Annotated in this window: 48 protein-coding genes and 2 pseudogenes (1 of these 50 running past the window's edge); 27 read left to right on the top strand and 23 right to left on the bottom strand. The window is 71.3% G+C overall.

From position 1 onward, the window contains the following. Positions 1-66 precede the first annotated feature (66 nt). The 6 genes from AB0I83_RS26220 to AB0I83_RS26245 all read right to left on the bottom strand — a co-directional run bounded on the left by AB0I83_RS26220 (position 67) and on the right by AB0I83_RS26245 (position 7955). Positions 67-1353 carry a diaminopimelate decarboxylase gene (locus AB0I83_RS26220; protein ID WP_363306353.1) on the bottom strand — a complete coding sequence of 429 codons (1287 nt, stop codon included), beginning with the start codon at positions 1351-1353 and terminating at the stop codon, positions 67-69. 138 nt (positions 1354-1491) lie between these two features. Next, positions 1492-2289 carry a family 1 encapsulin nanocompartment shell protein gene (locus AB0I83_RS26225; protein ID WP_363306427.1) on the bottom strand — a complete coding sequence of 266 codons (798 nt, stop codon included), beginning with the start codon at positions 2287-2289 and terminating at the stop codon, positions 1492-1494. After that, the gene (locus AB0I83_RS26230) at positions 2289-3353 is read right to left on the bottom strand and encodes a Dyp-type peroxidase (RefSeq protein WP_363306354.1); all 1065 of its coding nucleotides are present in this window, start codon (positions 3351-3353) and stop codon (positions 2289-2291) included. Before AB0I83_RS26230 ends, AB0I83_RS26225 begins: the two co-directional genes overlap by 1 nt. 264 nt (positions 3354-3617) lie before the next feature. Further along, complete coding sequence (gndA, locus tag AB0I83_RS26235) at positions 3618-5075, bottom strand: NADP-dependent phosphogluconate dehydrogenase (RefSeq protein ID WP_363306355.1); 1458 nt, start codon at positions 5073-5075, stop codon at positions 3618-3620. Between the two features lie 211 nt (positions 5076-5286). Further along, positions 5287-7110 (bottom strand): ABC transporter ATP-binding protein, encoded by a 1824-nt coding sequence (locus tag AB0I83_RS26240; RefSeq protein ID WP_363306356.1) that lies wholly within the window; start codon positions 7108-7110, stop codon positions 5287-5289. Between the two features lie 380 nt (positions 7111-7490). Continuing rightward, positions 7491-7955, bottom strand: coding sequence for a DUF5709 domain-containing protein (locus AB0I83_RS26245; RefSeq protein ID WP_363306357.1), 465 nt, complete (start codon positions 7953-7955; stop codon positions 7491-7493). A 224-nt stretch (positions 7956-8179) separates the two neighbouring features. On the opposite strand from AB0I83_RS26245, the gene AB0I83_RS26250 reads away from it, so the two are divergent. The 9 genes and pseudogenes from AB0I83_RS26250 to AB0I83_RS26290 all read left to right on the top strand — a co-directional run bounded on the left by AB0I83_RS26250 (position 8180) and on the right by AB0I83_RS26290 (position 18221). Further along, positions 8180-9436 carry an ATP-grasp domain-containing protein gene (locus tag AB0I83_RS26250; RefSeq protein ID WP_363306358.1) on the top strand — a complete coding sequence of 419 codons (1257 nt, stop codon included), beginning with the start codon at positions 8180-8182 and terminating at the stop codon, positions 9434-9436. 125 nt (positions 9437-9561) lie between these two features. Beyond that, positions 9562-10353, top strand: coding sequence for a DUF364 domain-containing protein (locus tag AB0I83_RS26255; RefSeq protein WP_363306428.1), 792 nt, complete (start codon positions 9562-9564; stop codon positions 10351-10353). Continuing rightward, entirely contained in the window at positions 10350-11435 is a 1086-nt protein-coding gene (locus AB0I83_RS26260) for a pyridoxal-phosphate dependent enzyme (protein ID WP_363306360.1), read from the top strand. Before AB0I83_RS26255 ends, AB0I83_RS26260 begins: the two co-directional genes overlap by 4 nt. After that, on the top strand, positions 11432-12499 hold the full coding sequence (locus tag AB0I83_RS26265; protein WP_363306361.1) for a dipeptide epimerase: 1068 nt from the start codon (positions 11432-11434) through the stop codon (positions 12497-12499). Before AB0I83_RS26260 ends, AB0I83_RS26265 begins: the two co-directional genes overlap by 4 nt. Continuing rightward, positions 12496-13773: an MFS transporter gene (locus AB0I83_RS26270; RefSeq protein WP_363306362.1), complete on the top strand. Its 1278-nt coding sequence runs from the start codon at positions 12496-12498 to the stop codon at positions 13771-13773. Before AB0I83_RS26265 ends, AB0I83_RS26270 begins: the two co-directional genes overlap by 4 nt. Further along, positions 13770-13865: pseudogene (locus tag AB0I83_RS26275) on the top strand (SAM-dependent methyltransferase); the annotation flags it as partial. The gene AB0I83_RS26270 and the pseudogene AB0I83_RS26275, both read left to right, overlap by 4 nt. A gap of 8 nt (positions 13866-13873) precedes the next feature. Continuing rightward, positions 13874-14944, top strand: a pseudogene (locus tag AB0I83_RS26280) (ATP-binding cassette domain-containing protein); the annotation flags it as partial. A 329-nt stretch (positions 14945-15273) separates the two neighbouring features. Beyond that, on the top strand, positions 15274-16746 hold the full coding sequence (locus tag AB0I83_RS26285; protein WP_363306363.1) for a UDP-N-acetylmuramoyl-L-alanyl-D-glutamate--2,6-diaminopimelate ligase: 1473 nt from the start codon (positions 15274-15276) through the stop codon (positions 16744-16746). 338 nt (positions 16747-17084) lie between these two features. Continuing rightward, positions 17085-18221 (top strand): S1 family peptidase, encoded by a 1137-nt coding sequence (locus AB0I83_RS26290; protein ID WP_356537785.1) that lies wholly within the window; start codon positions 17085-17087, stop codon positions 18219-18221. 295 nt (positions 18222-18516) lie between these two features. Here the strand turns inward: AB0I83_RS26290 and AB0I83_RS26295 are convergent, their stop codons facing one another. Further along, positions 18517-19497: a CehA/McbA family metallohydrolase gene (locus AB0I83_RS26295; RefSeq protein WP_363306364.1), complete on the bottom strand. Its 981-nt coding sequence runs from the start codon at positions 19495-19497 to the stop codon at positions 18517-18519. 269 nt (positions 19498-19766) lie between these two features. Here AB0I83_RS26295 and AB0I83_RS26300 point away from each other — a divergent pair, with 269 nt between their 5' ends. Both AB0I83_RS26300 and AB0I83_RS26305 read left to right on the top strand, forming a co-directional pair. Further along, positions 19767-20906: a DUF1996 domain-containing protein gene (locus tag AB0I83_RS26300; protein WP_363306365.1), complete on the top strand. Its 1140-nt coding sequence runs from the start codon at positions 19767-19769 to the stop codon at positions 20904-20906. A gap of 113 nt (positions 20907-21019) precedes the next feature. Beyond that, positions 21020-22786: a discoidin domain-containing protein gene (locus tag AB0I83_RS26305; protein WP_363306366.1), complete on the top strand. Its 1767-nt coding sequence runs from the start codon at positions 21020-21022 to the stop codon at positions 22784-22786. A 138-nt stretch (positions 22787-22924) separates the two neighbouring features. Here the strand turns inward: AB0I83_RS26305 and AB0I83_RS26310 are convergent, their stop codons facing one another. The 4 genes from AB0I83_RS26310 to AB0I83_RS26325 form a co-directional block, all read right to left on the bottom strand. Beyond that, positions 22925-23305, bottom strand: coding sequence for a hypothetical protein (locus AB0I83_RS26310; RefSeq protein WP_356529491.1), 381 nt, complete (start codon positions 23303-23305; stop codon positions 22925-22927). Positions 23306-23577: 272 nt separating this feature from the next. Beyond that, positions 23578-24453, bottom strand: a complete 876-nt coding sequence (locus AB0I83_RS26315) for a carbohydrate ABC transporter permease (RefSeq protein WP_356529493.1) — start codon at positions 24451-24453, stop codon at positions 23578-23580. Next, a complete protein-coding gene (locus AB0I83_RS26320) occupies positions 24446-25453 on the bottom strand; it encodes a sugar ABC transporter permease (protein WP_363306367.1) in 1008 nt (335 codons plus the stop codon). The genes AB0I83_RS26315 and AB0I83_RS26320 overlap by 8 nt, the downstream gene beginning before the upstream one ends. A 10-nt stretch (positions 25454-25463) precedes the next feature. After that, positions 25464-26777 (bottom strand): sugar ABC transporter substrate-binding protein, encoded by a 1314-nt coding sequence (locus AB0I83_RS26325; protein WP_363306368.1) that lies wholly within the window; start codon positions 26775-26777, stop codon positions 25464-25466. A gap of 143 nt (positions 26778-26920) precedes the next feature. Here AB0I83_RS26325 and AB0I83_RS26330 point away from each other — a divergent pair, with 143 nt between their 5' ends. After that, positions 26921-28264, top strand: a complete 1344-nt coding sequence (locus AB0I83_RS26330) for an ROK family transcriptional regulator (protein ID WP_363306369.1) — start codon at positions 26921-26923, stop codon at positions 28262-28264. A gap of 237 nt (positions 28265-28501) precedes the next feature. Here the strand turns inward: AB0I83_RS26330 and AB0I83_RS26335 are convergent, their stop codons facing one another. After that, a complete protein-coding gene (locus AB0I83_RS26335; protein ID WP_356529499.1) occupies positions 28502-29575 on the bottom strand; it encodes a LacI family DNA-binding transcriptional regulator in 1074 nt (357 codons plus the stop codon). Positions 29576-29784: 209 nt separating this feature from the next. Between AB0I83_RS26335 and AB0I83_RS26340 the strand changes: the two genes are divergently transcribed. Beyond that, positions 29785-31077, top strand: a complete 1293-nt coding sequence (locus AB0I83_RS26340; protein WP_363306371.1) for a transglycosylase family protein — start codon at positions 29785-29787, stop codon at positions 31075-31077. Positions 31078-31195: 118 nt separating this feature from the next. Here AB0I83_RS26340 and AB0I83_RS26345 read toward each other — a convergent pair whose 3' ends face one another. The 6 genes from AB0I83_RS26345 to AB0I83_RS26370 form a co-directional block, all read right to left on the bottom strand. Beyond that, a complete protein-coding gene (locus AB0I83_RS26345; RefSeq protein ID WP_363306372.1) occupies positions 31196-32296 on the bottom strand; it encodes a DMT family transporter in 1101 nt (366 codons plus the stop codon). Positions 32297-32543: 247 nt separating this feature from the next. After that, complete coding sequence (locus AB0I83_RS26350; RefSeq protein WP_363306373.1) at positions 32544-32999, bottom strand: ATP-binding protein; 456 nt, start codon at positions 32997-32999, stop codon at positions 32544-32546. A 98-nt stretch (positions 33000-33097) separates the two neighbouring features. After that, positions 33098-33541 (bottom strand): response regulator, encoded by a 444-nt coding sequence (locus tag AB0I83_RS26355; protein WP_356529505.1) that lies wholly within the window; start codon positions 33539-33541, stop codon positions 33098-33100. Beyond that, entirely contained in the window at positions 33538-35163 is a 1626-nt protein-coding gene (locus AB0I83_RS26360; protein WP_363306374.1) for a CHASE3 domain-containing protein, read from the bottom strand. The genes AB0I83_RS26355 and AB0I83_RS26360 overlap by 4 nt, the downstream gene beginning before the upstream one ends. Next, positions 35160-36377, bottom strand: coding sequence for a fused response regulator/phosphatase (locus tag AB0I83_RS26365; protein ID WP_363306429.1), 1218 nt, complete (start codon positions 36375-36377; stop codon positions 35160-35162). Before AB0I83_RS26365 ends, AB0I83_RS26360 begins: the two co-directional genes overlap by 4 nt. Positions 36378-36538: 161 nt before the next feature. Further along, positions 36539-37435 (bottom strand): RNA polymerase sigma factor SigF, encoded by an 897-nt coding sequence (locus AB0I83_RS26370; protein ID WP_356839489.1) that lies wholly within the window; start codon positions 37433-37435, stop codon positions 36539-36541. Positions 37436-37684: 249 nt separating this feature from the next. Between AB0I83_RS26370 and AB0I83_RS26375 the strand changes: the two genes are divergently transcribed. The 3 genes from AB0I83_RS26375 to AB0I83_RS26385 all read left to right on the top strand — a co-directional run bounded on the left by AB0I83_RS26375 (position 37685) and on the right by AB0I83_RS26385 (position 41449). Next, entirely contained in the window at positions 37685-39142 is a 1458-nt protein-coding gene (locus tag AB0I83_RS26375; protein ID WP_363306375.1) for an MFS transporter, read from the top strand. Positions 39143-39325: 183 nt separating this feature from the next. Further along, positions 39326-40816, top strand: a complete 1491-nt coding sequence (locus AB0I83_RS26380) for an SDR family NAD(P)-dependent oxidoreductase (protein ID WP_363306376.1) — start codon at positions 39326-39328, stop codon at positions 40814-40816. 459 nt (positions 40817-41275) lie between these two features. After that, complete coding sequence (locus AB0I83_RS26385) at positions 41276-41449, top strand: hypothetical protein (RefSeq protein WP_356530090.1); 174 nt, start codon at positions 41276-41278, stop codon at positions 41447-41449. Between the two features lie 67 nt (positions 41450-41516). On the opposite strand, the gene AB0I83_RS26390 is transcribed toward AB0I83_RS26385, so the two are convergent. The 3 genes from AB0I83_RS26390 to AB0I83_RS26400 are packed head-to-tail and all read right to left on the bottom strand — an operon-like array spanning position 41517 to position 44327. After that, complete coding sequence (locus tag AB0I83_RS26390) at positions 41517-42953, bottom strand: lipase maturation factor family protein (RefSeq protein WP_363306377.1); 1437 nt, start codon at positions 42951-42953, stop codon at positions 41517-41519. 31 nt (positions 42954-42984) lie between these two features. Then, the gene (locus AB0I83_RS26395) at positions 42985-43494 is read right to left on the bottom strand and encodes a DUF1990 domain-containing protein (RefSeq protein ID WP_356839484.1); all 510 of its coding nucleotides are present in this window, start codon (positions 43492-43494) and stop codon (positions 42985-42987) included. Then, positions 43491-44327 carry a YndJ family protein gene (locus AB0I83_RS26400; protein WP_363306378.1) on the bottom strand — a complete coding sequence of 279 codons (837 nt, stop codon included), beginning with the start codon at positions 44325-44327 and terminating at the stop codon, positions 43491-43493. Before AB0I83_RS26400 ends, AB0I83_RS26395 begins: the two co-directional genes overlap by 4 nt. 141 nt (positions 44328-44468) lie before the next feature. Here AB0I83_RS26400 and AB0I83_RS26405 point away from each other — a divergent pair, with 141 nt between their 5' ends. From AB0I83_RS26405 to AB0I83_RS26425, 5 genes are all read left to right on the top strand, one after another. Next, positions 44469-46535: a SpoIIE family protein phosphatase gene (locus AB0I83_RS26405; RefSeq protein WP_356529518.1), complete on the top strand. Its 2067-nt coding sequence runs from the start codon at positions 44469-44471 to the stop codon at positions 46533-46535. Positions 46536-46655: 120 nt separating this feature from the next. Beyond that, entirely contained in the window at positions 46656-48014 is a 1359-nt protein-coding gene (locus AB0I83_RS26410) for a wax ester/triacylglycerol synthase family O-acyltransferase (RefSeq protein WP_363306379.1), read from the top strand. 102 nt (positions 48015-48116) lie between these two features. After that, complete coding sequence (locus AB0I83_RS26415) at positions 48117-49085, top strand: aldo/keto reductase (protein ID WP_363306380.1); 969 nt, start codon at positions 48117-48119, stop codon at positions 49083-49085. A gap of 1 nt (position 49086) precedes the next feature. Then, positions 49087-49980 (top strand): amidohydrolase family protein, encoded by an 894-nt coding sequence (locus AB0I83_RS26420; protein WP_363306381.1) that lies wholly within the window; start codon positions 49087-49089, stop codon positions 49978-49980. Positions 49981-50013: 33 nt separating this feature from the next. After that, positions 50014-50874 carry a DNA-formamidopyrimidine glycosylase family protein gene (locus tag AB0I83_RS26425; protein ID WP_363306382.1) on the top strand — a complete coding sequence of 287 codons (861 nt, stop codon included), beginning with the start codon at positions 50014-50016 and terminating at the stop codon, positions 50872-50874. 9 nt (positions 50875-50883) lie between these two features. On the opposite strand, the gene AB0I83_RS26430 is transcribed toward AB0I83_RS26425, so the two are convergent. After that, complete coding sequence (locus AB0I83_RS26430; RefSeq protein ID WP_356839475.1) at positions 50884-51129, bottom strand: zf-HC2 domain-containing protein; 246 nt, start codon at positions 51127-51129, stop codon at positions 50884-50886. Positions 51130-51252: 123 nt separating this feature from the next. Between AB0I83_RS26430 and AB0I83_RS26435 the strand changes: the two genes are divergently transcribed. The 5 genes from AB0I83_RS26435 (at position 51253) to AB0I83_RS26455 (ending at position 55555) form a co-directional block, all read left to right on the top strand. Next, a complete protein-coding gene (locus AB0I83_RS26435; RefSeq protein WP_363306384.1) occupies positions 51253-52005 on the top strand; it encodes a LytTR family DNA-binding domain-containing protein in 753 nt (250 codons plus the stop codon). A gap of 63 nt (positions 52006-52068) precedes the next feature. Beyond that, positions 52069-52431: a hypothetical protein gene (locus AB0I83_RS26440; protein ID WP_356529532.1), complete on the top strand. Its 363-nt coding sequence runs from the start codon at positions 52069-52071 to the stop codon at positions 52429-52431. Then, positions 52428-53918, top strand: a complete 1491-nt coding sequence (locus tag AB0I83_RS26445) for a cation acetate symporter (RefSeq protein ID WP_363306385.1) — start codon at positions 52428-52430, stop codon at positions 53916-53918. The genes AB0I83_RS26440 and AB0I83_RS26445 overlap by 4 nt, the downstream gene beginning before the upstream one ends. Further along, a complete protein-coding gene (locus AB0I83_RS26450; protein WP_363306386.1) occupies positions 53915-55141 on the top strand; it encodes a histidine kinase in 1227 nt (408 codons plus the stop codon). The genes AB0I83_RS26445 and AB0I83_RS26450 overlap by 4 nt, the downstream gene beginning before the upstream one ends. Positions 55142-55357: 216 nt before the next feature. Then, a complete protein-coding gene (locus tag AB0I83_RS26455) occupies positions 55358-55555 on the top strand; it encodes a zf-HC2 domain-containing protein (protein WP_356529538.1) in 198 nt (65 codons plus the stop codon). Here AB0I83_RS26455 and AB0I83_RS26460 read toward each other — a convergent pair. Then, positions 55489-56067, bottom strand: coding sequence for a sigma-70 family RNA polymerase sigma factor (locus AB0I83_RS26460; protein ID WP_356529540.1), 579 nt, complete (start codon positions 56065-56067; stop codon positions 55489-55491). The two genes, AB0I83_RS26455 and AB0I83_RS26460, sit on opposite strands and share 67 nt — an antisense overlap. 257 nt (positions 56068-56324) lie before the next feature. On the opposite strand from AB0I83_RS26460, the gene AB0I83_RS26465 reads away from it, so the two are divergent. Beyond that, on the top strand, positions 56325-57329 hold the 5' portion of the coding sequence (locus tag AB0I83_RS26465) for a CapA family protein (RefSeq protein ID WP_363306387.1). 216 nt of this gene lie beyond the right edge of the window; 1005 of the gene's 1221 nt are visible here — the first part of the coding sequence; it begins with the start codon at positions 56325-56327; its stop codon lies off the right edge, out of view.

Below are 57329 nucleotides of genomic sequence, written 5' to 3' on the forward strand. Positions count from 1 at the left end.
ATTAAATGCTTTTGTTCGGAACCGCGCGGGGGCAGTCGCCCCCCGGCCTGATCCGAACGACAGACCTCAGCGGTCGCCGACGAGGCCCGTCAGTGCGTCGACGTGGCGCAGTCCGCTCTCCGCCGCCACCGAGTCCAGCGTCTGCGCGTCGCGTACCGGGGCGAAGCGCAGCGCGCCCGACTCCCCGGCGAAGCCGTACACGGCGGGTCGGGGGAGGCTGTTGTACGACCACGGGGTCGAGAAGTAGTACGCCCCCGTGTCGTACAGCACCACGAAGTCGCCCTCCCGCAGCTCCGGTAGTTCCCGGGCGCGGGCCACCACGTCCCCGGCGAAGCAGCACGGCCCCGCGACGTCCTGGACCATCTGCGGTCCGTTCCGGGGGCGGCCCTCCTGGTCGAACGCCCCGATCCTGAGTGGCCAGGCATCGGGTACGAGGACCGTCCGGGTGGCGATCTGCGCACCCGCGTGCGTGAGCGCGATGCGGCGCCCGCCCGCGTCCTTCGTGTACTCCACCCGTGCGCCGATGAACCCGTTCTTGGCCAGCAGGGACCTGCCGAACTCGGTGACCAGGTCGTAGCGGCCGTCCAGGAGCCCGGGGGCCGCCGTCCGGAGCGCGGCCACGTACTCGGAGAAGGCCGGCCGGGCCTCGTCGTCGTCGAAGTTGACCGGCAGGCCGCCCCCGATGTCGATTCCGGTGACCCGCCGGGTGCCCAGGGCTCCGTTGATCTCCTCCGCCAGCCGGTAGGTCTCGGCGATGCCCGCCGCCATGAGCTCCAGCGAGCAGCCCTGCGAGCCGACGTGGGCATGCAGCCGGGTCAGCCAGGGCCGTTCCGCGAACGTGCGTACGACCTGTTCGCGCGCGCCGGGGTCGCGGAGGGCCACGCCGAACTTCGATGTCGCGGTGGCTGTGCTCATCGCATCGATCGAACCACCCCCGACCTGCGGATTCACCCGCAGCCCGAGGACCGAGGACGAGCCGGGGGAGCGGAGCTCCTCGATGCGGCGGACCTCGCCGAAACTGTCCGCGTTGACGGCGACACCGAGTGCCAGCGCCAGCCGGAGTTCGTCGCGGGTCTTCGCGGGTGAGTCCAGGACGATCCGCTCCGGAGGGAAACCGGCCTCGAACGCGAGCCGCAGTTCGCCCGGACCGGACACCTCGCAACCCATGCCGCAGTCGGCGAGCAGCCGCAGCACGGGGATCAGGGACGCGGCCTTCGCAGCGAAGGTGTGCAGCACCCGCAGGCCGGGTTCCGTGGCGAAGGCCTCCCGCAGTGAGGAGACCGATCGGCGCACCCCGTCCGCGTCCAGGAAGCCCGCCAGGGGCCGTGTCTCGCCGAGCAGGCCTTCCGCCACAGCCTGACGGACGGCCTCCGCGAACCTCGCCGATCGGGGTGCGTGGGCGGAGCCCCGAGCCGTCGCCCCGGGCTCCGGCGGCTGTGTCGTCCGGCGGGTCTCGTCGATGGGAGCCTCCCAGATCGGCCCGGTGTGCCCTCAGGCGATGAGCGGGACCACGGCCTCGGGTGTCAGCATCCGGAACGTGAAGGCCTGCTGGAAGTAGAGCCGGATCTCCGTGGCGTCGTGGTCCAGGTAGCCGATGGACAGGTCCTGGCCCAGGCAGAGTTCGAAGTCGCCGCCGCGGGTGGACAGCAGGACCCCGCCCGAGACCGCGGGCGCCCACAGGATCGGGTCCTCCAGGAGCCGGCCGAGGTGGGTGGCCACCGGGTAACCGTGGTCGGAGGTCTCGGTCGCCTCGGTGAACGCCTCGGCGCCGAGCAGCAGCCGGTACGGGCCGTCGACGCCGGCGAGCCGCAGCCGGGTCAGCGCGTGGCTCACCGTGGCCGGGTAGTCGCGCGCGTCCGCCGGCAGCGGCAGCGGGGTGTGCGAGGAACCGTCCCGCAGACCGGTGATGCCCGCCGCCGCGTATCCGTCGATGACAGCCATGTCCTCGGCGAACGCGCAGGTGCGCGCCGCGTCCTTCACCGGTTGCCAGTCGCTGTCCTCCGAACCGCGTTCGACGTCGTCCACGGCGGCCCGTGAGACGGTGAACGGCACGCGCCACTCGATGACCGGGGTCGCCGTGCGGGCACGCGCGATCACATCGGGGGTGGGCGGGTCGATCTCGCGCAGGTGCCCGTCACCGATCGCAGAGAGCCCCGGTCCCTGCGGATCGCTCACGTCCACGACCCGGCGGGCCGCGACATGACGGCTGAACGTCCGTCCGGCCTCCTCCTCGATCTGGTCCCAGGCGGCGTCGGTGACGGGGGCGAGTTCACGGTGGAGGTTGTTCATCACGGGGCGCTTTCTTGCAGGCTGCCGATACGCAGCGAACCGTCGCGCACCACCGCCGGGCCGGGCCGCGACACGACGGCCTGCGGCTCGGGAACGGCTGAGGCCCCGGTGGGGGAGGGCGGCGGCGGAGGGGCGTCGAGGAAGTCGGCGCTGGGGGCGTGGAAGAGCGTGCCGGTGACGGCGGTGGAGAAGTCGAGAATGCGGTCGTGGGTGCCGGGCGGGCTGCCCAGGAACATGTTGCTGAGCATCTGCTCGGTGATCCCGGGGTCGGCCGCGTAACCGATGAAGTACGTGCCGAACTCGCCCTGTTCGAAGCTGCCGAAGGGCATGTTGGCCCGCAGGATGTCGTGTTCGGTGCCATCGGCGTCGGTGATGGTGTTGAGGGCGACGTGCGAGTCCGCCGGCTTGACGTCGTCGGCGAGCTCGATGTCGGAGAGCTTGGTGCGGCCGATGATCCGTTCCTGCTGTTCGGTGCTCAGCCTGTTCCAGCCCGCCAGGTCGTGCAGGTACTTCTGCACGACGACGTAACTGCCGCCCTCGAACTCCGGGTCCTCGGCCCCGACGACCGCCGCCTCCCTGGCCTCGTCGCCGACCGGGTTCTCCGTACCGTCGACGAAGCCGAGCAGGTCGCGGTGGTCGAAGTAGCGGAAGCCGTGGACCTCGTCTACGACCTTCACGGCGTCACCGAGCCGGTCGAAAAGGTGCGATGCCCACTCGTAGCACGCGTCCATCCGCTCGGCACGGACGTGGAACAACAGGTCACCCGGCGTGGCCGGTGCGCGGTGCAGAGGGCCCCGCAACTCCCGAAAGGGGTGGAGGAGCGCCGGCCGGGGCCCCGCGAACAGCCGGTCCCAGGCATCCGAGCCGAAGCCCGTCACACAGGCGAGCCCGGCGTCGGGCAACCGGAAGCCGACCGACCGCGCGAAGGCCGCGAGATCGGGCAGCGCCGCCCGCACGGTGGACTCGCCGCCCGGCTCGATCGTCGCCACCAGGACCAGTGCGGCGCTGGTCAGCGGTGCGACGACGGGCTGGACCACGACGGGGTCCGGAACTGCCTCGGACATGCGCGCACTCCGTGGATGGTGGGCGGGACTCCCTGCCACTTATCCACACCACGGCCCCGGCCGCACCCCGCGACGGTCCGGCCGGGCTAAGGGCTGTCCCGTAATCCCTGGTGGATCAGCGAGCGGCGTCAGATGCGGTGCCTCGCAAGGCGGAGGGGCGTCCGCATACTGGATGTATTCGGGCGTTCCGACAACGCGGCGAGGTGCCGTAGCTGGCGTCGTGCGCCCGCCATGGGTTACGGGACAGCCCTTAGGCGTGAGCTCTCAGGCGGACGTCTCCGACCTGTCCCCGCCCCAGAGCGTGTGGAACGAGCCGTCGCGGTCCGTACGCCGGTAGGTGTGCGCCCCGAAGTAGTCCCGCTGGCCCTGGGTGAGCGCCGCCGGGAGCCGCTCGGCGCGCAGCCCGTCGTAGTACGAGAGCGCCGCGGCGAAACCGGGGGTCGGCACCCCCTGCCGTACGGCCTCGGCGACCACCGCGCGCCAGTCGTCCTGTGTCTCGCCGATCTCCTGGGCGAACCGCCGGTCCGAGAGGAGGCTCGGCAGGTCGGGCCGGCTGTCGAACGCGGCCCGGATCCGGTCCAGGAACTTCGCGCGGATGATGCACCCGGCCCGCCAGACGGACGCCACGGCTCCCAGGTCGATGTCCCAGCCGTACGCCTCGCTCCCCGCCCTGATCTGGTGGAAGCCCTGGGTGTACGACACGATCTTGGACGCGTACAGGGCCTGCTCGACCTGGTCGGCGAACGCGGCTGCCTCGGCCTCCGACAGCGGGGAGGGCGACGGGCCCGGCAGCTCGCGGGCCGCCTCCCGGAGGTCTGCGTGCCCGGAAAGCGAGCGCGCGAAGACAGCCTCGGCGATGCCGGACACCGGGACTCCCAGGTCGAGCGCGATCTGGACCGTCCAGCGGCCGGTTCCCTTCTGCTCCGCCCGGTCCTGCACGATGTCGACGAAGGGCTCGCCGGTGGCCGCGTCCGTGTGGGCGAGCACCTCGGCCGTGATCTCGATCAGATAGGAGTCGAGGCGGCCGGTGTTCCACGAGCGGAAGGTGTCCGCGATCCGCTCGGGGGAGTAGCCCGCGACCGACCGCAGCAGGTGGTAGGCCTCGGCGATGAGCTGCATGTCCGCGTACTCGATGCCGTTGTGGACCATCTTGACGAAGTGCCCGGCGCCGTCCGGGCCCATGTGCGCGCAGCACGGAGTTCCGTCGTCCGCCTTGGCCGCGACGCTCTCCAGGAGGGGCCCGAGTGAGGTGTAGGACTCCGCCGAACCGCCGGGCATCATGCTCGGCCCGTTCAGCGCCCCCTCCTCACCGCCGGAGATGCCCGTCCCGACGAAGTGGATGCCACGCTCCCGCATCGCCTTCTCGCGGCGCCGGGTGTCCTCGAAGTGCGCGTTGCCGCCGTCGATGAGGACGTCGCCGTCCTCCAGCAGGCCGGCGAACTCCTCGATGACGGCGTCGGTGGCCTCGCCGGCCTTGACCATGATCACGATGCGGCGGGGCTTCTGGAGGGAGGCGACGAACTCCTCGGCGGACTCCGCGGGGACGAAGTCCCCCTCCTTGCCGTGGGCGTCGACCAGGTCACGGGTGCGGGCCGCCGTGCGGTTGTGGACGGCGACGGTGTGGCCGTGCCGGGCGAAGTTGCGGGCGAGATTGCTGCCCATGACGGCCAGACCGGTGACGCCGATCTGTGCGGTGGGTTCGGTCGACGGGGCGGTGGGCATGCGGTGGTCCACTCCTTGCGGTCAGCGGGCTCGTGCGCCGGGTGAGGGCTGCCCCGCCCCACGCGCGTACCGAAGTGCGGACGGGCACGCCCGGGCCGGGGTCTCCGTACGCGGCCCGGCCATGCTCGCACGGCCGGGCCGGGCGGGAGCGGTGCCCGCGCCCGGGTCGGCCGGGTGTGTCACGCAGCCCGGCGGGCCGCCCGCCGCGGTCCTATTCGGCCGCGGTGGCGTGTCGGGCCGCTGCCGTGTCGACGAGGAAACCGCCGGACTGGTGGTGCCAGAGCTTGGCGTAGGCGCCGTCGGTGAGCAGCAGTTCGTGGTGGGTGCCCTGCTCGACGATGCTTCCGTGGTCCAGGACGATGAGGTGGTCCATCGCCGCGACCGTGCTCAGCCGGTGGGCGACGACCAGCGCGGTCCTGCCCTCCATCAGCTGCCACAGCGCCTGTTGGACGAGGGTCTCGCTCTCCGAGTCGAGTGCGCTCGTCGCCTCGTCCAGCAGCAGCACGGGCGCGTCGCGCAGGATCGCCCTGGCGAGGGCGACGCGCTGGCGCTGGCCACCGGAGAGCTTGACTCCGCGCTCACCGACCATCGTGTCGAATCCCGCGGGGAGTCCGTCGGCGAACTCCGTCACGTGTGCCGCGTCGGCGGCCGCGCGGATCTCGGCGTCGGTGGCTCCCGGCCGGGCGAAGAGGATGTTCTCGCGCAGCGTGCGGTGGAACATGGCCGGTTCCTGCGGGACGTACGCGATCAGGTTCCGCAGGTCGGACTGGCGCATGCGGCTGATGTCCTGACCCCCGATCAGGATGCGGCCCGACTGCACGTCAGCCATCCGCAGCAGCAGCCGGGTGAATGTCGTCTTGCCGCCGCCGGACCTTCCGACGAGGCCCAGCCGGGTCCCGCTGGGCACGTCCAGGTCGAGCCCTTCGAAGATCGGCCGACTGCCGTCGTGAGCGAAGGTCACGTGGTCGAAGCGGACGTCGGCGGACTCGCGGCGCAGCGGCTCGGGGACCGGCGGGTCGAGCACGGTGGGCGGAGCGAGGAGCAGTTCGGTGAACTGGGCGGCCTCCGTCATCGAGCTTTCGAGGCGGCGGTAGATCTGGTTGAACTCGAACATGATGCGGGTCGAACCGGTGTAGTAGGTGAAGGCGACCACGATCGCCTCGACGCTGCCGCCACCCGCGCTGAACGACACGGCGAGGAGCAGACCGAGACCGTTGGTCAGTACGGACAGGGGTGCGACCAGTGTGTCGATGCGCAGGTTGCCGTAGTCCCACGAGCGCAGGGTCAGCCGCCGCGACTCCGCCACCCTGGACCGGTGCTCGGAGGCCTCCCGCTCCTCGGCTGCGAACGCGCGCACGGTGTCCATGTTCATCAGGGCGTCGGACACGTGCCCCGAGACCCGGGCGATCGCTTCCTCGCGTTCGTTCACCAGTTTCTGGCGGCGCCGGATGAGCGGGGCGGCGCACGCGGCGGTCAGAGTGATCATCGTCAGCAGGCCGACGACCAGCAGGGGGTCGTACTGCCACAGGATCACGGTGCCGAACAGCAGCGGGGCGAGGCTGCCCACGACGTTGAAGGTGAGTGTGTCGACGAACTCCTCGAAGCGGGAGGCGAAGCTCAGCACGCGCTTCGTCAGAGAACCGGCGAAGTTGTCCTGGTAGAAGGAGGCGTCCTTGGCGAACAGGGCGTCCATGCCGGTGATGTACAGGTGCTCGATGCCGAGGGCGTCGACACGGTTGAGGCAGTGCACGCCCACCCGCCACGAGGTCTCCGCCAGGAGCAGTACTCCGGTGAACACGGCGACGTAGGGGAGCGCATCGCGTAAGCCGATGGACCCGTCCTGCGCGATCCGGCCCACCAGCTTGGCGACGACCAGTGGTGCGAGGTAGGTGATCCCGATGTTGCCCAGGGCGGGGAGCAGGAGTGCCGGAGCCGACAGCCTGCCCTGGCGTGAGAGTTCCCCCAGGTAGTGCCGGAGGGCGAGCCGGACCGGGCCCCTGTCCGGTCCGGTGCCTTGTGAGTGCTGCGATCCCATGCCGACCTCATGTCGTTGCGCGGGCGGTTGCCCCGGGTCCCCTTCGGTGGTGCGCCGCGCTCCCGGGCGCGGCACAGCACCGGGCTGAAACGCTCGCCGCGCTTCGGTGTCGAGGTGTCCGGTGGCGAAAGTCTTCCGTGGCCGTGCTGCCGACGTCCAAGTGTTTTCGGGGATCACGGCACCGCACCGTTGCTTTTCGGCCTCGCCGGTTCGCGGGCCCGCGCACCTCACGGCATCCGGCGGCGCGTCGGCGCGGCACCGTCCGCGCCCGGGTCGGACGGGCGCGGGTGTGCACCGTCAGGGCCCGGGGCCGGACGCGCACGGTCACGACGCACGGGGGCTCGCGGATGTCCCAGGGGGAATGCGGGGCCGAAGCCTCCCTACCCGAACAGGTCCTCCTCCTCGGGGATCAGATGCATCGCGGCCTCCTCCGCGGACGCCGCCGCACCGTCGATGCCGACGTCCTGCGCGGTGAGCGTGGAGGGCACGTGCCCGTCGCCCTCCTGCGTGAGGCGCCCCGCACGGTCGGTACCCACTTCCAGGTCGTAGAGCTCCCCGTCGCTGTCCTCCAGATCGCCGATCCCGTCGCCGCGGTCGGTCTTCTCCGGAATCTCCCTGGTCAGACGGCTGTCGAGCGACTCGCCCGAGTGCTGTTCCGCGGCGGTGGTGCCTTCGTCGTCGACCGCCCACGGGCGTTCGGGCGGAGAGTACCCCTCGTCCAGGACGTCGGCGATCCCGGAGGTGTCCAGGGTGTCCTCCACGTCCAGCAGGTCGTCGGGGTCGGACGCCTCCGGTTCCTGCGGCTGGTAGACGTCGTCCCCCCGGTCTCTCTCGCTGTCGGTCATGGCGTGCCCCTTCCTCCGCGTCCCCCTCTACGCAATTCCACTCCGGTCCGGCGAGGGGCGCAACGGAAGCCGGTTCCCGGCAGGTTTCCCAGCAGGTGTGACGCAGTTTTAGATGACAATGAAAACGATTATCGATAACGTCTGTCCAGTTGGGCCGGCAGCCCCCGTTCGGGGTGGCGTCCGCCTGCCCCCATTCCCAACGGCACTGTGAGAAGGGGGAGCTCGTGGCTCACCTGTTGGTGGTCGAGAGCTGGGTCGGATCGATGAGCAGGCTGCTGCCACGGGCCCTGGAGGAGGGAGGGCACCACTTCACCTTCCTCACCCGGGATCTGCGGCACTACCTCCGGGCGGCGCCGGAGGGCACGGATCATCCACTGCTCACCGCGCGTAACGTGATCACGGGGCCCACCAATGACGTCGGTTCCCTGCTTCCCCAGGTCGAGCGGTTGCATGAGGTGATCCGCTTCGACGGTGTCGTCACGTCGTGTGACTACTACCTGCCGACCGCGGCACGGATCAGCGCCCGCCTGGGCCTCCCGGGGCCCGCGGTCGAGGCCGTGGAGAGCGCCTGCCGCAAGGACGCGACCCGGCGGGTCCTCGCGGCCGCCGGGGTTCCGGGGCCGCGCTTCGCGGTCCGCACGGACGGGGCGGGTGCCCTCGCGGCGGCCCGGGAGATCGGGTACCCGCTGGTCGTGAAGCCGGTGGACCTCTGCGCGGGCATGCTCGTACGCCGTGTCGACGACGATGCGCAGTTGGCCGCCGCATGCCGCGCGCTGGTGGACTTCCCGCGCAACGCCAGGGGGCAGCGGCGTACGCCCCACATCCTGATCGAGGAGTTCCTCCGAGGGCCCGAGGTGAGCGTCGAGACCGTGACCCGCGGGGGAGTCGCCCACGTCGTCGGGGTGACGGACAAGAGTGTCGGCGGGGCTCCGGCCTTCGTCGAGACCGGGCACATGTTCCCCGCCGACCTCGCCCCCGGGGACCTCGAGGCCGCGACCGGCACAGCGGTGCGCGCCGGGACGGCGCTGGGCCTCGACGACGTCGTGGCGCACACCGAGATCAAGCTGACGGCGGACGGGCCCAGGGTCGTGGAGGTGAACCCCCGTCCCGCCGGCAACCGCATCACCGAGCTGGTCCGCCACGTCACCGGGATCGACCTCGCCGCCGCTTGTGTCGACGTGGCGCTGGGCCGGGAGCCCGACCTCCGCAGGCGGGACACGGGGCTGCGCAGCGCGGCCATCGGATTCGTCGTCCCCGACACCGCCGGAACGCTCGCCTCGGTCGAGGGCGCCGACGGAGTACGGGAGTCCGACGGGGTGATGGAGGTCCAGCTCGCCGGGGCGGGTCGCACGGTCGAGGTGGCGGACAGCAACAACGCCTATCTGGGACACGTCATGGTGGGCGACGCCACCGGGCTCGGTGCCCGGGATCGCGTCGAGGCGCTGCTCGCGGACGTGCGACCTCTGATGGTGCGAGCGTGAGTACGCCCACGAGCACACCCGGCCGGCGCACCCCGGCCCGGGGCGGGTCCCTCACCGCCCTCGACGCCCTCACCGCCCTCGACGCCCTCGACGCCAACGACGCCTTCGACGTCCTCGTCGGCCGGGTGCTGGCCGGCGAACTCGGTCCGGTGCCAGGCTCCCGCCGCGTCACCGTGGCCTTCACGACCGCCCAGGCCGCCCGGCACGACGGGCGGCGCGGCGGATACCGCAACGAGGTCCTCAGCCTCCGCGTCGGCCGGGCCGTCGGCTCCTGCGCGGTCGAACCAGGAGCGCTTCCGCCCGGAACCGCCGAGAGCTGCGCCGGTGCGGAGGTGGCCACGCTCCTCGCCCACCCGTTGCTGCCGGTCCGCGTCGCGGCGCTGGACGCCCATCTGCTGGACGTACGGCCGCACATCCCGGCCCACGGCGCGGAGCCGGTGACCATCCCCGCCGGGAGTTCGCTGGACCGGTCGAGGGCGAGGGCCCGCGCGGTCGTGGATCTGGTCGAGGTGCGGCCCGGCGGCACGGTCCTGGTCGTCGGGGTCGTCAACTCCGTTCTCGCCGAGCTGCGTTCGCGAGGCCTTGGATGTCTGCCCTGCGACCTGAAGGGCGGTACCACCGAGTGGGGGGAGCCCGTCGCCACGGACGCCCTCGACGAGGTCGGGCGCTGCGACGCGGTGCTGGCCTCCGGGATGACCCTCGGCAACGGGACCTTCGACCCGCTCCGGCGGAGCGCCCTGGAGCACGGGAAACCCCTGGTCATGTTCGCCCAGACCGGGAGCGCCGTACTGCCCCGCCTCCTGGGCGCCGGGGTGACTGCGGTCTGTGCGGAGCCGTATCCCTTCTTCTGGCTCGACGGCGGGCCCGGAGCCGTCCACCGCTACCGCCACCGCACGGACGGCGGAGGTACCCCGTGACCACCGTGTTCCTGCCCGCCCTCGCACCCAACCGCGAGCTGCTAGCGCTCATCGGCCGAACCCCGCTGGCCAGGATCACCGCCGCGCTGCCCCGGCGCCACCCCGGCTTCTGGGCCAAACTCGAAGGCCACGCCGTCGGCGGGATGAAGGCGCGGGCCGCGGTCTCCATGCTGCTCGGCGCCGAGGAGCGGGGCGAACTCCTGCCGGGGGCCCCGGTGGTGGAGTCGACCTCGGGCACCCTCGGGATAGGACTCGCCTTCGCCGGCCAAGCCCTGGGGCATCCCGTCGTACTCGTCGGGGACAGCGAACTGGAGCCCTCGATGCGTCGGTTGCTGCGCTCCCACGGAGCCCGCCTCGAACTGGTGGACAGTCCGGCCGCACAAGGCGGCTGGCAGGGAGCCCGGTTGGAGAGGCTGCACGACCTGCTCGGCCGACTTCCCGGTGCGTACTGGCCCGACCAGTACAACAACCCTGACAACACCGCCGGTTACGCCTCGCTCGCGGCGGAACTGGCCACCCAGCTCGACCATCTCGACATCCTCGTCTGCAGCGTCGGCACCGGCGGTCACAGCGCCGGGATCGCCGCACCGCTGCGCAGACACTGGCCCGGCCTGCGCCTCGTCGCCGTCGACTCCACCGGGTCCACCATCTTCGGACAGCCCGCCGCGCCCCGCCTGATGCGCGGACTCGGCAGCAGCATCCACCCGCGGAACGTCGCCTACGAGGCGTTCGACGAGGTGCACTGGATCGGCCCGGCCGAGGCCGTCGACGCCTGCCGGCGCCTGGCCCGGGGCAACTTCGTCAGCGGAGGCTGGAGCACCGGCGCGGTCGCACGCGTCGCTGCCTGGGCCGCGGACGCCCACCCCGGCGCGGCCGTCGCCACGGTGTTCCCCGACGGACCGCACCGCTACCTCGGCAGCGTCTACGACGACGACTTCATGACCGCGCACCACCTGGACCCCGGCCGTGCGGCCGACCTCCCCGTCGACATCCCGCACGCACGCGCCGCGCAGGCCGGTGGCTGGGCCAGGTGCACCACCGTCACCGATCCACTGGCGGAGCGCCTGGAGGAGCACCCGTGAAACTCACCCAGCACACCGTGCGGCTCACCCTCACCGAGCCGCTGCGCATCTCGCGCTCGACCATGACCGCCCGCGACGCCGTACGGCTGACCGTCGAGCACGACGGTCTGAGCGGCCACGGTGAGGCCGTCACCAGCGTCTTCTACGGCCTCGACACCCGCACCCTGCAACGTCTCGCCGCCCGTACCGGCGAGAGCCTCGCGCGCTTCGCCGGGCCCGAGACCGCGCTGCACGCCCTGCGTGTCGGCGAACTCCTGCCACCCGGGACCCCGGCAGCCGTCACCGCTGCCGCCGAGGCGGCGCTCCTCGACCTGGTCGGCAAGCGCACCGCCACGGCCGTCCACCGCTTCCTCGGGTCAACCGTGGCACCGAGGGCCGCCACCGCCCGCACGATCTCCCTCACCTCGCCGGGCCGGGCCGCCGCCCAGGCACGTGCACTGACCGACGCCGGGTTCTCCGTCATCAAGATCAAGGCGGGAGACCCGGACCACGAATCCGATCTGGACCGGGTACGCGCCGTCCGCGCCGCGGCACCCTCCGCCCGGCTCCTCCTCGACCCGAACGGGGCCTGGACCGTGGGACAGGCGCGCAGGCTCCTTCCCCGGTTCGCCGACCTCGGCGTCGAAGCGGTGGAACAGCCCGTCGCCCCGGGTGACCCGGAAGCACTCGCACGCCTCGCAGCCCGCTCACCCCTGCCCGTCGTCGCGGACGAGGACGCGGTGAGCTACGAGGACGCCCGGCGGCTCGCCGGACGGGTCCACGGGATCAACGTCAAACTCGCCAAATGCGGTGGCGTCCACGCGGCCCTGCGCATCGCCGCCCTGATCGAGGGCAGTGGCACGGACCTGATGCTCGGCTGCCTCACCGCCAGCACCCTCGGCATCGCCCCCGCCGTCCACATCGCCGACCGCGCACGCTGGACCGACCTCGACGGGCACCTCCTGCTCGCCCACGACCCGTGGACGGGCATCGGCGGCGACGACGGTTTCGTCCACGTCACCGGCCACCCGGGACTCGGCGTACGCCCCCGTGCCGAAGCCGGATCCTGGAGCGAGGCCTCATGAGGATCTGGCACGAGGTACGCGGATTCCCGCTCGCCACCCGGCTGCTCCTGGTCAACCAACTCGGCGTCAACACGGGCTTCTACCTGCTCATCCCGTACCTCGCCACCCATCTCGGCGACGACCTGGGCATGTCGGCGGCCGTCGTCGGCGTGGTCCTCGGCGTACGCAACCTGAGTCAGCAGGGCCTCTTCCTCATAGGCGGCTCCGCCGCCGACCGGCTCGGGGCACGCGGTGTCATCATCGCCGGCTGCGCGATACGCACCGTCGGCTTCGCCCTGTTCGCGCTCGGCGACGGGCTGCCCGTCCTGCTCGCGGCCTCGGTGCTCAGCGGAGTGGCCGGAGCCCTGTTCAACCCGGCCGTCCGGACCTATCTCGCCCAGGAGGCGGGGGAGCGCAAGGCCGAGGCCTTCGCACTCTTCAACGTCTTCGCGACCACCGGAGCCCTCGTCGGCCCGCTGCTCGGCAGCGTCCTGCTGCTGGTCGACTTCCGGGCCTCCGCGCTCACCGCCGCCGGGATCTTCGCCCTGCTCACCGTCGCCCAGGCCCTGGTCCTGCCCCCCAGGGACGTCCCGCCGGCCACCGGCAGCGTCGCCTCCGACTGGCGTGAGGCCGTCGGCAACCGCGCCTTCCTCGCCTTCGCCCTGGCCATGGTCGGCATGTTCACCCTGGAGAGCCAGCTCTACCTGCTGCTCCCCGACGGCGCCAGGCAGGCGACCGGCTGGGACGGCGCCGCCGGACTCGTGTTCGTCGTGGGAACCGTCGCCGGAATCGCCCTGCAACTGAGGATCACCCGCGTGCTGAAGGGGCGGGGGTCCAGCGTGCGGTGGATCGCCGCCGGACTGGTGCTGATGGGAGCGGCCTTCGCACCCCCGATGCTCGTCGCCGGCGCGGACGCACCCGTGAGCAGCACCCCTGAGGCCGTACTGCGCGTCCTGCCCGTGCTGGCCGGAGCCCTCCTGCTCCACCTGGGAGTCATGACCGCGCAGCCCTTCGTCATGGAGCTGATCCCCGGCTTCGGAAGGCCGGCGCTGACCGGTACGTACTTCGGTGTCTTCTACGCTGTCTCCGGCGTCGCCGCGGCCGTCGGGAACGCCGCCGTCGGACGGGCCATGGACGTCGCCCGGCGGGGCGGGGCGGACGGCACCGCCGTCGCGTTGCTCCCCTGGGCCTGCTGCCTGGCCACCGGACTCGTCTCGGCCGGCGCGGTCGCCTGGCTGCACCGCGCCGGAACGCTCCCCGTGATCCGGCCCGCACCCGCGGCGGTGGCGGCATGAGACACCGGACCGGCAACCTGCTCACCGACCGGCCGGAGCTCTACGAAGCCCGGTTCCCCGACCCCGAACGCCTCGCCGAACGTTGGGCGGAGCACCTCCTGCCCGCGTCCTCGTGGCGGACGAGCCCACCACGGGGCAGGACGCCCTGACGAAGCGCCGTGTCGTCGACCAGCTGGCCGCGCTCACAGGCCGGGGCATCGCCGTACTCCTGCTGAGCCACGACCTCGACGTCGTACGCGAACTGGCCGACGAGGTACTCGTGATGAGCGGCGGACGGGTGGTGGAGGAGGGGCCCGCCCACCAGGTACTCGACGCCCCCGCCCACCCGTGGACCAGGGAACTCCTCGCCGGACCGAGGACACTGCCGTACGCCGCTCCCGGAAGCGGTGGTGAAGAGGTCCTGTCGGTTCGTCAACTGATCGCTCGTCATCGCTCGGGTGGAGTACGCGTCCCGGTGCTGGGCGTCGACCGGCTGACCCTCCGTCGCGGCGAATGCCTTGCCGTCGTGGGGCGTTCGGGCAGCGGCAAGACCACCCTCGCCCGCTGCCTCGCCGGACTCCACCGCGACCACACGGGGGAGGCGCTGCTCGACGGCACGGCCCTGCCCCGCAGCCTTCGGGACCGTGGCCGAGAGCAGCTCGCCGCGGTGCAGTACGTCTTCCAGGACGCACGGGCCGCCTTCGACGAGCACCGCCCCGTCCTCGACCAGGTGGCCCGCACCGCGGTACGCCTGCGCGGCGCGGGACATGGCGAGGCGACGGAGGAGGCCGGGCGGGTGCTGGCCGGTCTCGGCCTGGACGGGGCACTGGTGCGCAGACCGCCCGGGCGGCTCTCCGGCGGCGAACTGCAACGCGCCGCGCTCGCCAGAGCACTGCTCGCCCGGCCCCGGGTACTGATCTGCGACGAGATCACCTCGGGGCTCGACCCGGTGACCCGGCGCTCCCTGCTGGACCTGCTCGCCGAGCTGATCCGTGGTGGGGACGGGCTGAGCGTCGTACTGATCACGCACGACCTCGACACCGCCGCACCGGCGACACGCGTGGCCGTGCTGGACGGCGGGGAGGTCGTCGAGGAGGGGCCGCGGGAACAGATCCTCACCGCTCCCCGTCATCCCCTGACCGCCGCCCTGCTCGGCGCGTCGAGGAGACGGGGAGAGGCGGCACGCCCCTGACGCGGAACCCGGACCACCCTTCCGCACGTACACTCGCCCGTATGAGTCGCACCGGCGTCAGAGGGAAGTGCCTGCACCAGGCCGCCCCCGGTGTGCTCGCGAGCTGTCGTACCGCCCTGCACGGGCACGGCTAGCGACCTTCCGCGGTCACCACCCGGGGCGAACCCGTACCTCCTCCCACCGTGCCCACGGGTATCCCGCACGGGCACCGCGGGCCGGGCCCCGACCCCGCAGGCGCCCCACTTCCCCACCGCAGCTTCGGCGTGCCGCCGTTGCCGCGTTCCGGCGAAGGCCGCACCACGGCCCGAGCCACCCTCGAAGGGACCACCTTGAAGCTGAGCGAGCTGCTGGCCGGACAGAACCACCACATCCTTCAGGGTGACCCGGGGGAAACCGATGTCACCGCGGGAACGGCCATCGACGCGGACCGGGTGGCGCCGGGATCGCTGTTCATCGCGGTGCCCGGACATCAGGAGGGCGGGCCCGGCGCGGTCGCCCCCGCCCTGGCCCGGGGCGCGGTGGCGGTCATCGTCGAGGACGGCCACGTCCCGGAGACGCCGGCGGAAGGGGCCTGCGTCGTACAGGTACCTGACGTCCGTACCACCGCGGCCGTCGTCGCCGCCCGCTACTTCGGTGAAGCGGGGCGGAGCATGGACATGGTGGCCGTCACGGGCACCAACGGGAAGACCTCCGTGTCGTACATGGTCGAGTCGGTGCTGCGGATCTCCGAAGGGGTGAGGGCAGGGGTCATCGGCACGGCCGGAAGCCGCATCGGCGACGAACTGATCCCGATGCCCCGGACGGTGCTGACCACCCCGGAGTCCCCCGACCTCCAGTACCTCCTGGGGTGCATGCGCGATCGCGGGGTCGGCACGGTGGTGCTGGAGGCCACGTCCATGGGCCTGCTGACGCACCGGGTCGACCGGACCTTCGTCGACGTCGGCGTCTTCACCAACCTGAGCCAGGACCATCTGGACGACCACGGCACGATGGACAACTACCGCGACGCCAAACTCCGGCTCTTCCAGGGGCTCTGCCGGCACGCCGTGGTCAACGCGGATGATCCGGTGGGTGTTCGCATCGCGACGCTGATGCCGGGTGCGGTGACCACGTACGCCCTCGACACCGACGCCGACTACCGGGCCACCGATCTGGTCGTGGACGCCTCCGGGACCCGCTTCACCCTCCACCACGACGGCCGCAAGTACCCGGCCGCGATCCCCGCCCCCGGCAGGTTCTCGGTCGCCAACGCACTGGCGACGGTGGCGGCCTGCCACAGGCTCGGGCACGACCTCGCCGGGCTCGTCTCGGCACTCGAACGCATGCCGCAGATCCCGGGCCGCTTCGAGCGGACCACGACGGCGTCCGGTACGTCGGTGATCGTCGACTACGCGCACTCCCCGGACTCGCTGAACAAGGTGCTCGGCACCATTCGCGGCTTCGCCCGCTCCAGGGTGGTCACCGTCTTCGGCTGTGGCGGTGACAGGGACACCACCAAGCGGGCCGAGATGGGCACGATCGCCGGGACACACTCCGACCTGTGCGTCCTCACCTCGGACAACCCGCGCAACGAGGACCCCGAGGCGATCATGGACCAGGTCGTGCCGGGCATCGAGAAGACGGGCACCCCCTACGAACGCTTCACCGACCGGCGCCGCGCCATCGCCTTCGCGCTCTCGGCGGCGGGCCCGGACGACATCGTCCTGATCGCGGGCAAGGGCAGCGAGCCCTACCAGATCGTCGGGGACGCGCTGCTGCCGTTCAGCGACATGGCCACCGTGCGGGAACTCGCCGGGAGCTGACCACCCCGAGAACTCCGAGGCCCGTGTTCAGGGGCCCTGCCGCCGTGGCGGCAGGGCTGTACATCCCACCTGACCAGGACAGGTGAGCCCCGCCGAAAAGGGGAGGCGGACTTCCGCGCGCCACCGGGCTGCGACCGGGCGCGTCCTCGACCAAACCGTGAGTGGTCCTGTTCATCGAATTCCTGGCGTCGTGTCATTGGCATGGACCTGCTTATCGAACTGGACTACAGTCCGTAGCGGCACTTCTGAGAGCGCTCTCAGACGGCTCTCGGATGCTTCCTGTTCCACCCCCACGATGCTGGAACAACAGAAGGGGCACTCCCTTGAGACACACGACGATGGTGCGGACCGGTCTCTCCGCACTGCTCATCATCGGCACCTGGGCGACGGCGGGCCTGACCCAGGCCTCCGCGGCCGATTCCCCCTCGGACCCCGCGAAGGCACAGGCCTCCGCGGGGATCATCACGGCCATGCAGCGTGACCTCGGACTGACGAAAAGTCAGGCAGAGGCCAGGCTCACCGCCGAGAAGTCGGCGACAGCCCTGGAAGGCAAGGCGCGTAACGCCGCGGGGGCGGCGTACGGCGGTTCCTGGTTCGACGCCGGCAGCGGCAGGCTGACGGTCGCCGTCGCCGACGGCGCCAAGGCGAGTGCCGTCCGGGCAACGGGTGCGGAGGTCCGTGTGGTCGACCACACGGCGCGCCTGCTCGACACCGTGAAGAGCCGGCTGGACGCTCTCGACGCGCCTGCCGGAGTCAGCAGTTGGCACGTCGACCCCCGGGCCAACTCCGTCGTCGTGAACGTCGTCGCCGCCGAACAGGGTGACAACGATGTCCGCGCCTTCGTCGCGAAGGCCCGCGAAGCCGGCCCCGTCACGGTCGAGCAGACCGCCGAGGCCCCGCAGACCTTCGCTGCCGGAACGGTCGGCGGCGACCCGTACTACACCGGCAACGTGCGCTGCTCCATAGGCTTCTCGGTCCACGGCGGCTTCGTCACCGCTGGGCACTGCGGCCAGGCAGGCGGAGCGGTGCGGGGCTGGGACGGCTCGGCGATCGGCAACTTCCAGGGGTCGTCCTTCCCCGACAACGACTACGCCTGGGTGAACGTGGGCAGCGGCTGGTGGACCGTCCCGGTGGTCCTCGGCTGGGGCACCGTGTCCGACCAGTTGGTCCGCGGCTCCAACGAGGCTCCGATCGGCGCCTCGATCTGCCGCTCCGGATCGACCACCCACTGGCACTGCGGCAACGTCCTCGCGAAGAACGAGACCGTGAACTACAGCCAGGGTGCCGTCCACCAGATGACCAAGACCAGTGTCTGCGCCGAACCGGGCGACTCCGGTGGCTCGTTCATCAGCGGTGACCAGGCGCAGGGCGTCACCTCCGGCGGCTGGGGCAACTGCAGTGGCGGCGGAGAGACGTGGCACCAGCCCATCAACGAGATCCTCAACCGTTACGGGCTGACCCTGCACACCGCCTGACGGTTCGGATCGCCTGACGGTTCACGTCGTCTGACGCTTCACATCGCCCGGCCCTTCACACCGTCCGACGCGATGACCCCGCCGGGTCGAGGTGGCCCGGCGGAACGCGACCGGTCTGCTGCGGCAGCAGGGTGGCCCCCTGCCGCAGCAGGCTCTCGTGCGTGGGGCCCGCCGACCGTCGCCCGCGCGGGACGGACACCGGACCCGTCGTGCCCCACGACGTGTCCGGCGGGCCTGGTCCGCCGCGGCTCGCTCCAGTTCGGGCCGGTTCGGGCCAGTGGTCCAGGCGGGCCGGTCAGTCCAGCATGACGGGATTGCTGAGCGCCGCCATGTGGCCCTCACGGTGCCGTACCTCCACGCGGACGAAGGCGGAGTCGGCCGCTCCGATGAGGAGCTCGGCGCTACCCGCTCCCGAGGCGTCGAGCGGCGACCGGTACGCCTCGCCGCGCTCGGTGTGGAAGCTGACCGTGCCCGACGGCACTCCGTGCACCTCCGCTCCGGCCAGGGCCGGTGCGCCGACCGTCGCCAGCCGCTCTCCGATCCCGGCGCTCCGCCCATCCGTGGACACGGTGAACGACAGTTGCGCCGTCGCCGATCCGGCGATCCCTCTCCGGCCGGCGCGTATGGCCGAGAGGAGGGCCGCCGTGCTCGGCTCGTTGGCCGCCACCACGGTGTGGGGGATGCCGATCTGTCCCTCGAGACGGGTGTCGCTGTTGCCCATGGCGGGGAGCCACCGTCCCTGATGGATGCCTGCGGCCAGGCCGCGCCCCCACTCGGCCAAGGCCGCCTCGTTGTCCGCCTGCCAGGGTGCTCCGGAAGTCCACGGCCCGTTCCACACCTCGACCACGTCGAATGCCTGGTACGGGTACATGAGTGTGCCGGAGGGGTAAGGGGCGTGCGGGTGGGCGGCTACGCAGAGTCCGCCGACGCGGCGGACGTCGTCGACCCACCGTCCGATCCGGTCGTCCCGCACGCCGTACCGCCACTCGATCCGTTGCCGGGGCTCGATGCCCAGCGCGAGCCAGTGCCCGGTGAGTGTGGTGACCTCCTGACCCGGTATCACCAGCAGATGCCCGGCGCTGTGTCTGCTCCAGGCCTCGTGCGTCTCGGACGTGTTGTGTTCGGTGGCGGCCAGGAAGTCGAGCCCGACCGCCCGGGCCGCACGCACGAGCTGTTCCGGTGTCAGCTCGCCCCCGGTCGAGACCGTCGAATGGACGTGGCAGTCGCCTCGAAACCAACTGCGCTCCCGCTCGGCCTTCGTCACCCGGTCAGGCATTCCGTCCTTCTCGACTCGGCCTGATACCTGACGGCGTGCCAGGGCTGTGGCCGTGCTCGGAGTGCGCCCGGACTTCAACTCCCCCTGCCGTGCGCACTGTTCACCAACTCTTGACATGTTCTCAGCGGCGGCGTAACACTGGCAACGCCTGGGAGAGCGCTCTCCCGAGTCTCTCGCTCGGCACGTTTCCGCACGACGCACCATCCAGCTCCACTCTCCCCCCACCGCGCACCCGATGTGCGCGGACGCAGAGCGGCACGGAGGTCCGCATGGCCGAAAGATTCAGCAGAAGCATCCTGGTGTCCGCCCTCGCGGTCGCCGCCGCCCTGGCCCTGGTGGTCGTCGGACTCACGGCGATCACGGACGCCGGTACGACGGTGGCCGGGACCGCCTCGAAGGCGGCCGGTGGGTCGGTCGCGGCGTCTCACGTCATGGAGGGGTCACAGGGGCAGCCCATGCAGGGCCACGCCATGGCGGCGGCCGCCCCTGTCCCCTCCGGTGACGACCCCGACGGCGACGGCTACATCCCGGCGAACCCGCCGGTCACCGGCGTGGTGCCGTCCACCGAGATCCCGCCCCACCGCTACTTCCACGAGTTCCAGGCGAACTGCTCGGTCGACCACACCGGCGCGGTCGACCCGATCGTCTATCCGGGGCAGACCGGCAAGTCCCACAACCACACCTTCATGGGGAACGACACCACGGACGAGAACAGCACCACCGCATCGCTCGGCGCGGGCGGCACCGCCTGCAAGGCTCCGGGCGACCTGTCGGCGTACTGGATGCCGACCCTCTACAAGGGGGACCAGGAGGTGCGTCCGGTCGGTCCGCAGACCATCTACTACAAGGCCGGCGTCACGGACTACCGGACCGTGCGGCCGTTCCCCAAGGGGCTCCGCTTCGTCGTCGGCAGCCCGATGCAGACGGCTGAGCAGTTCCGGAACCACCCGGGCATGGTCGAGGGCTACGAGTGCGGCGAGAGCTACCACAACTACGAGTTCCCGGCATCCTGCCCGACCAGTCAGGACACCCAGCTCAACCTCCGTATGCAGGCGCCCAGCTGCTGGGACGGCAAGTACCTGGACACCCCTGACCACCAGGCGCACATGGCGTATCCGATCGTGACGGGTGCCAACCAGGACGTCTGCCCGTCGAGTCACCCGGTCGCCCTGCCGATGATCGAGTTCAAGATGGCCTGGCCGGTCAACGGCGACATGTCGCAGGTGAGGCTGGCCAGCGGTACAGGCCACTCCTTCCACTACGACTTCTTCAACGCCTGGGACGACGCCACGCTCGACGCCATGGTCGATCACTGCGTGGTCGGCGGCCTCCAGTGCGACGCCCGGGGGTACGACCAGAACAACCCCGGCGCGGGTGCGGCGCTGAACGAGAACTACGAACTTCCCTGACCCTGGTATCCCCCTGGTGGGCGCGGATCGGCCGCGCCCACCAGGGAGAGCGCTCTCCCTGGATCCTCACACGTTCACGCCATTCTTCCCACGACGAGGAGCTGTCTCCCCCCATGAAACTGCCACGTCTCATCCCGTCGGCCCGAGGCCGCAGACGCACGACGGCGCGGCTCGCCGTCGCCGCCCTTCTCGCCGCCGGAGCGGCAGCCCTCCCCGCGCCCGCCGCCCAGGCCGCCGGAAGCGTGGTGAAGGTCGAAGGGGCGCAGGGTTCCTGGAAGCTGACCGTGGATGGTTCCCCGTACACCGTGAAGGGCCTGACCTGGGGCCCGGCCGTGGCCGACGCCGGACAGTACATGCCCGACGTGAGGTCGATGGGGGTCAACACCGTCAGGACCTGGGGCACCGACGCCACCACGAAACCGCTCCTGGACGGTGCTGCCGCGAACGGCATCAAGGTCATCGCCGGTTTCTGGCTCCAGCCCGGTGGTGGTCCCGGCAGCGGCGGGTGCGTCGACTACCTGACGGACACCACGTACAAGAACGAGATGCTCGCCGAGTTCCCCAAGTGGGTGGAAGCGTACAAGGACCACCCCGGGGTCCTCATGTGGAACGTCGGCAACGAGTCCGTGCTCGGGTTGCAGAACTGCTACGGCGGGGACGCCCTCGAACAGCAGCGCAACGCGTACACGGCCTTCGTCAACGACATCACGAAGAAGATCCACGCCGTCGACCGCAACCACCCGGTCACCTCGACCGACGCGTGGACCGGGGCCTGGCCGTACTACAAGAGGAACGCACCGGACCTCGACCTGTACGCAGTCAACTCCTACGGCGCCGTCTGCGACATCAGGAAGACCTGGGAGGACGGGGCCTTCGACAAGCCGTACATCGTGACCGAGGGCGGCCCCGCCGGTGAGTGGGAGGTGCCGGACGACGCCAACGGCGTACCCGACGAGCCGACCGACGTCGCCAAGGCCGATGGCTACAAGCGCGCCTGGCAGTGCGTCACCGGCCACACCGGCGTCGCACTCGGCGCGACGCTCTTCCACTACGGCACCGAGTACGACTTCGGTGGCGTCTGGTTCAATCTGCTCCCCGCCGGTCAGAAGCGCCTCTCGTACTACGCGGTGAAGCAGGCGTACGGAGCGAGCACCGCGGGCGACAACACACCGCCCGTGATCACCGGCATGACGGTCGACAACGCCTCGGCGGTCCAGGCCGGCAGGCCCTTCACCGTGAAGGCCTCGGTCTCCGACCCCGACGGTGACGCCCTCACCCACCAGGTGCTCCTGGGCAGCAAGTACGTCGACAACAACGGGCAGTTGAACCAGACGCCGTTCACGGACAAGGGCAACGGCACCTTCGAGGTCACCGCTCCGGACCGGCTCGGCGTGTGGAAGGTCTACCTGAAGAGCTCGGACGGCAAGGGCAACGTCGGCATCGAGACGAAGTCCTTCGAGGTCGTGCCGCCGCAGGTCGGGGGCACGAACGTGGCGGCGGGCAGGCCCGCCACCGCGTCCACGTTCCAGCCCGACAGCGTCGGCTGCCCGTGCCCGGCCGGCAACGCGGTCGACGGCTCCTTCGACACCCGTTGGGCGAGCGACTGGTCCGACCAGCAGTGGATCCAGGTGGACCTCGGGGCCAGGACGCCGTTCGACCACGTGCAGCTCGCCTGGGAGGCCGCGTACGCCAAGGGATACACCCTGCAGACGTCGGACAACGGCCAGGACTGGACCACCGTGCGGACCGTCACCGACGGCAACGGCGGCATCGACGACCTCGATGTGACGGGGGAGGCGCGCTACGTACGGGTGAGCACCTCCGTGCGCGGCACACCCTGGGGCTACTCGCTCTACGAGTTCGGCGTCTACCGGCGCTGACCGCCCGCAGGAGCCGCCGCACCGTCCCGATCCCCGCCGTCGGTGCGGCAGGGAAGTCCGCGGCGGGCCACGGAGAACCGTGGCCCGCCGCGGACTCACGCGTCGCCGCCGTCCGGTCGGTGCGCGGAAAGGGGCGGCTCAGGCGGATTCCTCGGGGCCGTCGTCGTCGGAGCTCAGCTCCTCGGCCCGCAGCGCCAGGTCCTGCAGCACATCGGCGGAGGTCACGTCCTCCTGACCGGAGTCATGGATCTGCGCGAGAGCGATGAAGGCCAGGGTGAACGCCCCGACCAGCTGCTCGACGGCACCACCCACCTCGCGCCCCACCAGAGCCGCCATCTCCTCGACGCTCGCGTCCGCGGGAATGGCGATGTGCGGCATCGTCTCGTTCAGCAGGGTCGTCACCATGCTGCCGCCCGCGTCCGGGTCACCGCCGCCTCCGTCCTCCTCGGCCTGGCGCTGCATCTGGCCCGCCTCCGTGAGGATGCCGATCACTCGCTTGAGGACTTCGCTCTGCTCCATACGGTGAGCATAAGTGCCCAGGCCGCCCGTGCCCGATGGCTTCCCGGGAGCTGCGCCGATCACCCCGGAGGCGGTTCCGGACGGCAGAGGCCCCCGGTCACCAGCGGTTGTGGCCGCTGGGCCGGGGGCTCGGGCTTCGCACGGGACGGGATCAGGCCACCGGGTGCGGCCGGTCTTCGGAGACCGCGCGGATCAGCTCCGCGTGGCGACGCCCCGGGTGGAGTCGGTCGGAAGGGGGTCGAGGTCGTTCACCGGCTGCCCTTCCTCGTGCGTCACTTGACGGCCCCCGCGGTGAGCCCGGCCACGAGGTAGCGCTGCAGGAGAAGGAAGCCCGCGACCACGGGCACGCTGACGACGAGCGAGGCGGCCATGACCTGGTTCCAGTACACGTCGTTCTGGGTGGCGTAGCCCTGCAGGCCGACCGCCAGGGTGCGGGTGGCGTCGTTCGTCATCACGGAGGCGAACAGCACCTCGCCCCACGCCGTCATGAACGCGTACACGGACACGGCGACGATCCCCGGCACGGCGGCCGGCACGACGACCCGGAACAGTGCCCGGACCGGGCCGCAGCCGTCCACCAGCGCCGCCTCGTCCAAGTCCTTCGGGATGGAGTCGAAGTAGCCGATCAGCATCCAGATGGAGAAGGGCAGCGAGAACGTCAGATAGGTGAGGATCAGTCCGCCCCGTGAGCCGTACAGGGCGAGGCCGGTGCTGTTGCCGATGTTGACGAAGATCAGGAACAGCGGGAGGAGGAAGAGGATCCCCGGGAACATCTGGGTGGAGAGCACCGTGACGGTGAACACCCGCTTGCCGCGGAAGCCGTAGCGGCTCACGGCGTAGGCCGAGAACACCGCGATGGTCACCGAGAGGACCGTCGCGGCGCCCGCCACGATCAGCGAGTTCACGAAGTACTTGGCGAGCGGGACGGTGTCCCAGATGTCGAAGTAGGGCTGGACCGTCAGCTCCGTCGGGATCCACCGGAACTTCCCGGAGACGTCCTGGAGCGGTTTCAGGGAGCTGCTGATCATGACGTAGACCGGCAGGAGGACGAATCCCGCGAGCAGTGTCAGGACGACTCGCCGGGTCCAGAGGAAGGACCGCGGCGCCGCCATGGGGGACCGGACGCGCGACCGGGCGGGGCTAGGCATCGGCGCCCTTCCTTCCGCGTGAGGTGAGGAACAGGTACGCGGCCGTCACGACCAGAAGGAAGAGCAGCAGCAGGACGGACATCGCCGAACCGCTGCCGAAGTTCCACGTGACGAACGACGACTGGTAGATGTGGATCGAGATCAGGTCGGCGTTCTCCGGTGCCGACTTCCCGAACAGGACGTACGGCGTGTTGAAGTCGTTGAACGTCCACAGGAACAGGACGAGCACCAGGACCTGGTTGACGGGCCGGAGCGAGGGCAGCGTGATCCTGCGGATCTGCTGCCAGATGCCGGCGCCGTCGATCGAGGCCGCCTCGTAGAGCTCGCGCGGGATGTTCTGCAGGGCGGCCATCAGCATCAGGAAGGCGAACGGCCAGCCCTTCCACACGGAGACGATGATCAGCGCGTAGATGCTGTTGTCGCCTATCAGCCAGAAGGACGGCTGGCCGGTCAGCCCGAGCTGGTCGTGCAGGACGTGGTTGACCAGCCCGTTGTCGCGCTGGAACATGAACGCCCACGTGATGACCGCCGCGTAGACCGGCAGGGCGTACGGGACGAGGAAGACGGCCCGCAGGAAGCCCCGGCCGCGGAAGTTCTCCTGAAGCATGACCGCCGCGGCGATGCCGAACAGCCAGGCCAGTCCGACGGCGAAGAACGTGAAGACGCAGGTGACGAGGAACGAGTGCAGGAGTGCCTCGCCGATCGGGGCGTCGAAGTCGACGGCGATGCGGTAGTTGTCGAGGCCGGTCCAGGGCGCCCCGCCCCAGTTGTTGATGAAGAACTGGGTGAGCTGACGGAAGCTCATCACGATCCCGATGATCATCGGGACGATGTGTATCAGGAGTTCGAGCAGCACGGCGGGGAGCAGCAGGAGGTAGGGCAGTCCGCCTCGGCGGATCCGGTCGGGGATGCGCGGCAGTCGCCCGCGCGCACCCCCGGTGCCCGTGCTCCTCACCCTGTCGGACTTGTCGACCTGGGGATCGGTGGTCACGGCGGTCATGAAGAGTGCCTCACTGCTGCTGCATCGTCTGCTGGGCCTTGTCCAGGCGTGCCTTGACCGATTCGGTCGTCACGGGGGTGCCGGCCGCGGCGTCCGCGAACAGCTCCTTCACCGCGGTGCCCACCGCCGTCTCGAACTGCGACTCGTTCGGTACCTGGGGGAGGGGAGCCGCGCTGGTGGCGAGCGTGTCGCGCAGGACCTTCAGCTCGGGCGCGGAGAACGCGGCGTCCGACTGCGCGGCCTTGACGGGCGGGATCGACCCGTAGGTCCGGCAGAGGATCTTCTGCTCCTCGTCGCTCGTCATGAACTTCACGAACTCCTTGGCGCCGTCGATGTTCCTGGTGTTCTTGAACACCGCCATGTTGATGCCGGCCACCATGGAGTTGGTCTGCTCGCCGGCTCCCGGGGCGCCCGAGGGGACGGGGACGGGTGCGACCCCCCAGTCCTCCGGCTTCATGCCCTGTGCGGCGAAGGTGGTGGCCGCGGCCTGCCAGAGGACCATGGCCGTGCGGCCCTTGGCGAAGTCGGTGAGCGACTGGTTCTGGGCGTACTCGGCGTTGCCCGGAGCGATGATCTTGTCCTTGGCCATGAAGTCGACGTACTGCTTCACCGCCGCGACGGCGCCCTCGGAGGTGAAGTCCGCCTTGCCCTGGGCGTCGAAGAAGTCCGCGCCGTGCTGACGCCCGAGGACGAACGTCTGGTGGATGTTGTTGGAGAGGTTGGCGCCCTCGGCGCCGAGGGCCCACTTGCCGTCCTTGGACAGCTTCTTGCCGTCCTCGACGAGCTGGTCCCAGGTGGCGGGAGGTGTGGTGATGCCCGCGTCGGCGAACATCTTCTTGTTGTAGTAGAGGGCGTACGACAGCGAGTAGAGCGGAACCGCGGCGGGCGGCTCGCCCTCCTTGCCGGCCGAGGCGACCGCCGAGTCGATGAAGCGGTCCCGGCCGCCGATCGCCTCGAAGTTCTTGTCGTCCCAGGGCAGCAGCGCCCCGGTGGCCTGGAGCGAAGCCGACCAGGTGTTGCCGATGTTCAGCACGTCGGGGCCCTGTCCCGACGTGGTGGCGGCGAGGATGCGGTTCAGCAGGTCTGCCCAGGGGACGACCTCCAGCTTCACCTTGATCCCGGTCTCCTTCTCGAACTTCTTCAGCTCGGGGGTGAGGATCTTCTTGTCGGCCTCGATGCTCGGCCCCTGGTTGGACGCCCAGTACGTCAGGGTCTTCGGCGAATCGTTGCTGCCGCCCGCGGACGTTCCGCCCCCGCAGCCGGTGACTCCTGCGGCGACGGACATGGCGAGGGTGACGGCTGCTGCGGCTCTGAGGTGACGCATGAAAGGTGGCCCCTTTCCGGGGAGGGCTGGGTTCGGGATCCGAACCGCCCTTCCGCTCTTAATTTAAGATGTGATTTAAGAGGTGAAGAAAGTGCGCGTCAAGGGTTGGGGTCGGGGTATGTTGCCTGGACGAAGGGAGCAACATGGCTGAGCGCAGCAGACGGACCGTGCGTGACCTGCGAAGGGGCAACCGCGCGAGGGTATTGCAACGGTTGTATGTCGACGGCCCGTTGAGCCGTCAGGAGCTCGGCCCCGCGACCGGGCTGAGTTCGGGATCCATCAGCAACGTGGTCGCCGAGCTGGCCTCGGAAGGGCTCCTGGAGGAGGCCGGGATAGTCGACTCCGACGGCGGGCGCCCCCGGACCCTGCTGCGCATCGCCCCGGGGAGCGGACTGTTCGTGGGCATCGACATCGGCGAGACCCGCGTCCGTGTCGAGCTGTTCGACATCTCGCTCACGGAGCTCGCCCGTACCGACCGCCTGCTCGCCCAGCACGGATACGACGTCGAGCGCATCGTCAGCCACGTCCGCAGGGGAGTGGCCGACGTCCTGCGCGACGCGGAGGCGGACCCGCGGCTGCTGCTCGGCATCGGGATCGGGGTGCCCGGCATCATCGAACGCGACGCGTCGGAGGCCGCGGGCGGTCCTGGCGCGGTCGTGCACGGGCAGACCATCGGCTGGAGCGCGGTGCCCTTCGAGCGGATGCTCCGCGAGGCCGTCGACATACCGCCCGAGGTCCCGTTCTTCATCGACAACGGAGCCAAGACGCTGGGGCAGGCCGAGATGTGGTTCGGTGGAGGCCGGGGTGCCGGAACGGCCGCCGTCGCCCTGATCGGCTCCGGTGTGGGCGCGAGCGTCAACCGGGGGGACATCCTCGACGAGGACCTCTCGAACGCGGCCCTGGAGTGGGGCCACACCACGGTGCAGCTGAGGGGCCGCCGGTGCCGTTGCGGCTCCATCGGCTGCCTGGAGGCGTACGCGGGTGCGGAGGCGATGCGCGAACGCTGGCAGGAGGCGGGCGGCCCGCTGCCCCCGGACGCCGACGACGAGACCGCCCTCGCCGCGCTGCTCGCCGCCGCGTACCCCGGCCCGGGCGAAGGCCCCCCGGACCCCGTGGCGGTCTCGATCCTGGACGAGACGGCCGAATGCCTCGGTGCGGCACTGGCCGACCTGGTCAACCTCTTCCTGCCCGAACGCATCCTGCTCGGCGGCTGGGCGGGCCTGCTCATCGGCCCCCACCTGCTCCCGGACATCCGCCGCTACGCCCGGGAGTACGCGCTCCGGCACGCGGTCGCCCGCACCACGATCGACCTGGGGCACCTGGGTCCCGACGCGGTCACGGTGGGCGCCGCGACCCTGCCTTTGTCCGACTTCCTGGCTCGCGGCGGCACCCGCCCCGCGCGGTTGCGCCTCCCGGACGCCACCGAGGCGTCCGAACGCACCCCCGCGTCGGCCCTCCGGGGGCGAGGCCGCGCTGCGGCGGGATGAGGGTGCGACCGACCCGGCCGCTCCGGGCCAGGGCGAGCGGCGGGAGGGGCTGGGCGGCGGGCCTCCGGGGTGCGGGTGTGCCCTACGGGACGTCGGCAGTCCGGGCGCGTGGGCGCCCTCCGGGGCGGCGGGTGTCCGGGGGCGCAGGCCGCCGGGCGTCCCCGGTCGGCGTCGGGCGTCCGGGCCGGCGGTGGGTCGTTCGGGCGGCGCGCGCGATGGCGGGCCCGTGTCCGAGACCTACGCGGAGTCCCGTACCACCAGCACCGGTTCGAAGATCACCGATGTCACCGGCCGGGCCGGTGCCGCCAGCCGGTCGAGCAGAAGGCCCGTCATCTCCGCCGCCATGTCCTCGACCGGCTGACGCACGGTCGTGAGCGGCGGCCGGCACGCGGAGGCGGCCCTGCTGTCGTCGAAGCCGATCACCGCCACGTCCTCCGGCACCCGCCTGCCGTGCTCCCGCAACACGTGGCAGGCGCCCACGGCCATGAGGTCGTTCCCGGCGAACACCCCGTCCAGACCGGGGTGTTCGGAGAGCAGCCGCTCCATCGCGGCCTCCCCGCTCTCCTGGGTGAACTGCCCCTCGGCCACCGGCGGGTGGCCGTGTCCGTGGCTCGCCATCGCCTCCCGGAAGCCCGCCAGCCTCTCCTGTCCCGCCGGCACGTTCAGCGGCCCGCTGATCGTCGCGATCCTGACGCAGCCGCGTGCCAGCAGGTGTTCGGCCGCCAGCCGGGCGCCGTCCCGGTGGGCCAGGTCGACGTAGCTGATGCCCACCGGCCGGGCGGGGCGCGCGTAGAGCACCGCCGGCAGTCCTGCGTCGGTCATCAGCCCCGGCATCGGGTCCTCGGCGTGCGTCGACACGATCAGCGCGCCGTCCGCCCTGCCCTGACGCAGATACGTCACCACCTCTTCGCGGGCCCGCGAGGTCTCGGCGAACATCAGCACCGGGTGCATCCCGCGTGGCCTGAGGTAGTCGACCACCCCCGTCACCACTCGGCCGAAGAACGGGTCCGCGAAGACCTGGGCCGTGAAGGACGCCTCCTCGGCCGCAGGGGTCCCGCCATCCGGCTCGACCCCTGCTCCCGACACCACCAGCGCGATGGCGTCGGACCTGCGGGTGACCAGCGACCGGGCCGCACGGTTGGGCGCGTAGCCCGTCACGGAGACCGCCCGTCGCACGGCCTCCTGGATCGCCGGGTCGACGTTGCGCACGCCGTTGACGACCCGCGAGACCGTGGCGCGCGAGACGCCTGCGGCCCTCGCGACGTCCTCCAGGGTGGGCGCCGCACCGGTCGGTCGCAGAGCATCCGTCATGAGCGCATTTATAGCATCAGCAAGGCGAGTTGATAGAGCGCTCTCCCACTTGCCGGAGCACCGCGACACCGGCTTCTCGATCGGCCAAGGGGGTTGTGCGCCGGAGCGCGAGGGTGGTCGGTACCGACTGTTCACTTGTCACCGTCCTTTGTATGCCCATAAGTTGGCCGCTTGTGACGTGTGCTACTGCGAGTGGGGGAGCCTGAATCATGGCCGCGAACGGACGGCACCGCAGATACCAGCCCAGCCGGATCAACCGCGCTTCGCTCACGGTGACGGCGGGAGGCGCGGGCATCGCTCTCCCGCTTCTCGCCGCTGCCTCGGCGGGCGCCGCCTCGGCCGATGTGTGGGAGAAGGTCGCCGCCTGCGAGTCGACGGGCGACTGGCACGTCAACACCGGCAACGGCTACTACGGCGGATTGCAGTTCACCCGGTCGACCTGGGCCGCGTACGGCGGAACCGCCTATGCCGCGCGGGCCGACCTTGCGACGAAGGACCAGCAGATCGCGGTCGCGGAGAAGGTGCTGGACGGGCAGGGGCCCGGCGCGTGGCCGACGTGTTCGGTGAGCGCGGGTCTGGAGCGGGGCGGCGACGCCCCCGGCATCGCCCCGCAGTCGGACCGCGCGGCCCAGCCCGTCACGACCACGCAGGACAAGGCGTCCCCGACACCGAAGAAGGCCGTCCGGGACGCTGTGGCGGGCAAGACGTCACCGACGGCCGTGCCCGGCAAGCGCGAGTCCTACACCGTGGCGCACGGTGACTCCCTCTCCGCGATAGCCTCCGCCGAGCGGGTCCGGGGCGGCTGGGAGCGTCTGTACACCGCGAACCGCGCGGTGGTCGGCGCCGACCCCGACCTCATTCTTCCCGGCCAGCGGCTGACCCTCGACGTGTCGGTCACGCCCGGTACGTCCTCGAAGCCGACGGCGGCCCCGCAGCGCAAGGTGGCGGAGAAGGCAGCCCCGACACAGAAGGCAGCCCCGAAAGAGAAGGCAGCCGAGAAGCCCGCCCCGAGGGCCGAGGCCCCCAAGGCGAAGCAGAAGGCGGCCCCCGAGGCCAGGAAGCCTGCCGCCAGGACCGAGCACAAGGCGGCCGAGCCCCGCTCCGGGCTCACCGCGCCCGTGTCGGCCCGCACCGGAACCCCGTACCACCAGGCCGGTTCATGGTCGAGCGGCTACCACACGGGTGTCGACTTCCCCGTCCCCACCGGCACTTCGGTGAAGGCCGTGGGGTCCGGCAAGGTCGTCTCCGCGGGCTGGGCCGGCGCGTACGGCTACGAGGTCGTCATCCGGCACGGCGACGGCAGGTACAGCCAGTACGCGCACCTCTCCTCGCTCCACGTGCGCGCCGGTCAGCAGGTCGGCGGCGGGCAGCGGATCGCGCGTTCGGGATCCACCGGCAACAGCACCGGACCGCATCTGCACTTCGAGATCCGCACCGGCCCCGGCTACGGATCCGACGTCGACCCGCTCGCCTACCTCAGGGCCGGTGGCGCCGCCGTCTGAGCCGATCCGGGACCTGCCGTCCGCGAGGACGCCGGTGTTCCCCGGAACGGGCTCGCGGGGACCGGCGTCGCGAGCCCACCTCCGGACCCCGCCCCGATCCAGCGTGATCCAGCGGGACTCAGACGAGAGAACCTAATTCACCCCGGCGTGCCGGACCTGCCGCGGGCCTCTCGCCGTCGAACCGCACGCGTCCGCCGCCGTGGTCCAGCGGCATGGTCAGAGGCAGTGACAGCGCCGTCGGTGCCGGAAAAGGGTCCGGCAGACGCGCCCCCGTGGTGCCGACCGGAGGTTTCGACGGTTCGGGCAGCGTCACTGTGTGACGTACGTCCGGTTCCTCCGGCGCCTCGGCCGAGGGCCCGCCCGGTCGTGTGCCGACCTCCGTGGTACGCCGCTCCGCGCCGACCCGTTCGGTCGTCAGCAGCACCAGGCCGGCCGCGGCCAGCGCACCGCAGGCCACGGCGAGCACCGTTCCCGCCACGCCGTACCGGAACTGCTCCCCGAACATGGTGATGCCCACCGCGGCGGCGACCACCGGATTGACCACGGTGACCGTCGCGAGCGGCGCGGTGAGCCCCGCGCCCCGGTAGGCGGCCTGGGACAGCAGCAGCCCGGCCGCGGCGAGTCCCGCGATGACCAGCAGGGTCGGCAGCCCCGAACGCACCGATCCGGACGTCCACTCCACCGCCACGGTCTTCGTGAACACCGAGGCCATACCGAACGCGATTCCGGCGCCGGTGGCCAGCACCACACTGCGCGGCATCGGCCGGTGCAGGCCCTTGGCCAGGGCGAGCACGACCACCACGGCGCCGGCCGTCCCCGTCGCCAGCACGAACTGCTCAGGCCCGGCCAGCGAGTGCGATCCCGCGCTGCCCGTCAGAGCCAGCAGCCCGGCCAGGCCCACCGTGGCCATCACCGCACCCCGCCATGCCGTGCGGCCCGCCCTGCGGTGCACGAAGACCGCGGCCATCGGCAGCGCGAAGACGATCGTCAGCGCGCCGAGCGGCTGCACGAGGCTGAGCGGCCCGTACGCCAGTGCCACCACGTGCAGCAGGGCCCCCACGCCGTTGAGCGCCACAGCCACCCACCACGCACCGTTGCGCAGCGGTGCGTACGGGCGGCTGCCACCGGCTGCGGCCACGTGCTCCTGGACGATGGCACCGGCCGCGTACGCGACCGCGGAGACCAGTGACAGCAGCACGGAAAACGCGAGGGAACTCATGGGCACCACGATGTCCCGTCGGAGCCTCCACGTCGTCGTCCCTGAGTGGGCGATTCGGCGTACTGCTCCAGTAGTACGTACATCACTCCTTGGTCCTCCTCTCGACGGTAGTCCTCCTGGCCCCAGGGCTCAGAAGTTCGTCGGAGAGGTGACACCGTGCTGCCACGCGGTCACGAGATCGTCAACAATATGCAGAAATCGCCCGCTCCGACCGGAGCGGGCGTCCGTCACCGCCGTCGGGTCCGGTTCAGGTGCTGAGCTGGAACTCGGCTCGAATGCGCTTCCCCACGGGCACCAGTTCCGCCGTGAGCCGGTCGCACAGCGCGACCACGATTTCCATGCCGTGACCGCCGAGGCGGCCGGGGTCGGGGGAGTAGAGCACCGGAAGGGCCGTGCTGGTGTCGTACACGGTCACGCTGATGTGCCGTGCGTTGCCCTCGAGCTCCAGCAGGTACGGGCCGTGGCTGTAGCGGTCCGCGTTGGTGACGAGCTCGCTGACCGCCAGCATCAGGTCGCTGCGGGTGTTGTCGCCGAGGGCGGCCATCCACTCGGCGACGAGCTGTGCGAGGAAGCGGTCGGCCAGCGCGCGGGCCTGGGCGATGCAACCCGGCTCACCGTCGAAGACCTCGGCGGTGAGCAGAACGTCTGAGGACGGTGACCTGTTACAGGTATCGTCCGGCCGTGAGATGGCCTGTTCCTTCATGTGCTCCAGCCAGGGTGCCGCAGGGGAGGTCGCAGACCTCTTCTCGCCGTTCGTGTACCCACGCCGAGAGAATCCACTCCAGGGGATCCGGACAGATCCTACGCACGCGGCGGGAGGCGCACCACGCTCACGAAGAAGTCGTCGATCTGGCGCACCGCGCCGATGAACTGCTCCAGGTCGACCGGCTTGGTGACGTAGGCGTTGGCGTGCAGCTTGTAGCTGCGGAGGATGTCCTCCTCGGCGGAGGACGTCGTGAGGACCACCACCGGGATCAGGGCCAGTTCCGGATCCGTCTTGATCTGCTCCAGCACCTGCCGGCCGTCGTACTTCGGCAGGTTCAGGTCGAGAAGCACCAGGTCCGGGCGGGGGGCGTCCGGGTGGTCACCCTGCCGGTAGAGGAAGTCCAGCGCCTCCTGCCCGTCGCGCACCACGTGCAGGGTGTTGCGGATCTTGTTGTCCTCGAACGCCTCACGGGTCATCAGCTCGTCACCGGGATCGTCCTCGACGAGGAGGACCTCGATGGGCCTTACGTAGTCGTTCACAGGTTGTCTCCCGACCGGGGGGTCAGTGCGGCGGGGGCGAGCAGCTCCGCCGTGGTGTGCGTGGGTGCCTCTGGAAGGACGGGCAGGGTGAAGTGGAACAGTGTGCCCTCGGAAGGCTCCGGGTCCAGCCAGATCCGGCCACCGTGGAATTCGATGATCTTACGGCAGAGGGAGAGCCCGATCCCGGTTCCCTCGTACTCGTCACGGGCGTGCAGCCGCTGGAAGATGATGAACACCTTGTCGGCGAACTCCGGCGCGATCCCGATCCCGTTGTCGGCGACCGTGATGTGCCACTTCTCTTCCTCCCGCACACATCCGACGGTGATCCGGCACGGAACGTCGGGCCTGCGGAACTTGACCGCGTTCCCGATGAGGTTCTGCCAGACCATCGTGAGGGACGTCGAGTCGCCGAGCAGCTCCGGCAGGGGGTCGTCACGGACGACCGTGGCCCCGGACTCCTCGAGGGCGAGCGTGAGGTTGGACAGCGCCCGGGTCAGGGAGTTCTCCAGGTCGACGGGCTTCCAGCTCTGCTGCACCCTGCCCACCCTGGAGAACGTCAGCAGGTCGTTGATGAGGACCTGCATCCGCTTGGCTCCGTCGACCGCGAAGGTGATGTACTGCTTCGCCCGGTCGTCCAGCTCCGTGCCGTACCGCTTCTCCAGCAGCTGGCAGAAGGACGCCACCTTCCTCAGCGGTTCCTGCAGGTCGTGCGATGCGACGTACGCGAACTGCTCCAGCTCGGAGTTGGACCGGCGCAGCTCAGAGGTCTGCTCCGCGAGCAGCGTCTCCCGCTCCTGCGACTCCGCGAGCTCCGCGACGAGCCGCCGGCGCATGTCCTCGGCGGCCTCCGCGACCGCTCTGACGTCCGACGGGCCGCTGACCTCGATCCTGCTGCTGAACGAGCCCGACCGCACCCGGTCGGAGGCGGCCGTCAACGCGCCCAGCGGCCGGCCCACCACGCGGTGCAGCAGCAGACTGAGTGACACGACGGTCAGCACGAAGCCGATCACAAGTGCCAGGAGGACCCGGTCGCGCGTGGTCCGCGCGTCGTCCAGTTCGGCACGGGCCTGGTCGCGGGCGTCGTCCAGATGACTCTGCTGGGCGGCGTAGAGGAGGCGCAGAGCGTCGAACTCCGACTTGCTCCGCAGGATAGGCGCCGAGGACGCGCCGGTGGGCCCGTTCTCGCGCACGGTGGCTATGAGCGGCTCCGCCTGCCGGACACGCCACTGCTGGGCGGCCTTCGCGATCCGGTCCAAGTCCCCGCGGTACGGCTGCTCGTCCCCGATCAGCGTCCGCACCCGGGACAGCCGCTCCCGTTCGGCCCTCATGCCCGCCTCGTAAGGCTCCAGGAACGACTGGTCGCCGGTGAGCGCGAAACCGCGCACCCCGGTCTCCTGGTCGAGCAGCGAGTTCTGCAGCTGGAAGGAGGAGGCGCGGGCGGGCTGGATGCGGTCCACCAGGTCCGTGGTCCGGTCGGAGATGCGGGAGAGGACGAGCCCGCCCACTACCAGGCAGCCACAGACCACCAGTACGAAACCGGCGAGGATCAGGTGGACCCAGTTCTGCACCGACAGGCGTGCTATCGGACCGGGCCGACCGCCCGGCGTCTCCCCGGCGCTCATGACCGCGCCCTCCAGCCCAGGTGGAGTACGGCGACGTCGTCGGCCAGTCCGCCGTACGGAGACGCGCTCTCGGTGGCCTCGGCGACCAGTGCGTCCACGAACGCGCGCGGTTCCAGCGCTCCGTTCTTCCCTGCCATCGCCAGAAGCCCTTCCTCGCCCAGCCGGGACTTGGGCCCCGTACGTCCTTCGAACAGTCCGTCGGTGAACAGGACCACCTCGCTGCCGGGTGACAGCGCCAGCTCCGTGATCGCCCACCGCCCCACGCCCGGCAGCAGCCCGAGGGCCATGCCCATCTCGGGCTCGACCCAGCTGACCTGGGTCCCGCACCGGAGGAGCAGACCGGGGTGTCCGGCACGCGCGATCAGCACGCGGTCCCCGCCCGGGGGAAAGACCAGCGTGGTCACGGTCGCGAAGACATGGGGATCGGACCGCTCGGCGACGAGTATCTCCTCCAGGAGGCCGATCTTCCCCAGCTGGCCGACACCGGTCAGCACGGCCGTGCGCCAGGCAACCCGAAGACACACGCCCAGCGCGGCCTCCGCGGCCCCGTGCCCGGACACATCGCCGATCACGGCGTGCACCGTGCCGTCCGAGGTCTGCACCACGTCGTAGAAGTCGCCGCTCAGCAGCCCGTGGGCGCGTCCCGCCTCGTAACGGGCGGCGACCCGGAAGCTCTCGTCCCGCAGCAGGGGTATCGGCAGCAGAGCACGTTCGAGGCGGGCGTTCTCCTGCTCGATCAGCCTGCTGGTCCGCATGGCGGCAGCCGACCTCTCGGCGTACTTGCGCTGGAGTGCGTAGCGGACCGCGCGGCTCAGGGCCTCGGGGTCGATCCGGCCCTTCACGAGATAGTCCTGGGCGCCGTGCGCCACCGCCGACAGGCCGGTCTCGGACTCGGCCATGCCCGTCAGCACGACGATCGCGGCGTCGGGCGCCGACCCGACGAGCTGGCGGACCGCGTCCAGGCCGTTCACATCGGGCAGGTGGAGGTCCAGCAGCACACAGACCGGCGTACGGCAGGCGAGCAGGAACCGCCGGGCCTCGGCCAGCGTCTTGCACCAGGTGAGCCGGGCGTCCAGCTCGCTGTCGGTGAGCATCTCCTCGACCAGGAGCGCGTCGCCCGCGTCGTCCTCGACCAGGAGCAGAGCCGCGTCCGCGTCCACGTCCCAGACGGACGAGTCGGCAGCGGCAAGCACACTCTGCTGCTCCGGAATCAGGCCGAGATCCCTTGCGCGCGCAGAGGTGTCCAACGGCTCGGTCACACTCCACCCCTCCGACGGACGGCTCGGGACACCCACGGCCGTATCGGCAGGAAGCATATGTGACCGAGGCCCGGCACCTGGCCGGGCCTCAGTCGTTCTGATCGGTCTTCCCCGGGTCAGGCGTCGACGCTCATGCCCGCGCGAAGGCGCTGCACGATGCGGCTGAGCAGACGGGACACGTGCATCTGGGAGACGCCCAGCTCGGCGCCGATCTGCGCCTGCGTCATCTCCTGGCCGAAGCGCATCTGGACGATCTTGCGCTCGCGGTCGTCGAGCTGGCGCAGCAGAGGGGCCAGGGTGTGCAGGTTCTCGACGCTCTCCATGGCCGGGTCGTCCTCGCCGAGCAGCTCGGCGTATGCCCGCTGGTCGCTGCCCGACTCGCTGTCGGCGCTCGGGGTGTCGAGCGAGCCGGCCGAGTAGCCGTTGGCTGCGACGAGGCCCTCGATGATCTCCTCCTCCGGGAGGTCCAGGTGCGCGGCGAGCTCCGCGACGGTCGGGTCGCGGTCCAGCTTCGCCGACAGCTGCTCCTTGGCCTTGGCGAGCTCGACGCGCAGCTCCTGGAGCCGGCGCGGCACGTGCACGGACCAGGTGGTGTCCCGGAAGAAGCGCTTGATCTCGCCCACGATGTACGGCACCGCGAAGGTGGCGAACTCCACCTCGCGCGACAGGTCGAACCGGTCGATGGCCTTGATCAGGCCGATCGTGCCGACCTGGATGATGTCCTCGGTGTCGTCACCGCCCCGGTTGCGGAAGCGTGAGGCGGCGAAGCGCACCAGTGAGAGATTCATCTCGATGAGGGTGTTGCGCGCGTACTGGTGCTCGTGGGTGCCCTCTTCGAGGACCTGGATCCGGTCGAAGAAGAGCTTGGACATCGCGCGCGCGTCCTGGGGAGCGACCTTGCCCGCGTCCTCGATCCACGGAAGAGCAGCGGTGTCGGAACCCTTGGCCGTCTCGTCTCGCCGCGTCGCCGCCGCGCCGATCGCTTCGGTGGTCCGCACTGACACTGCCGTCATGATGTCGCCCTCCCTGGAATACCGCTGTGGTGACCGGCGCATGCCCCGCATCGCGGAACTCATGCCTGCTGACTCCGAAGTTTCTTCGCCGGAGTCTCAGGTGCGGGGGCTGCCGTAGCCCGGACCGACACCGAACGGGGGGTATTTGATGGCTTCAGGGATTATTTGTCCATCCTGTTTCAGGGGTGAGTGTGAGGAGCGCCTCATTCCGGGCACGAGTGGTGTTTCCGGAGAGCAGAGGGAGGCGCCGTGAGTGACGTCGGTGCGGCAGGACTCGGACGGCGGACGGTCACGACCAGGATTCCCGCACGGCTCGACAGACTGCCCTGGTCCAGATGGCACTGGATGATCGTCATCGGGCTCGGCACGGTCTGGATTCTCGACGGTCTCGAGGTCACGGTCGTCGGCAACATCGCCGGCAGGCTCTCCGAGGACGGAAGCGGACTCGCCGTCAGCGGTGCCCAGGTCACCGGCATCGCGGCCGCGCTCTACGTGGCGGGCGCCTGTTCCGGCGCACTGGTCTTCGGCCGGCTCACCGACCGCTTCGGACGCAAGAGGCTGTTCCTCGTCACGCTCGCCGTCTACCTGGCGGCCACCGCGCTCACCGCGGCCTCCTTCTCGGCCTGGTGGTTCCTCCTCTTCCGCTTCTTCACAGGATTCGGGATCGGAGGGGAGTACGCGGCGATCAACTCGGCCATCGACGAGCTGATCCCCAGCAAGTACCGGGGCCGGGTCGACCTCATCATCAACGGCAGCTTCTGGCTCGGGGCGGTGGCGGGCTCCCTGCTCTCCGTGGTGGCCCTGAACACCGACATCTTCCCGAAGGACATCGGCTGGCGGCTCACCTTCGCCCTCGGCGTGGTCCTCGGGCTCGTCATCCTGCTGGTACGCCGTCACGTACCGGAGAGCCCGCGATGGATGTTCATCCACGGGCGCGACGAGGCGGCCGAGAAGCTCGTCGACCAGGTGGAGCGCGAGGTCGAGGCGGAGACCGGGCGTGCCCTCCCTCCGGCGGAGCCGGCCATCACCGTGCGGCAGCGCGGGAGCATCGGTTTCGGGCTGATCGCCCGCACGGTGTTCCGCGTGTACCCGAAACGGGCGGTGCTCGGGCTCTCCCTCTTCATCGGGCAGGCGTTCCTCTACAACGCCATCACCTTCGGCTTCGGCTCGATCCTGGTGACGTTCTTCGACGTGCCCACCGGAGTCACCGGCTACTACTTCGCCGTCATCGCGTTCTGCAACTTCCTCGGGCCGCTGCTCCTCGGCCGCCTCTTCGACACGGTGGGGCGTAAACCGATGATCGCGGGGACGTACGTCCTCTCCGGCCTCCTGCTCTTCGCGACCGCGTGGCTCTTCGGGGCCGGGTGGCTCACTGCCGTCACCATGGCCGGCTGCTGGTGCCTCGTCCTCTTCTTCGCCTCCGCCGGTGCCAGTTCCGCCTACCTGACCGTCAGTGAGATCTTCCCGATGGAGACCCGGGCCATGGCCATCGCCTTCTTCTACGCGGTGGGCACGGCGGCCGGGGGCATCACCGGCCCGCTGGTCTTCGCCGAGCTGACCGGCAGTGGAGTGGTCGGCGACACCGTCCTCGCGTTCTGTGTCGGGGCCGCCCTCATGGTGGCGGCCGGAGTGGTCGCGTGCTTCTTCGCGGTGGCCGCCGAGCAGAAGTCGCTGGAGGACATCGCCACCCCGCTGTCGGTCGGCTGATGGGCAGCCCTCAGGGCCAGGCCCGACGGCCGAACCGAGCAGCTTCCGACTCGTGGCAGACTTGACCGGGGCATTCGGCCCATGGCGCGCCGGCCCTCGCCGGCACCCTGCCGGGCCCCCTCCCCACCGAAGCCCCGCCGAAGCCCGGCAGCGGCGCGAGTGACGAGTGACAGAGGAACGGCGATGACGGTGACAGAGGACAGCCAGGAGTTCGCTCCCGGTACCGACGAGTTCGGTCCCGGTATCGACCCGGAGCGGCTGGCCGTCTGCCTGAGCGTGCTCGACGAGCTGGACACCATCGAGGTCGACCACCCGGACGCCGTCGTCGTACGCCGTGCGACCGCGGGCATCTACCGCACGGTCAAGCAGCGTCGCCGTCAGGAGCGCCGTGCCACGAAGACCGCGCACGACAAGGCCGTCACCGAGGCGACGGCGACCGGCTCCGCCGACCGTATCGACGACGAGACGCAGGGCGTCCTCCCGTCCTCCTCGGCCTCCGCCGAGATCGCGGGCATACTCCAGCGCCCCCGCTCCTGCTACATCTGCAAGACCCGGTACGTCGAGGTGGACGCCTTCTACCACCAGCTCTGCCGGCAGTGCGCCAAGGAGAACCGGGCCCGGCGCGAGGCGCGCACCGACCTCACCGGACGCCGGGCCCTGCTCACCGGCGGCCGCGCCAAGATCGGCATGTACATCGCGCTGCGGCTGCTGCGCGACGGTGCGCACACCACCATCACCACCCGCTTTCCCAACGACGCGATCCGCCGTTTCAAGGCGATGCCGGACAGCGACGAGTGGATCCACCGCCTGAAGATCGTCGGCATCGACCTGCGCGACCCCGCCCAGGTCGTCGCGCTCGCCGACTCGGTCGCCGCCGAAGGCCCGCTGGACATCCTGATCAACAACGCCGCACAGACGGTCCGCCGGTCTCCGCAGGCCTACAGCGAGCTGCTCGGCGCCGAGTCCGCGCCGCTGCCGACGGGCGAACTGCCCGCCGCCGAGGTGATCGGCACGTTCGGCAGCGGCACCGTCGACCGCGTCGCCGCGCTGCCCGCCGCACGGCACGAGGGGCAGGGGCTGAGCGCCCAGGACGTCACGGACCTCGCGCTCGTCACCGGATCCGCGTCGCCGGCCCGGATCGCCGCGGGAACCGCGATCGACGCCGGCGGTCTGGTGCCCGACCTGCACGACACCAACAGCTGGATCCAGACCGTGGACGAGGTCGAGCCGATCGAGCTCCTCGAGGTCCAGCTCTGCAACTCGACCGCGCCCTTCATCCTGATCAGCCGGCTGCGCCCGGCCATGGCCAGGACATCGTCCGGGCGTTCCTACGTGGTCAACGTGTCCGCGATGGAAGGCGTGTTCGGCCGCGGCTACAAGGGAGCGGGTCACCCGCACACCAACATGGCCAAGGCGGCACTGAACATGCTGACCCGCACCAGTGCCCAGGAGATGTTCGAGAAGGACCGCATCCTCATGACGGCCGTCGACACCGGCTGGATCACGGACGAGCGCCCGCACCCCGACAAGATCCGGCTCGCCGAGGAGGGCTTCCACGCCCCGCTCGACCTGGTCGACGGCGCCGCCCGGGTCTACGACCCGATCGTCCGCGGCGAGGAGGGCGAAGAGCTGTACGGCTGCTTCCTGAAGGACTACGCGCCCGCCGGCTGGTGACCCGGGACGGCACCCGGCCGTGAGTCGTGCCGGGGGCCTTGGCCGGTTGTCGCCGTACCCCTCCCGTAGCTCTGACCGCTCCCGCGTCTTCGGCCTCTCCCGCACCCCCGGAGACTTCGGCCCCGCAGGTCACCCGCGTGGACAGGTGCCACGGTGGCGACCCCTGGCCAGGGGGTTCGCCACCATTTCCGTTGGCTGAAAGTGACCCAGGCCATACGTTCTGTCGAGCGCGATGGTGCTCATTTGGTTAGTCTGAGGTGAACGGACGCCACCAAGGGACCCACAAAACTTCCTCGGCCGTCCTGGGACAGGTCTTTATGCAGTCCGACGTCCCGCCCCGTAACGGCGCCACCGCGACCGAACTGTTTCTGCCCCTGCCCCGCAGCGGGCGGACGACACGGTTCTCACAGCCGCAGCGTCGTTACCGCCCCGGGGTTACGCGACACAAAGGAGTCCGCGGTGACACCTGAAATGACCAAGAGCGAGACGCGTCCGGCCGACGCCGCCCGAGCGCGGGCCCAGCGGCCCGAGAAGCTCCGGAACATCGAGGTCTGGGCCCGCTCGGCCCCGATCAGGTTGGCCGGTTACGAGGACGATCTGGCCGAGCCGCACATCCTGCCCGGCATCGACTGACCTCCGAACCCGCGTCGAACAGCGCCCGGGCTCCGGCCCCCGTCACCCGACGGGGGCCGGAGCCCTGTCAGCTCCCGCCGTCCGGTCCGAGCGGGACCGGCCGGGCCACCGGCCGCATGAACTCGCGTACGTACGTCCGGTGCCACCACTGCCCGGTGTCCCTGAGCTCCCGCGGATCCGTGTAGCGGTATTGGAAGACCCTGGCCCGGACGTAGGTGGGCGGAGCGCCGGGGAACGGGTTGTGGCCCAGCAGCCGCAGGGTGTCCGGGTCGCCCCGCAGCAGGCGTTCGGTGAACGGCCCGAACCAGGAGCGCGCGTAGGCGGGGGAGAGCGCCGCGAACCACATCATCCAGTCGAGCCGCAGGTGGTACGGGGCGAACTGGCGGGGCAGCCGGCGCGGGTCGCCGGGTTTCCCCCGGAAGCCGTACTCGAGCCAGCGGGTCCCCTCGTGGATCACCGGATCGCCGGTCCCCTCGACCACCACCTCGAGTCGCATCCTGCTGATGCTCCCGAACGCTCCGTAGGTGTTGACCAGGTGCAGCGGGTCGAAGGACCGGTTCATCACCTGCCGGCGGGAGACGAGGTTGCGCGCCGGACGGCAGCTGAGCGCCAGCACCAGTACGGTCACCGCCACGACCACCACCTCGTACCAGAGGGGTGGCGCGGGCCGCGCGGGCGCGGAGCCCGCGATCGGGGACCAGTCCACCGCGGAGAGGGCGAGCGCGATGGTCAGCCAGTTGAGCCAGGCGAAGTTCCCCGAGAGCACCAGCCAGAGCTGGGTGACCACCATCAGGCCCGCCGCGACGCTCGCCACGGGCTGCGGGGTGAACAGCAGGAAGGGCACCGCGAGCTGGGTGACGTGGTTGGCGGCGGCCTCCACCCGGTGGACCGGTTCCGGCAGCCGGTGGAAGAACCAGCTCAGCGGGCCGGGCATCGGCTGCGTCTCGTGGTGGAAATCCAGACAGGTCAGCCGCCGCCAGCACTCGTCCCCCCGGATCTTGATGAGGCCGGCGCCGAACTCCAGGCGGAAGAGCAGCCAGCGCAGCAGCCACAGCACCAGCACGGGGGGTGCCGTGTCCGCGTTGCCGAGGAACACGGCGAGGAAGCCCGTCTCCAGGAGGAGCGACTCCCAGCCGAAGCCGTACCAGACCTGGCCGACCTGGACGATCGACAGGTAGAGCGCCCAGGGAACCGCCCACAGGGCCATCGCCGCACCCAGCGGGACGTAGCCGTCCAGTCCGGCCAGGAGCGCGATCGACACCGCGGCCCCCGTCCAGGCGACCAGCGCGAAGAAGCGGTCCGAGTAGTGCAGCCGGAACAGCCCGGGACCCGTGCGCCACGACGTCCCCCGCAGCAGTTCGGGCACGGGCAGCATCCCTCGGGAGCCGATCAGCGCCCGGAACTGGAGCGCCGACGCGACGAAAGCGACCAGGTACACGGCGGCGAGCGAGCGCTGGAAGATCAGCCTGCTCAGCCCGTAGCCGTCTGCGGTGAACCAGTCCATCGCCTCCAGTATCCGGCGCGTGCCGCCCCCGTCAGGCGGCCGACACGGTGCGGCGCAGCACGTTTCCGAGCCGGCGCGCGTACCACCGCTGGGCGAGTGGTACGAGGGGGCCCGCGAGCCGTGCGTACCAGGAGGCGGGCCGCGAGAACGCCACCACCGAGAACCAGACCGTCCCGTCCTCCGCCAGCTCCACCACGAAGCTCTCCTCGCCGCACTCCGGATGCCCGGCCCGCGTGCCGTACGCGAACCCGGTGCGGTCCCTCTCGTACGCCGTCCAGACGACCTCGCACGGCGCCTCGACGCGGAGCCGTCCGAGGCCCGCCGACACCTCGACGGCGACTCCGGCCGCCGCCCGCTCGGCCGAGGCGTTCACGCGTGCGCCCGCGGCGCGGTGCATGCGCCACTCGGTGACGGCGGCGCCGGCGGCCTCGAAGTCGGTCCGGCCACGGCCGACCGCGGCCCGGTGGCGCAGGTGGTCGTAGCCGTCCGGGAGCGGCCCGAGCCGGGTGGCTCCGACCTCCGGGTACGTCAGCGTGCTCATGCGCTCCTGCCTTCCTGGTGGGTGAGGTCCTGGAGCCGGCGGCGGGCGAGCAGGGCGCAGAGCGCGAAGCCCAGTGCGTTGCCCAGTCCGTGCGTCGCGGCCATCCAGGTCAGTGTGGGGTGGGGCAGTCCGGTGGCCTCGCCGAGCGCCCAGCTCAGCGCGAGCACCATGGTGACGACCAGCACCGTCGCCGAGACGGCGAGCAGGGCGCGGGTGGTGCGGTCGCGTCCTGGGGCACGAGAGGTGCGCCAGGACAGGAGCGCGACGGTCCACATCCCGGCGGTGAGGACGAGGGCCCCGCCCAGCTCGGTCCAGTCCCCGGTGAAGTAGCCGACGAGGACGAGCACGGTTCCGGACGGCACGCTCAGGGCGGCGAAGCGGCCCGCCGGACCGTCCTCGGCACGGCAGACGAGACCTGCGACCAGGGCGGCGGCGAAACCGGCGAAGTGGAAGTGCGGCACCGTCAGCGCGAGAACGCCGAGCCCGAATCCGAACAGTTCGTGGCCCGTGCGCTCGGCGACCAGGGCGAGCGCCGCGACCGACGGGGTGACCAGCGCCGTCAGCAGGGCCGCCTCCACGGGGTGCGTGCTCCGGGTCCGGGCCAGGCGCCGGGGTGCGTGGCCCGCGAGCAGCAGCGTCCCCAGCGCGTAGCAGAGGGCGAGCAGGCCGGCGGCGGTGCCGCGCGGCAGCCACAGGGCCAGGGCGCCCGGGGCCGCGAACACGGGCCACATCCGTCGTATCCGGTCGAGCGCAGGGTCCCCGACGAGTCGGAGGCCCGTCGGCACGATCACCAGCATGCCCAGCATCACGATCAGATCAACCAGCACGGACACGGCGCCCACCCCCGCCTCATGGCCTGCGGAACTGAATTGAACGCGTTCAGTTCTATCGGTACCGACCATAGGGGTTCCCTTGAACGCGTTCAAGGTGCTGTTCGGTCGAAGAATCGGACAAATGATGGCAGAGTGGCGCACATGGATGATCGGGTAGCGGGTGCCCCGTCACTCCCGGACGACTGGCCCGCCCACCCGGACCTCAGCCTCGCCCTGAACCGAATGGGCAGCTTCGACTGGGATCTGGACAGCGGCCTCATGCACATGGACGAGCCCGCGCTCGGCGTGTTCGACCTGCGACCCGACGAGTACGACGGCCGCCCCGAGACACTCGCGCGGCGCGTCCCCACGGACGAGGCGATCCGGCTCGACGGCATGGTCTCGCAGGCACTCAAGAGCGGACGCAGCAACTACGGCGCGTACTTCCGCAGGACGCGACCCGACGGCACTCTCCGCTGGACCCACACCCAGGGATTCATCCGCCGCGACGGCACCGGCCGGCCCCGCCGCATCATCGGGATCGTCCGCGACGCCACCCAGGAGCTCGCCGAGTCCACCGCCCGCCGGACCGTCGACGAGGAACGGCGGCGCCGCACCAGCCTCGTCGAGGGCACCACGGCCGCCCTGGCCCACGCGCGGACGGTCAAGGACGTGACCGAGGTGCTGAAGAGCTCCCGGGGCCTGGCCAACCTCGGAGCCACCAGCCTCGTCATGGGGCTGCTGGAGTCAGGGCGGATCCACCTCGTGGCCGACGGCCCCGAGGGGGCGTTCGTGCAGGGCACCCGGTACACCCGGGTGGACGAGCCGTACCCGATGAGCGAGGTGATCCGCACGCTCACCCCCCGCTTCATCGAGACCGCCGAGGACTTCGCCACCTCGTACCCCATCCTCTGGCCGCACATCAGCCACCTCGGCATCACGGCCGCCGCCTACATGCCGCTGATCGCACAGGCCCGCCCCATAGGCGCACTCGGACTCCTCTACCGCGACAAGGCCGGGTTCACCGCGGACGAGCGGAACCTCCTCGTGGCCCTCGGCAGCTCCATCGCCCAGAGCCTCCAGCGGGCCATGCTCTACGAACAGGAGCACGACCTCGCCGAGGGGCTCCAGCAGGCGATGCTGCCGCGCCGGATCCCCGAGGTACCGGGTGCGCAGGCCGCCGTCCGCTACCGCTCCGCGCGCATGGGGCGGGACATCGGCGGTGACTGGTACGACATCATCGCGCTGCCCGGCGGCAAGGTCGGCGCCGTCATCGGCGACGTGCAGGGTCACGACACGCACGCCGCGGCCGTCATGGGCCAGCTCCGGATCGTGCTGCGTGCCTACGCCGCCGAGGGCCACAGCCCCGCCACGGTCATGGCGAGGGCCTCCGTCTTCCTCCACGAGCTGGACACCGACCGCTTCGCGACCTGCACCTACGCCGAGGCCGACCTGACCACGGGGGTGGTGCAGCTCGTCCGGGCGGGCCACGTCGATCCCGCCCTGCGGGACGTGGACGGAAGCTGCCGCAAACTCCCCGTCGACGGAGGGCTCCCGCTGGGACTCTCGGCGGAGTTCGGCCGGCTCGAGTACCCGGTCAGCACCGTCGACCTGGACCCCGGCCAGACGTTGATCCTCTACACCGACGGAATGGTGGAACTGCCGGGAACCGACCTCGACGAAGGCATGGAACTGCTCGCCTCGACGGTGCGCGACGGGCCGGAGGACCTCGAGAGGCTCGCCGACCGGCTCTGCGAGGTCGTCGACGAACGCGGCGGCGAGGACGACATGGCGGTGCTCCTCCTGCGCCGCAACGCCGCCCACGCCCCTCATCCCGGCGGGCGGCTCCAGCAGCACGTCGCGCAGAACGACCCCGAGGCGCTCACCTCCTGCCGTCACATGATCAGGGCGGCCGTGCGTGCGTGGGGGGCCAAGGAGCGGGCGGACGAGGTCGAACTCGCGGCCGACGAGCTGATCACCAACGCCCTGATGCACACCGACGGCGGCGCCATCGTCACCATCCGCGTGCTCACCGGGCCCGAGCGGCGCCTCCGCGTCGACGTCGAGGACCGCTCCAGCGCGCTGCCGCGCCGCAGGGAGGCGGGGGAGTCCGGGGTCTCGGGCCGGGGCCTCATGCTCGTCGACCGGCTGGCCGATGTGTGGGGTGTGGAGTCCCGCGGCAACGGCAAGTGCGTTTGGTGCGAGTTCCTCATCCCGGAGCCCCGGTAGCGCCGTTCTCCGACCGCCGCGAGACTGTAACAGTACGTAACACGGTCATGCTTGACCGTTACCGAACACGAGGGATTGACTGCGATCCCGCCGTTCCGCCGTCGACGACGCGAGGCCCCGTTGAGTACCGAGCTCCTGGCACCGCTTGATCTGGCTTTCTGGCACCTCGAAACCGATGCCCACCCGATGCACCTGGGTGCGCTGGCCGTCTTCGACCCCGCCCCCGGCGCCGGCCCGCGGGAGCTGCTCGAACTGCTCGGAGCCCGCGCCGCGGCCATGCCGCGGCTGCGGATGCGCGTGCGCGACGTCCTGCTTCCCGTGGGGGGCGCCGCATGGTTCACCGACAAGGACTTCGACGTGCACCGGCACGTCAAGAGGATCCTGCTCACCGGGGGCGACTTCATGGCGCAGGCGACGCGGCTCGCCGGTGAACTCATGGAGCAGCCACTGGAACGGGGCCTGCCGCCCTGGCAGATGTACCTCCTGGACAGTGCCGGCGACGGCCCGTTCGCCGTACTCGTCAAGCTCCACCACGCCCTCGCCGACGGGATGCGCGCCGTCGCCATCGGGGCCGGGATCTTCGACCAGATCGCCTCCGCCGGGGCCGCCCCCGGTGCGGTGCGCCGCCGGACACCCGTGCCGCCGCGCTCCTGGCTGCCCGGCCCGTACCAGGCGGCGGGTATGGCGCTGGACCGGCTCGGCGACGTCGGCCGGGCGCTGGGGGTCGGCGCCTCCGTCGTACGGGCCAGCCGTCTCGACCTCCGTGGCTCGACCGCTCTCACGGCGCGTTCCAGCGGGACACGCCGCCTGGCCACCGCGGAGCTCGACGCCGACACGGTGCAGCGCGTCCGCCGGACCGAGGGCGGCACGTCCAACGACGTCCTGCTCGCCGTGGTCGCCGGTGCGCTGCGCCGCTGGATGCTGGAGCGGGGCGAGGCCCTCCCCGGCGCCGATCCTCGTGCCCTGGTGCCCGTCTCCCGCCGCCGCCCCGGTGGCGCGGCGACCGGCAACAGGCTCTCGGCCTACCTTCTGGGGCTTCCCGTCGGCGAACCCGACGCCCGTGAGCGCCTGCGCCTCGTGCGTACGGGCATGAACCGCAACAAGGCGGCCGGGCCGCTGCGCGGCGCCGGCGCCGTCGCCGTCCTCGCCGATCAGCTGCCCGCGCTGGCCCACCGGTTCGGGGCGCCGCTGGCCGGCAACGCGGCCCGGATGCTCTTCGACGTCCTGGTCACCAGCGTGCCCCTGCCACGCTCGGCCCTCTCGCTCGGCGGATGTCCTCTGCGGGCCGTCTACCCGATGGCACCGCTGGCCCGCGGGCAGTCGCTCGCCGTCGCGCTCTCCACGTACGCCGGGCGGGTACAGGTCGGACTCGTCGCCGACGGCAAGGCGCTGCCCGACCTCGACCGACTGGCGTCCGCCGTCCACGAGGAGCTGCGTGAGCTGCACGCTCTGCTGCCCACGGTGCCCGCACCCGCCTGAAGGCTTGTCCCCGTACGCTGTTGACGCGTCCGAGTGATCCGATGAATAGTCCCGTACGGACCACAAGCGGTCATCAGGGTCACCGGCGGGGGCGGTCAGGGAATGCGGCGAACCAGGCTCGGACGCAGCGCGGTCGAGATCACCGAACTGGCCTTCGGGGCAGCGGCCATCGGCAACCTCTTCACCCGGGTCGACCCCGGGCAGGCCGCCGCCGCGGTCGACGCGGCCTGGGACGAGGGCATCCGCTACTTCGACACCGCTCCGCACTACGGCCTCGGGCTCTCCGAACACCGCCTCGGCGAGGCACTGCGCTCCCGGCCGCGCGACGCGTACACGGTGTCCACGAAGGCCGGCAGACTGCTCGAACCGCTGACCCCCGCCGAGACGGCGGCCCACCGGGGCCTGTCCGAGGGTTTCGCGGTACCGCACACGCACGGCCGCCGCTGGGACTTCAGCGCCGACGGCGTCCGCCGCAGCATCGAGGACAGCCTCGGGCGCCTGGGCCTCGACCGGATCGACGTCGTCTACCTCCACGACCCCGACGACCACGGCGAAGCCGCCTTCCGGGAGGGCTATCCGGCCCTGGAGAAGCTGCGCGCCGAGGGACTGGTCGGTGCCATCGGCGCGGGCATGAACCAGACCGCCATGCTCACCCGCTTCCTGCGCGAGACCGACGTCGACGCCGTCCTGTGCGCCGGCCGATTCACCCTCCTCGACCACAGTGCCCTGGACGAACTGCTCCCCGAGGCACTCGCCCGGGGGCGCGGCGTGGTCGTCGGAGGTGTGTTCAGCTCCGGCCTCCTCGCCGATCCGCGCCCCGGCGCCACCTACGACTACGAGGCCGCCCCCGCGCCCGTCCTCCACCGAGCCCTGCGCATCCGCGCCGTCGCCGAGGCCCACGGCGTCCCGCTGCGCGCCGCGGCCCTGCACTATCCGCTCGCCCACCCGGCCGTCGCGGGGGTCCTCGTCGGCGCCCGGTCACCGGACGAGGTGCGGGACTCGGCCGCCCAGCTCCGCACCCCCGTCCCGGACGAGCTCTGGGACGACCTGCGCTCCGAAGGTCTGCTCTGACGTGGGGCCGTCGCTGCCGGTCGTCGACGCGCACCACCACGTGTGGGACCTCGCGGCACGGGACCAGGACTGGATCACCGGCGAGGAACTCGCCCCCATCCGCCGCACCTTCACCCTGGCCCATCTCGAGCCCGAGGCCCGCGCCGCCGGAGTCGTGGCCACCGTCGTCGTCCAGACCGTCACCGTCGCCGAGGAGACACCCGAGCTCCTCGCCCTCGCCGCCCCCGGCGGCCTGGTCGCGGGCGTCGTGGGCTGGGCCGACCTCATGGCGCCGGACGTCGCCGACGCTCTCGCCGCACTCCGCGGCCTGCCCGGCGGTTCCCGGCTCGTCGGCATCCGCCACCAGGTCCAGGGCGAACCCGATCCCGAGTGGCTGCTGCGCCCCGACGTCCTCCGCGGGCTGCGGGCCGTGGCCGCCGCGGGCCTCGCCTACGACCTCGTCGTACTGCCGCACCAACTGCCCGCCGCCGCACGCGCGGCCGCTCTCGTACCCGGACTCACCTTCGTCCTCGACCATGCGGGCAAGCCACCGGTGGCGCGGCGGACGACGCACCCCTGGGCCGGCGGGCTGCGGGCCCTCGCGGCGCTGCCCAACACCGTCTGCAAACTCTCCGGTCTCGTCACCGAGGCCGATCACCGCTCCTGGACCGTCGCCGACCTGCGCCCCTACGCCGACACCGTGATAGACGCCTTCGGGCCCGACCGGCTGATGTTCGGCTCCGACTGGCCGGTGTGCCGGCTGGCCGCTGATTACGCCGACGTACTCGACGCGGCGCACGAGCTGACGGGCGCGCTCGGGCCGAGCGAGCGGCGGGCCGTCTTCGCGGGCACCGCCCGGCGCGTCTACGGTCTGCGGGAGCCCGCCGTCCGGGACCCGGGCCGCACGTCCCGGTGAGCATCAGCGCGGCTGCTGCGGCAGGCTGGTCCCATGCCCGAACTGCCGGAAGTCGAAGCCCTGCGGGACTTCCTCGGCGACCATCTGGTCGGCAAGGAGATCGCCCGCGTACTGCCGCTCGCGATCAGTGTCCTGAAGACGTACGACCCGCCGCTGACCGCTCTGGAGGGTGCCACGGTCACCTCCGTCGGCCGCCACGGCAAGTTCCTCGACATCACGGCGGGACCGCTCCACCTGCTGATCCACCTCGCGCGGGCCGGCTGGCTGCAGTGGAAGGACGCCTTTCCCGCGACCCCGCCACGCCCAGGCAAGGGGCCGCTCGCCCTGCGTACGGTGCTCACCGGGGGCGACGGCTTCGACCTGACGGAGATGGGCACCACCAAACGCCTCGCCGTCCATCTGGTGCACGACCCTGCCGACGTCCCCGGGGTCGCGCGGCTCGGCCCCGACCCGCTCGCCGACTCCTTCGACCGCGACGCGTTCGCGAGGCTGCTCGACGGCGAACGCCGGCAGGTCAAGGGAGCCCTGCGCGACCAGTCACTGATCGCGGGCATCGGCAACGCCTACAGCGACGAGATCCTGCACGTGGCGAAGATGTCCCCCTTCAGACTCACCACCTCCCTGGGCGACGACGACATCACCCGCCTCCACGACGCGACGCGCACCACGCTCCAGGAGGCCGTCGAACGCTCCCGGGGCGTCGCGGCGGGACGGCTCAAGGCCGAGAAGAAGAGCAGCATGCGCGTCCACGGCCGCACCGGGCTGCCCTGTCCGGTGTGCGGCGACACCGTGCTGGAGGTGTCGTTCGCCGACTCGTCGCTGCAGTACTGCCCCACCTGCCAGACCGGTGGGAAACCCCTCGCCGACCGGCGGCTCTCCCGCCTGCTCAAGTAGCGGGCCCGGTCACCGCCACCGGCCCGCGCGCTCCCGCCACCACGACCCGCGCGGCACCGCGGCCACAGGGGCGGCCCCGGCCGGGACGCGGTGCGCGTACGCCACCAGGCGGTCGACCACCTCGTCCAACTCACGCACCTGGATCACACACACGGAACACCGGGTGAGGTGCTCCTCGAAACGGGACGCGTCGGCAGCGCCGAGCACCCCGAGTGCGTAGGCTCCGGCGTCGCTGTGGGACTCGATGGCGCGCATGCCCCCAGGTACGCGACGGACCCCCGGATCACTCAGGCCGTCACACCCGCACAGCGCCTCGGGACAGTCGTCGCCGGGCGCACGACGAGAGCTACGACGGGACAGCCCCTAAACTCCGGCCTCATGCTGCGCGTACTCGCCGTCGACGACGAAGAACCCGCCCTGGAGGAGCTCCTCTACCTTCTGCGCGCCGACCCCCGCATCGGCAGCGCCGAGGGCGCCACCGGTGCCACCGAGGCGCTGCGCCGTATCGGCGGTGCCGTGGACGCCGGACCGGAGGACCCCTCGGCGATCGACGTGGTGTTCCTGGACATCCACATGGCGGGGCTCACCGGTCTCGACGTCGCCCAGCTCCTGGCCGGCTTCGCCGCGCCCCCGCTGATCGTCTTCGTCACGGCCCACGAGGGCTTCGCCGTGCACGCCTTCGACCTCAAGGCGGTCGACTACGTGCTCAAGCCCGTCCGCCGCGAGCGCCTGGCCGAGGCCGTACGCCGTGTCGCCGAGCAGGTCGGCGAGCGCGCGGCGACCGTCCACGACACCGCCGCCGACCAGGTCGCCGTCGAACTCGGAGGGGTGATCCGCTTCGTGCCCGTCGACGACATCGCGTACGCCGAGGCGCAGGGCGACTACGCCCGGCTGCACACCGCGGCCGGCAGCCACCTCGTCCGGATCCCCCTCACCACGCTGGAGGAACGCTGGCGCTCCCGGGGCTTCGTACGCATCCACCGCCGCCACCTCGTCGCACTGAACCGGATCGACGAACTCCGGCTGGACGCGGGCAGCATGAGCGTCCGGATCGGGGACGCCGAACTCGCGGTCAGCCGCCGTCACACCCGAGCCCTGCGTGATCTCCTCATGCGGCAGACCGGCCGCTGACCTGGCCCTACCCGGCCGAGGCCCCTTCCCAGCCGGCCCCGGCGCCGCCTACACTCCGGCCCCATGTCCGCAGAGAGCACGCCCCGGCGCGAAGTGGTCACGGGCGAGCCCCGGCGTGTGCGTCCGCTGCCCCGCTACCGCGCCCAGTCGGAGATCGACGAACAGACCGCGCTCGGCGGCGCCTACGTGCGTTCGCTCATGCGCAGCCAGCTCCGGGCCGGGCTCACCGCCTTCGCCGTGCTCGCCCTCGTCGCGGGCACCCTGCCTCTCGTCTTCGAGGCCCTGCACAGCAACGCCGTCGTCTGGGCGGTACTCGGCTTCGCCACCTATCCGCCGCTCACCCTGGCCGGCTGGTGGTACGTCCGCAGGGCCGAGCGCAACGAACGCGACTTCGCCAGACTCGTGGAAGGCCGCCCCGCACCGTGAGCGCACCCGGTCATCCGGCAGCGGTGGCCGCCGTCGCCCTCGTCGTCCTCGCCACCGTCCTCGTCGGCGGATTCGGCCTGAGGATCTCCCGCACGACCTCCGACTTCTACGTCGCGTCGCGCACCGTACGGCCGCGCCTCAACGCCGCTGCGATCAGCGGTGAGTACCTCTCCGCCGCCTCCTTCCTCGGTATCGCCGGCCTGGTCCTCGTGCACGGGCCCGACATGCTCTGGTACCCGGTCGGTTACACCGCCGGGTATCTGGTGCTGCTGGTGTTCGTGGCGGCGCCGCTGCGGCGATCGGGGGCGTACACCCTGCCCGACTTCGCGGAGGGACGGCTCGAATCGCGGCAGGTGCGCCGACTGGTCAGCGCCTTCGTCGTCGGTGCCGGATGGATGTACCTCGTGCCGCAGCTCCAGGGCGCCGGTCTGACCCTGAAGATCCTCACGGGCGCGCCCGGCTGGCTCGGCGACGTACTCGTCGCCTCGGTCGTCGTGATCGCGGTCGCGGCCGGCGGCATGCGGTCGATCACCTTCGTGCAGGTGTTCCAGTACTGGCTGAAGCTCACCGCGCTGCTGGTGCCCGCGATCTTCCTGGTGCTGGCCTGGCAGGGCGACGGGCGACCCCGGGTCACCTTCGACGACCAGATCTCCGTCTTCCGGGCCGACCACCCGCTCTACGCGACGTACGGGCTGATCGTGGCGACGTTCCTCGGCACGATGGGGCTGCCGCACGTCGTCGTCCGCTTCTACACGAGCCCCAACGGACGCGACGCCCGCCGCACCACCGTCGCCGTGCTCGCGCTGGTCGGCCTGTTCTACCTGCTGCCCCCGGTCTACGGAGCCCTCGGACGGCTGTACGCGCCCGAACTCATGCACGGTGGCGACGCCGACGCCGCCGTGCTGCTGCTGCCCGCACGGGTGATCGGCGGCCTCGGCGGTGATCTGCTGGGCGCGCTCCTCGCCGGCGGCGCGTTCGCGGCGTTCCTCTCCACCGCCTCCGGGCTCACCATGGCCGTCGCCGGAGTGCTCACCCAGGACGTCCTGCCCTCCCGGGGCGTACGGCACTTCAGGCTGGCCACCGTCCTGGCCGTAGCGGTGCCGCTCGCCGGGTCGCTCGTGGTCGGCCGGGTGCCCGTGGCCGACGCCGTCGGGATGGCCTTCGCGGTCTCCGCGTCCTCCTTCTGCCCCCTGCTCGTCCTCGGCATCTGGTGGCGGCGCCTCACCCCGCCCGGCGCCGCCGCGGGACTGCTGCTCGGAGGCGGCTCGGCCCTGCTCTCCGTGGCCGTCACCGTCAGCGGCGCGGTGAGCCCGCCGGGCTGGCCGCACGCCCTGCTGGCCTGGCCGGCCGTCTGGTCCGTACCGGTCGGCTTCCTCGCCATGGTCCTCGTCTCCCTCGCCACCCCCGGGCGGATACCGCCCGGCACCAACGCCGCCATGACCCGCTTCCACCTGCCGGAAGCACTGACCTCGGGGCGCGGGCGGTGACCGGGGCCGGGATCGCCGTCATCGCGGTGCTCGCCCTACTGCTGTTCGGCACGGGCTTCCTGCTGGGCCGCACGGCCCGTCCCGTACGCACCAGCGATGTGGGCACGCCCGTCGAGCACGCCACCTTCGAGACGCTCCACACCGCCTCCCTCGCCGCGCCCCCGCTGCGCGCGGGGCTCACCGAGGAGAGTGCGCGCCGGTCCGCGCGAGGGCTGCGCTCGCTGCTCGGCACGGACGCCCTCTGCCTGACCGACCGCGACCGGGTGCTCGTGTGGGACGGCGAGGGGGAACACCACGGCAAGGACGTGATGCACCACGTCGAGGGACTTCTGGCCAGCGGTCGGGACACCGCGTTCCACAGCGACTGCGGCGACCTCGACTGCCCGCTGCGCTGGGCCGTCGCCGTCCCGCTGACGGTCGATCACCGGGTGCTCGGCACTCTGGTGGCCTATGCCCCCCGGGAATCGGCGGTGCTGGCCAGAGCTGCGGGAGAGGTCGCCCGCTGGGTCTGCGTACAACTCGAACTCGCCGAACTCGACCGGTCCCGCACCCGGCTCATCGAGGCGGAGATCAAGGCCCTCCGGGCCCAGATCTCCCCGCACTTCATCTTCAACTCCCTGGCGGCCATCGCCTCGTTCGTCCGGACCGACCCGGAACAGGCGCGCGAACTACTCCTGGAGTTCGCCGACTTCACGCGCTACTCGTTCCGCAGGCACGGCGACTTCACCACCCTGGCCGACGAACTGCACTCCATCGACCAGTACCTCGCCCTGGTCCGGGCCCGCTTCGGCGAACGGCTGTCCGTCACCCTCCAGGTCGCCCCCGAGGTACTCCCCGTCGCACTGCCGTTCCTCTGCCTCCAGCCCCTGGTCGAGAACGCCGTCAAACACGGGCTCGAGGGCGCTGTCACCCTTCCCCGGGCCAAGGATCCCGGCCGGAGCGGGGAGGGTCCGATCCGCATCACGATCAGCGCGCTGGACGCCGGCGCCGAGGCCGAGGTGGTCATCGAGGACGACGGAACCGGTATGGATCCGGAGCGCCTGAGACAGATCCTGCGCGGCGAGGGCGGAACCTCCAGCGGTGTGGGGCTGCTCAACGTGGACCAGCGGCTGCGCCAGGTGTACGGCGACGACTACGGGCTCGTCATCGAGACGGGCGTCGGTGCCGGAATGAGGATCACCCTGCGCCTGCCCAAGTACCGTGCGGGCGTGCACGGTTCATGACTGACGGGACGTCGGGCGCCTGGAGCCCTCGGTGCGGGTGTACGACCGGGGACGGCCCACGTGCGGCCCCGGCGGTGTCCTCGCGGTGTCCGGGACGCGTCCCCGTACCGCCTCTTTCGTCGACCCGGGGGCAGCCCCCCCGCACGCGGCATTGAACCGGAGGCGCGTGCCCCGCGTGGGCAGAAGGGCAGGATCCGTCGCGAGATTCGAGGTGTGATGGCCGCCGACCGGTGCGACGACCCGCACGTACGCCACCTGCTGGGCGCCTACGTGCTCGACGCGCTGCCCGACGGCGAGACCCGTCCGGTCGCCCGGCACCTCCAGCGGTGCCAGGCGTGCGCGGCCTCCTACGTCGAGGTGGCGGAGGCCGTGTCCCTGCTGGCCCTGCTCGATGCGGAGGACCTGCTCGAGTAGCCGGGCAGATTCCGCGACAGCAGCCGCAACGCGTAGTAGGAACGGGACTTGACGGTGCCCGCCGGTATTCCGAGGGCCTGTGCCGTCTCTCCCACGCTGAGCCCGCGGAAGTAGATCTGCACGAGCACCGCGCGGTGTTCCGGGCTCAGCGTCCTGACCGCCTCGCGCACGTCGAGGGAGAGTGCGGCCGTCTCCGCGGTGTCGTCCCGGGTGGGGGCGGTCTCCAGGACCGCGTCGCTGACCTCCGGCGGCCGCGCCTGACGGGACCGCCGGGCGTCGATGGCCAGGCGCCGCGCGACGGTGAAGAGCCACGGCCGCATCGAGTCGTAGGGGGCGTCGAAAGCCTCGGGGTGCTGCCAGGCACGTACGAGCGTCTCCTGCATCAGGTCCTCGGCCCGCTGCCGGTCGCCGAACGTCAGGCCCAGCAGGAAGTGCAGGAGCGCGGCCCCGTGCTCCCGCTGCATCCGGGCGAGGGCCCGTTCATCGGTGGTCGCTGTGATCGCGGTGGTCATGGTGAACGTCCCTTCCCGAAGAGGCCTCCGGCGCCTCGCTCCCGCCTGGCGTATACGAACGCATCGGCGGGCGGGGGAACAGGCGGAGCACAGAGGTGTGCGCCGAGCGGTCGCACGGAGCGGCGAATGGTGCGGTGAACGGTCGCACGGCGTCGATACGGCCGATTCAGGTACTTCACGGCCTTTCTCCTTGACTCATCGATATGGATATATATGTAGTCAGATGGCCGAAATCATCCGAACCGGGAGTCGTGCTGATGACGAAGAGCATCCGGCTGGGCACGGCGATCGCTGTCGCAGGCCTGCTCGCCACCGCAACGGCCTGCAACGGCCAGTCCTCGTCGTCCCCCGGGTTCGCGGGCCGGCACCTGTCCGCCGAGCGGGGTGCACACGGGGCGGGCAACGGTGCCGAAGTGGACGGCGAGCGAGCCTTCACGCTGCTGGCCTCGGGTGAGATCCTGCCGCACTCCCCGATCATCGACCGGGCCGCGGAGGACGCGGGCGGGAGGGGATACGACTTCCGTCCGATGCTCAAGGGCGCCGCCCGCGCCGTCTCGGGCGCGGATCTGGCCCTCTGTCACATGGCGGCGCCGTACGGGCAGAAGGGTGGACCGTACACGGGATCCCCCTCATTCAAGTCACCGCCCGAACTGGCGACGGCGCTGCGCGCCACCGGCTTCGACTCCTGTTCCACCGCCTCCGACCACAGTCTCGACGACGGCGCGGCGGGCATCGGCCGGACACTCGACGCCCTTGACGAGGCGGGCATCGCCCACGCCGGTACCGCCCGCTCGGCGGCGGAGGCGTCCCGCCCCACGCTGCTCAGGGCAGGCAAGGGCGAGAACGCGGCGAAGGTGGCCCACCTCGCGTACACCTACGGCACCAACGGCATCCCGCTGCCGCCGGCCCAGCCGTGGGCCGTCGACCTGATCGACAAGGACCGGATCGTCGCGGACGCCAGAGCGGCGCGTGGGGCGGGCGCGGACGTCGTGGTCGTCTCCCTGCACCAGGGCACCGAGTGGCAGGACGCCCCGGACGACGCACAGATCGCACTCGGCCGTGAACTGACCGCCTCCCGAACCGGCGAGCGGCCGGACATCGACCTGATCATCGGCACCCGCCCCCATGTCCCGCAGGCGTACGAGAAGGTCAACGGCACCTGGATCGTGTACGGCACGGGCAACCAGATCGCCGGTCCCATGGTCAACCGCGAGGGCGTCCAGGACCCGCGCGCAGGGGCGAGCTCGATGGGCCGCTTCACG

The organism is Streptomyces sp. NPDC049970 (genome assembly GCF_040660235.1).
Classification (GTDB): Bacteria; Actinomycetota; Actinomycetes; order Streptomycetales; family Streptomycetaceae; genus Streptomyces.

Bases quoted from the DNA above. Each gene is read 5' to 3' on its own strand.
- AB0I83_RS26225 (WP_363306427.1), bottom strand. From the start codon at position 2,289: ATGAACAACCTCCACCGTGAACTCGCCCCCGTCACCGACGCCGCCTGG.
- AB0I83_RS26230 (WP_363306354.1), bottom strand. From the start codon at position 3,353: ATGTCCGAGGCAGTTCCGGACCCCGTCGTGGTCCAGCCCGTCGTCGCA.
- gndA (WP_363306355.1), bottom strand. From the start codon at position 5,075: ATGCCCACCGCCCCGTCGACCGAACCCACCGCACAGATCGGCGTCACC.
- AB0I83_RS26240 (WP_363306356.1), bottom strand. From the start codon at position 7,110: ATGGGATCGCAGCACTCACAAGGCACCGGACCGGACAGGGGCCCGGTC.
- AB0I83_RS26245 (WP_363306357.1), bottom strand. From the start codon at position 7,955: ATGACCGACAGCGAGAGAGACCGGGGGGACGACGTCTACCAGCCGCAG.
- AB0I83_RS26270 (WP_363306362.1), top strand. From the start codon at position 12,496: ATGAGGATCTGGCACGAGGTACGCGGATTCCCGCTCGCCACCCGGCTG.
- AB0I83_RS26290 (WP_356537785.1), top strand. From the start codon at position 17,085: ATGGTGCGGACCGGTCTCTCCGCACTGCTCATCATCGGCACCTGGGCG.
- AB0I83_RS26295 (WP_363306364.1), bottom strand. From the start codon at position 19,497: ATGCCTGACCGGGTGACGAAGGCCGAGCGGGAGCGCAGTTGGTTTCGA.
- AB0I83_RS26300 (WP_363306365.1), top strand. From the start codon at position 19,767: ATGGCCGAAAGATTCAGCAGAAGCATCCTGGTGTCCGCCCTCGCGGTC.
- AB0I83_RS26305 (WP_363306366.1), top strand. From the start codon at position 21,020: ATGAAACTGCCACGTCTCATCCCGTCGGCCCGAGGCCGCAGACGCACG.
- AB0I83_RS26310 (WP_356529491.1), bottom strand. From the start codon at position 23,305: ATGGAGCAGAGCGAAGTCCTCAAGCGAGTGATCGGCATCCTCACGGAG.
- AB0I83_RS26315 (WP_356529493.1), bottom strand. From the start codon at position 24,453: ATGCCTAGCCCCGCCCGGTCGCGCGTCCGGTCCCCCATGGCGGCGCCG.
- AB0I83_RS26320 (WP_363306367.1), bottom strand. From the start codon at position 25,453: ATGACCGCCGTGACCACCGATCCCCAGGTCGACAAGTCCGACAGGGTG.
- AB0I83_RS26325 (WP_363306368.1), bottom strand. From the start codon at position 26,777: ATGCGTCACCTCAGAGCCGCAGCAGCCGTCACCCTCGCCATGTCCGTC.
- AB0I83_RS26330 (WP_363306369.1), top strand. From the start codon at position 26,921: ATGGCTGAGCGCAGCAGACGGACCGTGCGTGACCTGCGAAGGGGCAAC.
- AB0I83_RS26335 (WP_356529499.1), bottom strand. From the start codon at position 29,575: ATGACGGATGCTCTGCGACCGACCGGTGCGGCGCCCACCCTGGAGGAC.
- AB0I83_RS26340 (WP_363306371.1), top strand. From the start codon at position 29,785: ATGGCCGCGAACGGACGGCACCGCAGATACCAGCCCAGCCGGATCAAC.
- AB0I83_RS26345 (WP_363306372.1), bottom strand. From the start codon at position 32,296: ATGAGTTCCCTCGCGTTTTCCGTGCTGCTGTCACTGGTCTCCGCGGTC.
- AB0I83_RS26350 (WP_363306373.1), bottom strand. From the start codon at position 32,999: ATGAAGGAACAGGCCATCTCACGGCCGGACGATACCTGTAACAGGTCA.
- AB0I83_RS26360 (WP_363306374.1), bottom strand. From the start codon at position 35,163: ATGAGCGCCGGGGAGACGCCGGGCGGTCGGCCCGGTCCGATAGCACGC.
- AB0I83_RS26370 (WP_356839489.1), bottom strand. From the start codon at position 37,435: ATGACGGCAGTGTCAGTGCGGACCACCGAAGCGATCGGCGCGGCGGCG.
- AB0I83_RS26380 (WP_363306376.1), top strand. From the start codon at position 39,326: ATGACGGTGACAGAGGACAGCCAGGAGTTCGCTCCCGGTACCGACGAG.
- AB0I83_RS26390 (WP_363306377.1), bottom strand. From the start codon at position 42,953: ATGGACTGGTTCACCGCAGACGGCTACGGGCTGAGCAGGCTGATCTTC.
- AB0I83_RS26395 (WP_356839484.1), bottom strand. From the start codon at position 43,494: ATGAGCACGCTGACGTACCCGGAGGTCGGAGCCACCCGGCTCGGGCCG.
- AB0I83_RS26405 (WP_356529518.1), top strand. From the start codon at position 44,469: ATGGATGATCGGGTAGCGGGTGCCCCGTCACTCCCGGACGACTGGCCC.
- AB0I83_RS26415 (WP_363306380.1), top strand. From the start codon at position 48,117: ATGCGGCGAACCAGGCTCGGACGCAGCGCGGTCGAGATCACCGAACTG.
- AB0I83_RS26425 (WP_363306382.1), top strand. From the start codon at position 50,014: ATGCCCGAACTGCCGGAAGTCGAAGCCCTGCGGGACTTCCTCGGCGAC.
- AB0I83_RS26430 (WP_356839475.1), bottom strand. From the start codon at position 51,129: ATGCGCGCCATCGAGTCCCACAGCGACGCCGGAGCCTACGCACTCGGG.
- AB0I83_RS26435 (WP_363306384.1), top strand. From the start codon at position 51,253: ATGCTGCGCGTACTCGCCGTCGACGACGAAGAACCCGCCCTGGAGGAG.
- AB0I83_RS26440 (WP_356529532.1), top strand. From the start codon at position 52,069: ATGTCCGCAGAGAGCACGCCCCGGCGCGAAGTGGTCACGGGCGAGCCC.
- AB0I83_RS26455 (WP_356529538.1), top strand. From the start codon at position 55,358: ATGGCCGCCGACCGGTGCGACGACCCGCACGTACGCCACCTGCTGGGC.
- AB0I83_RS26460 (WP_356529540.1), bottom strand. From the start codon at position 56,067: ATGACCACCGCGATCACAGCGACCACCGATGAACGGGCCCTCGCCCGG.